This window comes from Bacillus sp. JZ105, from assembly GCF_053903125.1.
On the sequence record NZ_CP096387.1, the window covers coordinates 2530925 to 2588595 of the forward strand.

General features: G+C 40.4%; 56 protein-coding genes, 1 tRNA gene, 2 pseudogenes and 1 other annotated feature (2 of these 60 running past the window's edge). Of the genes and pseudogenes, 8 read left to right on the forward strand and 51 right to left on the reverse strand.

Going from position 1 to position 57671, the window contains the following annotated elements:
- From M1D81_RS13030 to hemA, 7 genes are all read right to left on the reverse strand, one after another.
- Positions 1–782 carry the 5' portion of a LysM peptidoglycan-binding domain-containing protein gene (locus tag M1D81_RS13030; protein WP_456266682.1) on the reverse strand. 532 nt of this gene lie to the left of the window's left edge, so the window shows 782 of its 1314 coding nt (coding positions 1–782); it begins with the start codon at positions 780–782; its stop codon lies beyond the left edge, outside the window.
- Between the two features lie 135 nt (positions 783–917).
- Positions 918–2210: a glutamate-1-semialdehyde 2,1-aminomutase gene (gene hemL, locus M1D81_RS13035; protein ID WP_456266681.1), complete on the reverse strand. Its 1293-nt coding sequence runs from the start codon at positions 2208–2210 to the stop codon at positions 918–920.
- Between the two features lie 27 nt (positions 2211–2237).
- Positions 2238–3206 carry a porphobilinogen synthase gene (gene hemB, locus M1D81_RS13040; RefSeq protein ID WP_029706177.1) on the reverse strand — a complete coding sequence of 323 codons (969 nt, stop codon included), beginning with the start codon at positions 3204–3206 and terminating at the stop codon, positions 2238–2240.
- Entirely contained in the window at positions 3206–3997 is a 792-nt protein-coding gene (locus M1D81_RS13045) for a uroporphyrinogen-III synthase (RefSeq protein WP_456266680.1), read from the reverse strand. The genes hemB and M1D81_RS13045 overlap by 1 nt, the downstream gene beginning before the upstream one ends.
- Positions 3994–4926: a hydroxymethylbilane synthase gene (gene hemC / locus M1D81_RS13050; RefSeq protein WP_456266679.1), complete on the reverse strand. Its 933-nt coding sequence runs from the start codon at positions 4924–4926 to the stop codon at positions 3994–3996. The genes M1D81_RS13045 and hemC overlap by 4 nt, the downstream gene beginning before the upstream one ends.
- Before the next feature lie 37 nt (positions 4927–4963).
- Positions 4964–5794: a cytochrome c biogenesis protein gene (locus tag M1D81_RS13055; RefSeq protein WP_024423174.1), complete on the reverse strand. Its 831-nt coding sequence runs from the start codon at positions 5792–5794 to the stop codon at positions 4964–4966.
- Positions 5795–5801: 7 nt separating this feature from the next.
- A complete protein-coding gene (gene hemA, locus M1D81_RS13060) occupies positions 5802–7169 on the reverse strand; it encodes a glutamyl-tRNA reductase (protein WP_456267115.1) in 1368 nt (455 codons plus the stop codon).
- Between the two features lie 242 nt (positions 7170–7411).
- Between hemA and M1D81_RS13065 the strand changes: the two genes are divergently transcribed.
- On the forward strand, positions 7412–7897 hold the full coding sequence (locus tag M1D81_RS13065; protein ID WP_024423176.1) for a hypothetical protein: 486 nt from the start codon (positions 7412–7414) through the stop codon (positions 7895–7897).
- Positions 7898–8068: 171 nt separating this feature from the next.
- On the opposite strand, the gene M1D81_RS13070 is transcribed toward M1D81_RS13065, so the two are convergent.
- From M1D81_RS13070 to ilvE, 17 genes are all read right to left on the reverse strand, one after another.
- The gene (locus M1D81_RS13070) at positions 8069–8464 is read right to left on the reverse strand and encodes a hypothetical protein (RefSeq protein WP_456266678.1); all 396 of its coding nucleotides are present in this window, start codon (positions 8462–8464) and stop codon (positions 8069–8071) included.
- Positions 8465–9613, reverse strand: a complete 1149-nt coding sequence (locus M1D81_RS13075; protein ID WP_456266677.1) for an MFS transporter — start codon at positions 9611–9613, stop codon at positions 8465–8467.
- 71 nt (positions 9614–9684) lie between these two features.
- Complete coding sequence (locus M1D81_RS13080) at positions 9685–9825, reverse strand: hypothetical protein (RefSeq protein WP_456266676.1); 141 nt, start codon at positions 9823–9825, stop codon at positions 9685–9687.
- A gap of 247 nt (positions 9826–10072) precedes the next feature.
- Positions 10073–10660: a ribosome biogenesis GTP-binding protein YihA/YsxC gene (yihA, locus tag M1D81_RS13085; RefSeq protein ID WP_024423177.1), complete on the reverse strand. Its 588-nt coding sequence runs from the start codon at positions 10658–10660 to the stop codon at positions 10073–10075.
- Entirely contained in the window at positions 10657–12981 is a 2325-nt protein-coding gene (gene lon, locus M1D81_RS13090) for an endopeptidase La (RefSeq protein ID WP_456266675.1), read from the reverse strand. The genes yihA and lon overlap by 4 nt, the downstream gene beginning before the upstream one ends.
- Before the next feature lie 171 nt (positions 12982–13152).
- Positions 13153–14814 (reverse strand): ATP-dependent protease LonB, encoded by a 1662-nt coding sequence (gene lonB, locus M1D81_RS13095; protein ID WP_456266674.1) that lies wholly within the window; start codon positions 14812–14814, stop codon positions 13153–13155.
- 136 nt (positions 14815–14950) lie between these two features.
- Entirely contained in the window at positions 14951–16216 is a 1266-nt protein-coding gene (gene clpX / locus M1D81_RS13100; protein WP_024423180.1) for an ATP-dependent protease ATP-binding subunit ClpX, read from the reverse strand.
- A 251-nt stretch (positions 16217–16467) separates the two neighbouring features.
- Positions 16468–17742, reverse strand: a complete 1275-nt coding sequence (gene tig, locus M1D81_RS13105; RefSeq protein WP_034279803.1) for a trigger factor — start codon at positions 17740–17742, stop codon at positions 16468–16470.
- A gap of 240 nt (positions 17743–17982) precedes the next feature.
- Entirely contained in the window at positions 17983–18990 is a 1008-nt protein-coding gene (ddcA, locus tag M1D81_RS13110) for a DNA damage checkpoint antagonist DdcA (protein ID WP_456266673.1), read from the reverse strand.
- Positions 18991–19115: 125 nt separating this feature from the next.
- Positions 19116–19715, reverse strand: a complete 600-nt coding sequence (gene leuD / locus M1D81_RS13115; RefSeq protein WP_024423183.1) for a 3-isopropylmalate dehydratase small subunit — start codon at positions 19713–19715, stop codon at positions 19116–19118.
- Between the two features lie 13 nt (positions 19716–19728).
- On the reverse strand, positions 19729–21144 hold the full coding sequence (gene leuC, locus M1D81_RS13120; RefSeq protein WP_025092482.1) for a 3-isopropylmalate dehydratase large subunit: 1416 nt from the start codon (positions 21142–21144) through the stop codon (positions 19729–19731).
- Positions 21145–21184: 40 nt separating this feature from the next.
- Positions 21185–22282, reverse strand: coding sequence for a 3-isopropylmalate dehydrogenase (gene leuB, locus M1D81_RS13125; RefSeq protein ID WP_456266672.1), 1098 nt, complete (start codon positions 22280–22282; stop codon positions 21185–21187).
- An 18-nt stretch (positions 22283–22300) separates the two neighbouring features.
- Positions 22301–23854 (reverse strand): 2-isopropylmalate synthase, encoded by a 1554-nt coding sequence (locus M1D81_RS13130; RefSeq protein WP_456266671.1) that lies wholly within the window; start codon positions 23852–23854, stop codon positions 22301–22303.
- Positions 23841–24869 carry a ketol-acid reductoisomerase gene (ilvC, locus tag M1D81_RS13135; RefSeq protein ID WP_024423187.1) on the reverse strand — a complete coding sequence of 343 codons (1029 nt, stop codon included), beginning with the start codon at positions 24867–24869 and terminating at the stop codon, positions 23841–23843. Before ilvC ends, M1D81_RS13130 begins: the two co-directional genes overlap by 14 nt.
- Before the next feature lie 18 nt (positions 24870–24887).
- Positions 24888–25406 (reverse strand): acetolactate synthase small subunit, encoded by a 519-nt coding sequence (gene ilvN / locus M1D81_RS13140; protein ID WP_456266670.1) that lies wholly within the window; start codon positions 25404–25406, stop codon positions 24888–24890.
- Complete coding sequence (gene ilvB / locus M1D81_RS13145; protein WP_456266669.1) at positions 25403–27127, reverse strand: acetolactate synthase large subunit; 1725 nt, start codon at positions 27125–27127, stop codon at positions 25403–25405. Before ilvB ends, ilvN begins: the two co-directional genes overlap by 4 nt.
- 122 nt (positions 27128–27249) lie before the next feature.
- Positions 27250–27496: a binding site (T-box leader), on the reverse strand.
- Between the two features lie 8 nt (positions 27497–27504).
- Positions 27505–28419, reverse strand: a complete 915-nt coding sequence (gene ilvE, locus M1D81_RS13150; protein ID WP_024427825.1) for a branched-chain-amino-acid transaminase — start codon at positions 28417–28419, stop codon at positions 27505–27507.
- 435 nt (positions 28420–28854) lie between these two features.
- Between ilvE and M1D81_RS13155 the strand changes: the two genes are divergently transcribed.
- On the forward strand, positions 28855–29898 hold the full coding sequence (locus M1D81_RS13155) for a lactonase family protein (protein WP_456266668.1): 1044 nt from the start codon (positions 28855–28857) through the stop codon (positions 29896–29898).
- A 105-nt stretch (positions 29899–30003) separates the two neighbouring features.
- On the opposite strand, the gene M1D81_RS13160 is transcribed toward M1D81_RS13155, so the two are convergent.
- From M1D81_RS13160 to M1D81_RS13210, 11 genes and pseudogenes are all read right to left on the reverse strand, one after another.
- Positions 30004–31359 carry an IS1182-like element ISBpu1 family transposase gene (locus M1D81_RS13160; RefSeq protein ID WP_456265168.1) on the reverse strand — a complete coding sequence of 452 codons (1356 nt, stop codon included), beginning with the start codon at positions 31357–31359 and terminating at the stop codon, positions 30004–30006.
- 95 nt (positions 31360–31454) lie between these two features.
- On the reverse strand, positions 31455–31874 hold the full coding sequence (locus M1D81_RS13165) for a YkvA family protein (RefSeq protein ID WP_270127572.1): 420 nt from the start codon (positions 31872–31874) through the stop codon (positions 31455–31457).
- Between the two features lie 95 nt (positions 31875–31969).
- Positions 31970–33136 carry a D-alanyl-lipoteichoic acid biosynthesis protein DltD gene (gene dltD / locus M1D81_RS13170; RefSeq protein ID WP_456266667.1) on the reverse strand — a complete coding sequence of 389 codons (1167 nt, stop codon included), beginning with the start codon at positions 33134–33136 and terminating at the stop codon, positions 31970–31972.
- On the reverse strand, positions 33136–33372 hold the full coding sequence (dltC, locus tag M1D81_RS13175) for a D-alanine--poly(phosphoribitol) ligase subunit 2 (RefSeq protein WP_087977646.1): 237 nt from the start codon (positions 33370–33372) through the stop codon (positions 33136–33138). Before dltC ends, dltD begins: the two co-directional genes overlap by 1 nt.
- 21 nt (positions 33373–33393) lie before the next feature.
- Positions 33394–34578 (reverse strand): D-alanyl-lipoteichoic acid biosynthesis protein DltB, encoded by a 1185-nt coding sequence (gene dltB, locus M1D81_RS13180; RefSeq protein ID WP_456266666.1) that lies wholly within the window; start codon positions 34576–34578, stop codon positions 33394–33396.
- Positions 34575–36080, reverse strand: coding sequence for a D-alanine--poly(phosphoribitol) ligase subunit DltA (gene dltA, locus M1D81_RS13185; RefSeq protein ID WP_456266665.1), 1506 nt, complete (start codon positions 36078–36080; stop codon positions 34575–34577). The genes dltB and dltA overlap by 4 nt, the downstream gene beginning before the upstream one ends.
- Before the next feature lie 14 nt (positions 36081–36094).
- Positions 36095–36244 (reverse strand): teichoic acid D-Ala incorporation-associated protein DltX, encoded by a 150-nt coding sequence (locus tag M1D81_RS13190; RefSeq protein ID WP_024427820.1) that lies wholly within the window; start codon positions 36242–36244, stop codon positions 36095–36097.
- Positions 36245–36496: 252 nt separating this feature from the next.
- Positions 36497–37723 (reverse strand): Kelch repeat-containing protein, encoded by a 1227-nt coding sequence (locus tag M1D81_RS13195; RefSeq protein ID WP_456270881.1) that lies wholly within the window; start codon positions 37721–37723, stop codon positions 36497–36499.
- Between the two features lie 221 nt (positions 37724–37944).
- The gene (locus M1D81_RS13200; RefSeq protein ID WP_255290964.1) at positions 37945–38061 is read right to left on the reverse strand and encodes a DUF4241 domain-containing protein; all 117 of its coding nucleotides are present in this window, start codon (positions 38059–38061) and stop codon (positions 37945–37947) included.
- Between the two features lie 26 nt (positions 38062–38087).
- Positions 38088–38414: pseudogene (locus M1D81_RS13205) on the reverse strand (DUF4241 domain-containing protein); the annotation flags it as partial.
- Between the two features lie 127 nt (positions 38415–38541).
- Positions 38542–38715: a hypothetical protein gene (locus M1D81_RS13210; RefSeq protein WP_456266663.1), complete on the reverse strand. Its 174-nt coding sequence runs from the start codon at positions 38713–38715 to the stop codon at positions 38542–38544.
- A 198-nt stretch (positions 38716–38913) separates the two neighbouring features.
- Between M1D81_RS13210 and M1D81_RS13215 the strand changes: the two genes are divergently transcribed.
- The 4 genes from M1D81_RS13215 (at position 38914) to M1D81_RS13230 (ending at position 42374) form a co-directional block, all read left to right on the forward strand.
- Positions 38914–39102, forward strand: a complete 189-nt coding sequence (locus M1D81_RS13215) for a hypothetical protein (protein WP_019744112.1) — start codon at positions 38914–38916, stop codon at positions 39100–39102.
- A gap of 93 nt (positions 39103–39195) precedes the next feature.
- On the forward strand, positions 39196–40752 hold the full coding sequence (locus tag M1D81_RS13220; RefSeq protein ID WP_456266662.1) for a T7SS effector LXG polymorphic toxin: 1557 nt from the start codon (positions 39196–39198) through the stop codon (positions 40750–40752).
- Between the two features lie 16 nt (positions 40753–40768).
- Positions 40769–41113: a hypothetical protein gene (locus tag M1D81_RS13225; protein WP_456266661.1), complete on the forward strand. Its 345-nt coding sequence runs from the start codon at positions 40769–40771 to the stop codon at positions 41111–41113.
- A gap of 110 nt (positions 41114–41223) precedes the next feature.
- A protein-coding gene (locus M1D81_RS13230; RefSeq protein WP_456265364.1) for an IS3 family transposase occupies positions 41224–42374 on the forward strand; the annotation gives its coding sequence in 2 pieces (ribosomal slippage) (positions 41224–41497 and positions 41497–42374; 1152 coding nt in all).
- A gap of 604 nt (positions 42375–42978) precedes the next feature.
- Here M1D81_RS13230 and M1D81_RS13235 read toward each other — a convergent pair.
- From M1D81_RS13235 to M1D81_RS13255, 5 genes are all read right to left on the reverse strand, one after another.
- Positions 42979–43335 (reverse strand): HNH endonuclease, encoded by a 357-nt coding sequence (locus tag M1D81_RS13235; protein ID WP_133744272.1) that lies wholly within the window; start codon positions 43333–43335, stop codon positions 42979–42981.
- Between the two features lie 84 nt (positions 43336–43419).
- Positions 43420–44016, reverse strand: a complete 597-nt coding sequence (locus M1D81_RS13240) for a hypothetical protein (protein WP_126681507.1) — start codon at positions 44014–44016, stop codon at positions 43420–43422.
- Between the two features lie 164 nt (positions 44017–44180).
- Positions 44181–44678, reverse strand: coding sequence for a hypothetical protein (locus tag M1D81_RS13245; RefSeq protein WP_126681506.1), 498 nt, complete (start codon positions 44676–44678; stop codon positions 44181–44183).
- Positions 44679–44940: 262 nt separating this feature from the next.
- Positions 44941–45660, reverse strand: coding sequence for a hypothetical protein (locus tag M1D81_RS13250; RefSeq protein WP_456266660.1), 720 nt, complete (start codon positions 45658–45660; stop codon positions 44941–44943).
- Between the two features lie 256 nt (positions 45661–45916).
- On the reverse strand, positions 45917–46456 hold the full coding sequence (locus tag M1D81_RS13255) for a site-specific integrase (RefSeq protein WP_456266659.1): 540 nt from the start codon (positions 46454–46456) through the stop codon (positions 45917–45919).
- Between the two features lie 179 nt (positions 46457–46635).
- On the opposite strand from M1D81_RS13255, the pseudogene M1D81_RS13260 reads away from it, so the two are divergent.
- Positions 46636–47621, forward strand: a pseudogene (locus M1D81_RS13260) (SDR family oxidoreductase).
- 387 nt (positions 47622–48008) lie between these two features.
- On the opposite strand, the gene M1D81_RS13265 reads toward M1D81_RS13260, so the two are convergent.
- From M1D81_RS13265 to M1D81_RS13310, 10 genes are all read right to left on the reverse strand, one after another.
- Positions 48009–48082 (reverse strand) — tRNA-Arg (locus M1D81_RS13265).
- Between the two features lie 120 nt (positions 48083–48202).
- The gene (locus M1D81_RS13270) at positions 48203–48727 is read right to left on the reverse strand and encodes a YfcE family phosphodiesterase (protein ID WP_456266658.1); all 525 of its coding nucleotides are present in this window, start codon (positions 48725–48727) and stop codon (positions 48203–48205) included.
- A gap of 14 nt (positions 48728–48741) precedes the next feature.
- Complete coding sequence (locus tag M1D81_RS13275; protein WP_162860205.1) at positions 48742–49344, reverse strand: XTP/dITP diphosphatase; 603 nt, start codon at positions 49342–49344, stop codon at positions 48742–48744.
- Between the two features lie 10 nt (positions 49345–49354).
- A complete protein-coding gene (gene rph, locus M1D81_RS13280; protein ID WP_024427165.1) occupies positions 49355–50083 on the reverse strand; it encodes a ribonuclease PH in 729 nt (242 codons plus the stop codon).
- A 151-nt stretch (positions 50084–50234) separates the two neighbouring features.
- Positions 50235–51296, reverse strand: coding sequence for a GerMN domain-containing protein (locus M1D81_RS13285; RefSeq protein ID WP_456266657.1), 1062 nt, complete (start codon positions 51294–51296; stop codon positions 50235–50237).
- A gap of 101 nt (positions 51297–51397) precedes the next feature.
- On the reverse strand, positions 51398–52216 hold the full coding sequence (gene racE, locus M1D81_RS13290) for a glutamate racemase (protein ID WP_456266656.1): 819 nt from the start codon (positions 52214–52216) through the stop codon (positions 51398–51400).
- A gap of 7 nt (positions 52217–52223) precedes the next feature.
- Positions 52224–52664, reverse strand: a complete 441-nt coding sequence (locus M1D81_RS13295; protein WP_024423206.1) for a MarR family winged helix-turn-helix transcriptional regulator — start codon at positions 52662–52664, stop codon at positions 52224–52226.
- Between the two features lie 149 nt (positions 52665–52813).
- Positions 52814–53038 (reverse strand): spore germination transcription factor GerE, encoded by a 225-nt coding sequence (gene gerE, locus M1D81_RS13300; protein WP_003184172.1) that lies wholly within the window; start codon positions 53036–53038, stop codon positions 52814–52816.
- 203 nt (positions 53039–53241) lie between these two features.
- Complete coding sequence (locus M1D81_RS13305) at positions 53242–54558, reverse strand: CitMHS family transporter (protein ID WP_456266655.1); 1317 nt, start codon at positions 54556–54558, stop codon at positions 53242–53244.
- A gap of 153 nt (positions 54559–54711) precedes the next feature.
- On the reverse strand, positions 54712–55572 hold the full coding sequence (locus tag M1D81_RS13310; RefSeq protein ID WP_456266654.1) for a LysR family transcriptional regulator: 861 nt from the start codon (positions 55570–55572) through the stop codon (positions 54712–54714).
- 135 nt (positions 55573–55707) lie between these two features.
- On the opposite strand from M1D81_RS13310, the gene M1D81_RS13315 reads away from it, so the two are divergent.
- Positions 55708–56838, forward strand: coding sequence for a PrpF domain-containing protein (locus M1D81_RS13315; protein WP_456266653.1), 1131 nt, complete (start codon positions 55708–55710; stop codon positions 56836–56838).
- 421 nt (positions 56839–57259) lie between these two features.
- Here M1D81_RS13315 and M1D81_RS13320 read toward each other — a convergent pair whose 3' ends face one another.
- Positions 57260–57671, reverse strand: the 3' portion of a protein-coding gene (locus tag M1D81_RS13320) for a biotin--[acetyl-CoA-carboxylase] ligase (protein ID WP_456266652.1). 308 nt of this gene lie beyond the right edge of the window; 412 of the gene's 720 nt are visible here — the last part of the coding sequence; its start codon lies off the right edge, out of view; it ends in the stop codon at positions 57260–57262.

Genomic DNA, 57671 nt, shown 5'->3' on the forward strand with positions numbered 1-57671 from the left:
ATGGATCGATAACCAAGCGCCACAGCTTCTTCTTGATTATTCGGCTGTTCCGGCTGTTCTGGCTCTTCAGGTTCTTCTAATTCTTCAGGTTCGTCGGACGCTTCTTCTACTTCCCTGTTCACCAGTTCTATCTCAATTTCTTCTTCCTCTTCTTCCTGTACTTCCTGTTCCTCTTGCTCCGCGCGCGTGTCATGTTGGAATACAGGCTGATTCTCATCATGCTCACGTTCTTCACCTTGCAGCTCTTCTAGTTCTTCTTGTTCCGGCTGCAATTGATAATCGTAGGCCATATCGCCATAATCCACTTCAGGACGATGGACAAATTCATACGGCTCCTCTACAGGCGCTGGAGGCGTTTCCTCGTCTAATAAGCCCTCAATGGCTAAATCAGCCTGAATGGTGAGCAAACGATTCTCTGTCAGCTGGTAATCAAACGCATCAATAAACACAAACACATCATTTAAATGACTAATTTTGTTCTTCGGAATGGTGATATCGACTGGAAATTGATGCAGAAGCTCCGCCGTTCCGTCTTCTCTGACCTTTACCTCATCTGCTTCCCTGTATGTTGGAAAGGAACTCAATTCACCCAATAGCTCCTCTTGATTTATGTTGTATTCTCCTGTTAGCTCGAGTGAACCTCTAATGGAAACATAATCATTCACTTCTTGAACGAGAATGTCAGGGTCGAGAGAAATTGACAGCAGCTCACTGACTTCCTGTCCGCTTTTGAAATAAATGGATTCTTCTACCGAAAACTGTAATCGATTGTTTTGAGACAAGTCGGTGTCCTCCTTTCATCTAATCCTTAAAAAATAAAATTAGATGTCAATACAGTTGTATGTGGGAGGAGGTGAAAATATGATTGGTTTTCTCTAATGCAAAAAAGCCGATATGTCTCCATATCGGCTTTTGTTTTATCGACGTAGTTTTTGAAAAACCTTTTCCGCTGTCTCAATCGTATATTCGATGTCTTCATCTGTATGAGCTGTTGACAGGAATAGTCCTTCAAATTGAGAAGGCGGGAGGAAGATGCCGTGATCGGCCATTTCCTTGTAAAATTCAGCGAATAAAGCAAGATCAGCTGTTTTCGCTTTGTCATAATTGATCACTTTTTCATTTGTAAAGAAGAATCCGATCATGGAACCCGCGCGGTTAAACGTTAATGGAATTCCGTATGCTTTCGCTGCTTTCGAAATACCTTCTTCTAAACGGTCACCTTTTCGTTTAAATTCTTCATAAGACTCGGGTGTCAGCTGTTTTAGAGTTTCTAAACCTGCTGTCATCGCAAGAGGGTTACCAGATAACGTTCCTGCTTGATATATTGGACCACTTGGCGCAATTTGTCTCATAATATCCGCTCTTCCGCCATAAGCACCGACCGGAAGACCGCCGCCAATCACTTTACCAAGGCACGTCAGATCAGGTGTGATGCCAAAATAGCCTTGCGCGCAGTGATAATCCACACGGAAGCCTGTCATGACCTCATCAAAAATAAGCAATGATCCGTATTGCTCCGTGATGTCTCTCAGTCCTTGCAAGAAACCTTCTTGCGGAGGGACAACCCCCATATTTCCTGCGACCGGCTCTACAATAACACCCGCGATATCATCTCCAAATTCTTGAAAAGCAACTTGAATACTTTCTAAATCATTGTACGGTACAGTGATTGTGTTACTTGCAGTCCCTTCAGGAACACCAGGACTATCCGGCAGTCCAAGCGTTGCTACTCCAGAACCCGCTTTAATGAGCAAAGAATCACCGTGGCCATGATAGCAGCCTTCAAATTTCACAATTTTATTTCTGCCTGTAAAACCACGAGCGAGACGAAGTGCACTCATCGTCGCCTCTGTACCAGAGCTGACCATGCGAATAACTTCGATGGAAGGAACCCGTTCTGATACAAGTTTAGCTAATTCATTTTCAACTAACGTAGAAGCACCGAAGCTTGTCCCATTTTCCGCTACTCGCTGAATGCTTTCAACAACACGGTCATTCGTATGTCCTAAAATAAGCGGTCCCCATGATAAGACATAATCGATGTATTCATTTCCATCAATATCATAGATCTTGGCGCCTTTGCCTCGTTCCATAAAAATCGGGTCTGTGTTGACTGATTTAAATGCACGCACAGGGCTGTTGACACCACCAGGCATTAAATGCTGTGCTTCTTCAAATGCTTGCTTTGATTTTTCATAGCTACGTCCCATTTCAACGTCCTCCTGTCTATCCGTTCTTTATTCTGAGAGCCATTTTGCTGCATCTTTTGCATGATACGTGATAATGAGTTCTGCTCCTGCACGTTTCATGCTTGTCAGCATTTCAAGAACAAGCTCTTTTTCAGAAATCCAGCCATTTTGAGCGGCGGCTTTCACCATCGCATACTCTCCGCTCACATTATAAGCAACAACAGGGAGTGTAAATTCATTTTTCACATCACGCATAATGTCTAAGTAAGAAAGAGATGGTTTGACAATCAAGAAGTCAGCTCCCTCTTCTACATCAGATTGCGCTTCTCTTAGAGCCTCTAAACGGTTTGCAGGGTCCATTTGATATGTTTTACGATCTCCAAACTGCGGTGTACTATGTGCCGCATCACGAAACGGACCGTAAAAAGCACTTGCATATTTCACCGCATATGACATGACAGGTACATGAATAAAGCCTGCTTCATCAAGTGCCTCACGAATGGCAACAACAAATCCGTCCATCATATTTGAAGGCGCGATGATATCTGCACCTGCACGCGCTTGGCTGACAGCCGTTTTCGCTAATAGCTGAAGAGATTCATCATTTAAAATTTCTCCATCTTCAACGATTCCGCAATGTCCGTGATCTGTATATTGGCATAAGCAAGTGTCTGCAATGACCACGAGCTCTGGGAAATGCTTTTTGATTTCAAGCGTTGCTCTTTGAACAATGCCATGATCATGATACGCCTCACTGCCTACATGATCTTTATGATCCGGCACACCAAATACAATGATTGATTTGATGCCAAGATCCACAAGCTCTTGGACTTCTTCTTTCACCAGATCTACAGAAATGTGATATACACCCGGCATTGAAGAGACTTCTTTTCGGACATTTTCTCCCTCTACAAAAAAGATCGGGTAAATGAAATCAGATGGTCTTAAAAAGGTTTCTCTGACTAATTCTCTCATTCCTGCGCTTGTCCGCAATCTGCGGTGTCTATTAAATTTCATCAATGGTTCAACTTCCTTTCAGATAAACGGCACATTAATTCAAGCATTCCGTCTATCGTATAAGTATCTGGGGTTTCAGAAGAAATCCCGTATTGAAGCAGTGCCTCTTTTGTCAGAGGACCGATCGTCACAAAACAGGTGTCAGATGCAGCAAGCATCGCTGCGTCTGGTTCCATCACATGCATAAAAGAATGAACAGTGGATGAGCTCGTAAATGTAATAAAATCAAATGATTGCTTCGTCATTGCCGATTTAAGAGCAGCAATTCCTTCCTCATCCTTGACTGTTTCATATAAAATCCATTCTTTTACCTCTATGCCGAGCGGAATGAGGGTCTCTTTCACCACATCTCGTGACAGATGCCCTTTTGCTACAAACACACGCTCTCCTGGGCGTACATGGTCAAGTAATGCATCTGCCAGCTCTTCCGCTATAAATCGTTCTGGCACCACATCCACCTTCAAACCATGCTGCTCAAGATAGGCGGAGGTTTTCTCTCCTACAGCAGCCACTTTCAAATGGGATAAGCTCTTATGTAAATGATGGTCTTTTATGTAGTTCAGAAAAAAAGACGCACCATTCACACTCGTGAAAACAAGCCAGTGGCTATTTTGTAAGTCCTTTAAAAAGGCCTGCGCTTTTTCTGTTGTGAGCGTAGGCTCAAACCGAATAAGAGAGGTTAAAACCGCATGGCCGTTCAGCGCTTCAATCTTTTGCTGAAAGACGCCCGCTTGACGTTCATTTCGAGTGACAAGCACCGTCTGTCCGTGAAGCGATTTGCCTATGCTCATTGAGACAGATCCTTTTTCACCTTGTCGATCAAATCCTTTGCTCCCTTATCGGCCATCTGCTTCGCACACGCTGTTCCAATGGCTTCAGGATCAGTGCCTGTGACGGTTTCTCGAATAATCGTGTGCCCATCAGCAGATGCAACAAGACCTGTTAGTTCAATTTCATGATGCTCATTCATCGTTGCATAGCCAGCGATCGGCACCTGACAGCTTCCATCCATTTGTTTGAGGAAGGCTCTTTCTGCAAGGACCGTTTTCTTCGTATATTCATTCGTAAATTGGGCGAGAAGCTTAAGCAGTTCTTCATCATCCCCGCGGCACTCAATCGACAGTGCGCCTTGTCCAACGGCAGGAAGGCAAGTCTCAGGGGATAAAAATTCTGACACGACCTCTTTGCTCCATCCCATTCTAGACAGACCGGCAGCCGCTAGAATTATGGCATCATACTCTTCATTTTTCAGTTTTTCCAATCTTGTATCAATGTTTCCTCGAATCCATTTAATCTCAAGATCTGGTCTTTCCTGAAGAATCTGGGCGCTGCGCCGTAAGCTGCTCGTTCCCACAATTGCGCCCTTAGGCAGTTCGCTGAGACTCAGATGATCCTTCGAAATAAGGGCATCCCGCACATCTTCACGCTCAGGAATACAGCCAATAACTAAACCTTCCGGAAGAGCAGCCGGCATATCCTTCATGCTGTGAACCGCCATATCGATGTCATGATTCAGCATCGCCTGCTCGATCTCTTTAACAAACAGTCCTTTTCCGCCAACCTTAGATAAAGTCACATCTAAAATTTGATCACCCTTTGTCACAATTTCTTTTATTTCAAAAGAATAAGAAGGGTTTAGTTCAGACAGCTTTTGAATGACCCATTTTGTTTGTGTAATTGCCAGCTTACTTCGTCTAGAACCTACTTTAATTGTACGCAATACGTCTTCCTCCCGACAATGCCTTTAAGACTCATCATTATTGAAACCAATGAAAGGTTGATAAGCTACCAAGCAGAAAATAATTAATCATCAGCACAAGAAATGAAGCGACATTCCATAGTGCCACGATTTTGCCCTGCATATTTCTCACCAATCTGATATATAAGTAAAAGCCGTATAAAAACAGCATAATAAACGAACCAAGCACCTTTGCATCTGTCCAGTACAACGTATCATACGAAATATATGCCCATATGATGCCAAGAATTAAACTAAGCAAGAGCATAGGCACACCAATGATGTTTAATACGTAAGCCATATGATCCAGCTTTGATAAGTCTTCAATTCTCAGAAGCCATTTTCCCCATTTTTTCTTTTTCAGCAAACGATATTGAAAGAGATAAAGCAGTGAAAACGCAAATGAAAGCGAAAAGGCACCGTAGGATAAAATCGCCATCGTAATATGAATCACGAGCAGTTCACTCGTCAGCTTCCCCGTTAGTTCTGCTGAATGGAGATCAGATGGTGTAAAGGTGTGAATCGCCATCATGGAAAAACCGATCACATTTGTAAAAAAGACAATAAATTCAACGCGCAATACCTTTGTGAGCACAAGAGACAGTGTCACAAGCACCCACGTATAAAAATATAACCCCTCTGCTACATTCAACACAGGGAATCGGTCTGTTTCCATCATAATATAGAACATGTAGACTGTTTGCAGCAGCCAGACAATAGAAAGCAACCAGAAAGCCATTTTTCCAGCCTTCCGGTTGTGTTGAAGAAAATCTATGAAATAGAACAAGACACTTAGTGCATAGATTAAGATCGTTGCTTCATTGAGTCTCGCTACAATGGATTCCATCATCGCTTAATCACTCACTGGCAACTGTAGCAAAGCCTTGCGCCATATTTGGTTTGAACAGCTGAAATGATCCTTGCTCCACCTGCATCGGCTCGGCCTTTTGCTCTTCATCTTCAACCTGTAAATCAAAGATTTCTTTAAAGAGTAAAAGCTTTTCCTCTGCATTCGGCTCCGCGGCAATTTCTTTTGCCTTTAAGATAGGATCTTTCAGCATTTGGTTAATGATGCTTTTCGTATGTTTATTTAACAGCTTCATTTCACGGTTTGTGAGGTTTGGAAGCTTCCGCTCAATACTCTGCATCGTATCGGCTTGAATTGTGAGTGCTTTTTCTCTCAGTGCAGAAATGACCGGAACAACACCTAACGTATTCAGCCATTGCTTAAATTCCACAATTTCTGCTTCAATCAGAAGCTCAACCTGCTCAGCCACTGCACGGCGTTCTTTTAAGTTGGCAGCCACGATGCCTTCAAGGTCATCAATGTCATACAAAAAAGCACCTTCTACTTCAGAAATGGCTGGATCTAAATCACGAGGTACAGCAATATCCACCATAAATAGAGGTCTGCCCTTCCGCTTTTTATTCGCACTTTCGACCATTTCTTTTGTAATAACAAATTGTTTCGCACCCGTTGAGCTGATTAAAATATCCGCTTCAGATAATGTTTTTTCTAATTGGTTTAAGCTCTTAGGCTCTCCTGAAAAACGACCCGCCAATTCCTTTGCTTTCTCAAACGTTCGATTGATAACCGTTACTTGGCCAATTCCTTGACCTTGAAGGTTTTGAGCCGCCAGTTCGCCCATTTTGCCCGCACCAAGAATCAGGACATGCTTATCAGAAAGACGTCCAAAGATTTTTTTGGCAAGCTCAACAGCTGCATAGCTGACAGATACGGCATTAGACGCAATATCTGTTTCCGCATGAGAGCGTTTTGCAACGGTTACCGCCTGTTTAAATAAATAATTGAAAACGGTACCAATGGTCTTCTCCTCTTGAGCTACTTTAAAGCTGGAACGTACTTGACCGAGTATTTGCGTTTCACCAATGACCATGGAATCAAGTCCACAAGCTACACGGAATAAATGCTCAACCGCTCCATCGTTTTCATAGAACTTCAAATATGGAGAGACATCTTCCTTTTCTAAACCGAACCAATCGGCTAAAAATCTTTTTATATAAAACCGTCCAGTATGAAGCTGATCTACTACTGCGTAGATCTCTGTTCGATTACATGTTGAGATGACGATATTCTCTAGAATGCTTTTTTCTTCTTTAAGCTTGGACATCGCTGTTCCGAGCTCACTCGGTTCAAAGCTCAGCTGTTCCCGTATCTCAACAGGGGCTGTTTTATAATCTAAACCCACAACAAGAATATGCATAACTTCAGCTTGCACCCCCAACGCCCTGTCTAATTTATAATAATTACAATATAGAATTTATTATTTATAATGATTATAACATATATTCATTTTTAACTGGATAAAAATTGTGAACAGATTTCAAAAATGTTGTGATATAGTAGAAAAATGTTCGACACCAATTATGCCAGATCGTCACTTCAAGCAATTTACCAGATTTGGCGCGTGCGGACAAATGATCTGCTTAAAAGAAGGTGACATCTTTGAAGAAGAAATCCATTTTGCTGCCGCTCACTTTACTGGCTGTAGCGCTATATGCCATTCTCTCAGGAGGTCAATTTGACATTTGGAAGGATCAAGAGAAATGGTATACACTTGTACTGCTTTTTGGCCTCGCGTTCTTATATCAAGGAAAAAAGGAGCAAGAAAGTGCTCATGTGTTTATCGGTATGCTCATGACAGGCCTTTCGCTACACTTTATTCTTCAGCCTAAATTGGACCACTGGCCAGACACATTTACAATGATTGTGTTCATCGTAGGACTTGCACTCTTTGTGAAATCATCTCAGAAAAAAGAATATCGTATTGAAAGTGTTGTGCTGATCGCACTCGGTTTGTTCCTTTATTTCTTTCAGCAAATTACAAAACAGCTAAGTTCCCTTTCGATCCCTGTTTCCGGCTTTGAATTGTACTGGCCTTATGTACTGATTGCTGTCAGTCTCCTCTTATTATTTTTAAAAAGGAAATAACTTATACTTATAAAACAACAATTGACTGTTTGTTAAATTTTTGAAATATACTTAAAGATAAGAATAACCGTCTTATCTGCAATTGCTTGTTTAGCACCATTTTTGCAGGTAAGACGGTTTTGTTTTCCTATCCATGTATCAATTTTCAACAAAATGATAGAAGTGTTGCTGTCAAATTTTCCTCTCAAGTTCATTTTCGTCAGGCAATCTAAAGCCAAATTCTTTTTCCCATAAATCATTCCCGCTATCAAATATTTCATTTAATATATCAACTTCATTAGCTTGATTCCCATATCCAGCATCATGGGCTAAAATAATACCAAAATATGACATACAATCGTAGTAATAGTTTTGTGGTAATAGCATATGTAAATGCCAAACCTCATCAATTTCAGTATTTGGAGCAAAAGAACGATCGGGATATTTTTTAATCATGAACCAAAATTTTTTGTATTGATCTACTAAACGAGTAACATTTTCTTTATTCATTCCTTCAAAATAGTAACCAAACCTCAAACAGGCTTCTACTAAGTCCACTGAAAATTCAGGATAACTCAACTTATCCATTCATTGAACTCCCCTTTTTAAAATATTTTTTAGAATCAAAAATCGAATGACTCCAATACAAAGACATAACGGAATGATGTAATGAATATTGAAAAATTTTGAGCTTTCCAGCATGAATGTAATAACTGTAATAATTAATATTGTTCCTAACTGATTTAATGTATTCATACCTGCGAGCGCTATACTTCTATAATTAGGATCAAAAAAAACTAAAAAAGAAGATTTGATTAAACTCATAAACAATGGATTAATGAGTGTCAAAATAAAAAAACCTATTAAAAACAATGAACTATTGGGAGCTAGGATCATCAAAATTAAACCAAATATGAGAAATATCATTATAAAATAGACTCTCGAATGTATTTTTTTTATATCAATTCTTCGGATCAATAGATTTCCTAGTAAAACTGATACCCCACCAATTAGCCAAAATAATGATACAGTCAGATCACTTGCAGAAAACGTTTCTTTCAGAATAATAAAGGAATAATTCATAACTATAGGTAAAAACATCCCATCAATAAACATGATGAACAAATAACTCTTTGGTGTTTTTTTGAATATTCCAACATTCTTTAAAGATATACTTTCAATTTTCAAGCGGGGAACAATCGGATATAAATACTCATACACCAACAAAGCAACAAAGAACATTAGAAAAAAAAGATACATTTCCTCCCCAATGAATATAAATAAAATGGGCCCACTAAAGAAACCAATTGTTTTAGCTGAAAGTAAAAACATATTACGATATGCAATATCTTTATGAGGCTGATTGGATAAATACATGTTAAAACCTGATTCCAAAATAAACGATAGGCCATTTATAAAAAATTGAAAAGCAAGCATTAAACAAAACATTAAATTAAATAATTGTTTGTTTAAAGCAAAAAACGAAACAATGGTTAAGATGGACAAAGTAATGACGAAAAATTTTGCCGTGTATTTAGATAAGACTTTAAATAAATAATTACTCACAATATTACTTAAAATAAACGAAAAACCACCAATCAGATACATACTGCCTGCATAAAAATATGAGCCAGTCATTTCAAAAAAATAAAGAGGCAATCCAGTCCAAACTAATGCCCCTATGAAAACGATCATGGTATCCAAATAGACTAATGTATTCACTTTCCTAATGTTCATATACACTATTCCTTATTTAAGTGGTTAGAAACAGAGATTTTAAAAATCTCTGTTTCTCATGAAAATCTCTCTTACTTTTTCTTTAATTCCTTTTGCATTTCTTTCATTTCATTTAGCGAGTAATTATAGCATGTTCTCGCCTTCAGTTTTGATTGCTTTTCCTTCATTTCATTTAGTGAGTAATTGTAACAAGTTCTTGCTTTTAAATTCATTATTACCACTCCTATCTGAAATTTTTTCAATTTCATATTAGCAAAATTGTTTTTATTTGTAAACAAAGTATTTATTTAACACCAAATGCAATTTTAATTAACTTTCCGCAACAAACAATTTAAGTGATTTTAGAAACAAAAACTAATTTTAAATTCATCGTTTTCATTCATATTCTACGTCCTCTGTCCGCATATAAAAAAAAGTTGTAAGAAAACATAAGTTTTCTTACAACTTTTTTATTGCTTCTTAGCCGTTTACTTTCGCAAGGATCGCATTCCAGGCTTCATCTTTTCCTTTTTTTGTTTCAGAAGAGAATAAGATGAGTTCATCTGATGGGTCAATGTCGAGCGTCTGTTTGACGACTTTCGCATGTTTTTCCCATTTGCCTTTTGGAATTTTATCCGCTTTTGTTGCGATGACGATCACGGGAACTCCGTAATATTTAAGGAACTCATACATGTTCACATCATCTACTGATGGCTTATGGCGCAGATCCACAATTTGGACGACTGCTTTTAATTCTTCACGCATTGTAATATACGTTTCGATCATTCTACCCCAGGCCTCACGCTCTGTTTTTGATACTTTGGCAAAGCCGTAGCCCGGAACATCCACAAAATGGAGCATATCATTAATAATGTAGAAATTAAGCGTCTGGGTCTTACCTGGTTTAGAAGACGTACGCGCTAAATTTTTACGATTAATCAATGAGTTGATGAACGAGGACTTTCCAACATTTGATCGTCCAGCAAGCGCGATTTCAGGCAGTCCGCCGCTTGGGTACTGCTCTGGTTTCACCGCACTAATGACGATATCTGATTTTGTTACTTTCATCTTCCCTCTCCTACCAACGCTTTCTCAAGCACCTCATCTAAATGTGAGACCGGAATAAAGGTTAGTCCTTCTCTCACACTTTCAGGAATATCATCAATATCCTTCTCATTGTCCTTTGGAAGAATAATGGTTTTCAATCCTGCACGATGTGCGCCTAATGCTTTTTCTTTTAATCCGCCAATCGGAAGCACTCTTCCTCTTAACGTTATCTCTCCTGTCATACCAACCTCTTTTGACACAGGACGTCCTGTGAGTGCTGATACAAGAGCCGTCGCAATGGTGATACCAGCTGAAGGCCCGTCCTTTGGAACCGCACCTTCTGGAACATGGATATGAATATCGTGCTTTTCATTAAAATTAGGATCAATGTTCAGTTCATCTGCTTTGGAACGAATATAACTGAATGCCGCCTGTGCAGATTCTCTCATGACATCGCCAAGCTTACCTGTTAACAAGAGCTTGCCTTTACCAGGAGAAAGTGATACCTCAATGGATAAGGTGTCTCCTCCAACTGTCGTATACGCAAGTCCTGTGACAACCCCGACTTGGTCTGTCGTTTCAGCCTGGCCATAACGGTAAAGTCTTTTTCCAAGGAATTCAGATAAGTTCTTTTCCGTCACTGTGATGCGCTTGCGTTCTTCAGCCACAATCGCTCTTGCCGCTTTTCGGCAAATGGCCGCAAGCTGACGCTCTAATCCACGAACTCCTGCTTCTCTTGTGTAATAGCGAATCATATCATAAATCGCTGCTTCACGAAGCTGCAAGTTCCCTTTCTTTAATCCGTGCTCCTTTAGCTGCTTCGGCAGAAGGTGATCTTTCACAATCTCTGCTTTTTCAACCTCTGTATACCCTGCAATCGTGATAATCTCCATTCTATCACGAAGTGGACCTGGAATGGTTGCTAAATTGTTGGCAGTGGCAATAAATAACACCTGCGATAAATCAAATGTCTCTTCAATATAGTGATCGCTAAAGTTGTGATTTTGCTCTGGATCCAGCACTTCAAGCATCGCAGAGGACGGATCACCTCTAAAATCAGAGGACATCTTATCGATTTCATCTAAAAGAAACACTGGATTCATTGTGCCTGCCTTACTCATCCCGCGAATGATACGGCCTGGCATCGCCCCTACATACGTTCTTCTATGTCCGCGAATCTCAGATTCATCACGCACCCCGCCAAGAGAGATACGGATAAACTTTCGATCAAGTGATTTAGCAATCGATTTGGCAAGTGACGTTTTCCCTACCCCAGGAGGTCCTGCTAAGCAAAGAATCGGTCCTTTTAATGAATTGGTCAGCTTCTGTACAGCAAGGTATTCAAGCACACGTTCCTTGACTTTTTCCAGCCCATGATGCTCATCATCTAAAATTTCACTTGCAAGCTTTAAATCTAGACGATCTTCTGTATAGATGCCCCATGGAAGATTGATCAGCCAATCAATATAATTTCGAATGACAGAGCTCTCCGCAGAGCTTGAAGGAATTTTTTCATAACGGTTCAATTCTTTTAACGCCGTTTCACGAACAGACTCAGGCATGCTGGACTCTTCGATTTTAGACATTAATGAACTGACTTCGCCTGTTTTCCCTTCCTTGTCTCCAAGCTCCTTTTGAATGGCTTTCATTTGTTCACGCAAATAATATTCTTTTTGCGTTCGTTCCATTGAACGTTTGACGCGCTGTCCAATTTTCTTTTCAATTTCCAGCACTTCTTTTTCATTGTGGATTAAGCTGATGACACGATTCAGACGTTTTTTGACATCCACTGTTTCCAGTACTTCTTGTTTATCCTTTAATTTGAGCGGCAGGTGAGAAGCGACGATATCTGCCATTCTCCCCGGTTCCTCAATATCCGTCACCGTTGCATATGTTTCAGCTGAGATTTTTTTTGAAATTTTTATGTACTGATCAAAGTGATCTAACAAAGTGCGCATGAGTGCTTCTGCTTCTGCGTCCTTTAATTCTTCTTCTGCCAATTCTTTAATATCGACGGACGTATAGTCCTCAAGCTCCACGTATGAATCGATCTGCGCTCGATTTAAGCCTTCAACGAGTACACGAATCGTTCCATTCGGCAGCTTCAGCATTTGTTTGATTTTTGTGTAGGTGCCGACTTTGAAAATTTCCTCTTCACCTGGTTCATCTATTGAAATTTCCCGCTGTGTTGCTAGAAAAATCATATGATCGTTCATCATCGCCTGTTCTAATGCTTGAACAGACTTCTCGCGTCCAACGTCCAAATGCAAGACCATTGTTGGATAAACAAGCAAGCCTCGCAGTGGAAGGAGCGGAACATTCTTTTTGATTTCATCTGCCATGTTGATTGACACCTCCGTCACTAGTATGAATCATTATAATATATCTGTTTCAGTCTTGTACAATGTAAAAGACTTAAGAAATGATGATCTTACCGTAGTATACCCTTTCTTTTTATCTTGAAAAAGAAAAAAAGATCTATTTCACTAAAAAATCCCCATATGTGATGGGGATTAAACAGATTTTCTTTTCATTTCCTCTTCTAGTCCATCTTTCTTCTCGTCTGGCGGGTTGACCAAACAGTGATCCAGCACCTCTTGGAAGTGCTTCACAGGCACAATGGTGACGCCTTCAATCTCTTTTAAGATCGACTGCTGGTTGTCATAAGGAATAATCACGGTTGTGGCACCAGCTTGTTTCGCCGCCTTAATCTTCGATATCACACCGCCAATCGGCTTCACCTGACCCTGCAATCCGATTTCACCTGTCATTGCTGTCAGATGATCAATCGGGATTTGATGAATGGCAGAGAAAATCGCCGCCGCCATGGCAATCCCAGCAGACGGTCCATCAATAGGGGCACCGCCTGGAAAATTAATATGGATGTCATATTCATTTGTCCGTATCCCTAAGTTTCTCAGCACTGTTAATACATTTTCAACAGATCCTTTTGCCATACTTTTTCGTCGAATGGATTTAGATTGACTGCCAATGCTTTCTTCTTCTGCAATACCTGTAATGTTGATACTTCCTTTTTCAAGCGCCTTACATATATTCACTTCAATCTCGAGCAAGGCACCGCTGTTTGGTCCGTAGACTGCCAGACCATTCACTACACCGACTTTTGGCTTTTCCGGTACTTTTTGTTCATATCTTGGTGTCAGCTGGCTTGAGTGAATGACCCACTCGACATCGGCGATCGTGATGTCTTTTCTGTTTTCCGTGACGGCCATTCCAGCGGCGATCTGCACCATATTGACTGCTTCACGGCCATTTTTCACATAAGAGGTTAACAGGTTCAGCCCTTCATCACATAATTCCTTTTGGATTTTCTGGACAGCCTTAGCAGCGACAATTTTCAGTTCATGCTGGTCAAGGTCCTTAAAGAAAATTTCCAAACACCTCGATCGAATCGCTGGTGGAATTTCTTCAGGTGTTCTTGTCGTGGCGCCAATCAATCGAAAATCAGCCGGAAGTCCATTTTGAAAAATGTCATGAATGTGATTCGGAATTTGAGTGTTTTCCTCGCTGTAGTAGGCGCTATCTAAAAATACTTTCCGATCTTCAAGGACTTTCAGCATTTTGTTCATTTGAATCGGATGCAGTTCCCCAATTTCATCGATAAACAGAACCCCGCCATGCGCATGCGTAACGGCTCCTTGTTTTGGCTGCGGAATACCTGCCTGTCCCATCGCTCCCGCCCCTTGGTAAATCGGGTCATGCACAGAACCAATGAGCGGGTCTGCGATGCCCCGTTCATCGAATCTTGCGGTTGTGGCATCGAGCTCCACAAATACCGCATCTTTCTTAAACGGTGAATCAGCATGACGTTTCGCTTCTTCCATGACAAGACGGGCAGCGGCTGTTTTTCCCACCCCCGGTGGTCCGTAGACAATGACATGCTGAGGATTCGGTCCGCACAGCGCTGCTTTTAGAGCACGAATGCCGTCTTCCTGCCCTACAATATCTTGAAACCCCTTTGGCCGGACTCTCTCTGATAAAGGCTCACTCAGCTTGATTGACCGCATCTTTCTGAGTGCTTCCATTTCTTTTTTTGATTCTTTGTCTATCGTCACCTTTTGTGTGCGCTGATTTCGCAGTAAGTTCCAAAAGTACAGCCCGATGACGATACCAAAGAACAGCTGTATAAATAATACGATTCCTGTCCAGCTCAATCGGTGCTCCCTCCTTCATCTATCGTATGTATTGGTTTCTGTCTGCTAGTATTTCCTAGAGCTGGACGGAATAAACACGTCTTCTTCGATAAATAAAAAACTCCTGAATCAAAATGATTCAGGAGTAAAACTTCTCTTATGCAGATGTTTTAGTATCTTTGTTGACGACTGTGCCATCCTTTAACACAAGACGCGGCGGCTCACCATCAGCAACCGTTGCACCAGTGATGACACATTTTTCAATATCATCACGAGATGGAAGGTCAAACATGACATCTAGCATGATGCCTTCAATGATCGAGCGAAGACCACGAGCTCCTGTTTTACGCTCAATTGCCTTTTTCGCAATTTCGCTAAGAGCATCTTCTTCAAATTCAAGCTCTACATCGTCAAGCTCAAGCATTTTTGTATATTGCTTAACAAGCGCATTTTTAGGCTTCGTCAAGATTTCTACAAGTGCTTTTTCATCTAACGGCTCTAGGCTTGCAATAACCGGCAGACGACCGATGAATTCTGGAATTAAACCGAAGCGAAGCAAGTCTTCTGGCAGTACTTTTGATAGAAGGACTTCTTTTTCAAGATCTTCGACTTTATTTTCCGCACCGAATCCAATTACTTTTTGACCTAAGCGGCGTTTGATGATTTGCTCAATCCCGTCAAAGGCTCCTCCACAAATGAAAAGGATGTTCGTCGTATCAATTTGAATGAATTCTTGATGCGGATGCTTACGTCCACCTTGAGGCGGTACACTAGCGACTGTTCCTTCAAGAATTTTCAAAAGGGCTTGCTGGACGCCTTCCCCAGATACATCGCGAGTGATAGAAGGGTTTTCTGATTTTCTTGCTACTTTATCGATCTCATCGATGTAGATAATGCCTTTTTCCGCTTTTTCTACATCATAATCCGCTGCCTGGATCAGCTTTAGTAAAATATTCTCTACGTCTTCACCAACATAACCCGCTTCAGTTAATGATGTTGCATCTGCGATCGCAAATGGCACATTTAAAATACGTGCAAGTGTTTGAGCAAGTAATGTTTTACCGCTTCCTGTTGGTCCAATCATAGAAATATTACTTTTCGAAAGCTCAACATCATCAATCTTGCTGTTGGAATTGATCCGTTTGTAGTGGTTATACACCGCTACAGCTAAGGATTTTTTCGCATTGTCTTGTCCGATGACATATTCATCAAGAATCTCCCGAATTTCATGAGGCTTCGGAACATCCTTGAATTCAACTTCTTCCTCTGTGCCGAGCTCTTCTTCAACTATTTCCGTGCAAAGCTCGATACATTCATCACATATATATACGCCAGGTCCTGCGACCAGTTTACGCACTTGATCTTGCGTTTTTCCGCAAAACGAGCATTTTAATTGACCTTTTTCCTCGTTGAATTTAAACATTCTTTCACCCCTTATTCTTCTTCACTTGCCTGTAGCTAACAGTCAGCTACCTTTCTGGGTCCACTATGTATGCATTTTACCATACTTTCCTAAAAGACGGTAACGATGTGTTTCTAACACTGCACATTGAGATATGTATGACAGAAAGATGCGACTTACACTATCGTTTCCAAAAGAAGCGATGATAAGTCAAAAATTGTACAAAACAAGGCACGAGTCACTCGCGCCCTGTTTTATTATTATGCACCATATTAACGGTTTTCTACAAGAAAATCAATTGCTTTACGAACTTTTAGATCTTCTTTCATTGCTTCAGTAGATCCGATCGCTTGTTTGATATTTTCAATTGGCATGTTGTATGCTTCAGCCATTTTTGAAAGTTCTTCTTCCACTTCTTCGTCAGACACTTGTAAGTTTTCTGCAGCAGCAATTGCTTCAAGTGTTAGGTTAGATTTTACGCGTTTAGCAGCATCTTCTTTCATTTGCTCTTTCAGCGCATCTTCATCTTGTCCAGAGAATTGGAAGTAAAGCTCAAGGTTCATTCCTTGCATTTGAAGACGCTGTTCGAATTCTTTCATCATGCGGTCTAGCTCTGTATCAACCATCGCTTGCGGGATGTCAACTTCCGCATTTTCAGAAGCTTTCGCAACTAGCTCTTCACGAAGTTTTCCTTCTGCTTCGTTTTCTTTTGCTTCTTCAAGACGTTTCTTCGTTTTTTCAGTTAACTCAGCAAGCGTTTCTACTTCTTCATCAACATCTTTAGCGAACTCATCGTCAAGTGCTGGAAGTTCTTTTGCTTTGATTTCATGAATTTTCACTTTGAATACAGCTGGTTTACCTGCAAGGTCTTCAGCATGGTATTCTTCTGGGAATGTAACTTCTACGTCTTTTTCAGCGCCAGCTTCAAGACCAACTAATTGCTCTTCGAAACCAGGGATGAATGAACCAGAACCTACTTCAAGAGAGTAGTTCTCAGCTTTTCCGCCTTCGAATGCTTCTCCATCAACGAATCCTTCGAAATCAAGAACAACTGTATCGCCGTTTTCGATTGCGCCTTCTTCTTTGACAACAAGCTCAGCTTGACGGTTTTGCATGCCTTTAAGCTCTTCTTGTACATCTTCATCAGTAACAGCTGTGTCGTCTTTTTCTACGTTAAGACCTTTGTAGTCACCAAGTTTTACTTCAGGTTTCACTGTTACTTTTGCAGTGAAGATTAAGCTTTCGCCTTTTTCGATTTTCTCAACATCGATTTCAGGACGGTCAACTGGCTCAATACCAGCTTCGTCAATTGCTTTTGGATATTCAACTGGAAGAAGAATATCTAATGCATCTTGATAAAGAGATTCTACACCAAAACGCTGCTCGAAAAGACCACGTGGTACTTTCCCTTTACGGAATCCAGGGATCGATACTTGCTTAACCACTTTCTTAAATGCATCATCAAGTGCTTTGTTAAATGTTTCAGCGTCAACTTCTACAGTTAGTACGCCTTCGTTACCTTCTTGTTTTTCCCATTTTACTGACATGTGTGTTTCCCTCCAAAAATCTATTCAGATTGTGCGTTGCTCCATTCTAAAGCATCATAAAGACTTCGTCCAATCAAAAACCACGCACTCCGCTAAGAAGCTTGCATTATGTATACAACATTTGACTTGATTATACATATCGTCTTTCAACTGTTGGAATCTGACAACTGCACTATATATGCACAAATACAACCATTATATTATAACATAACAAGTCCGTCTTTCAACTAAATCGACAAATTACAAATAAGAAATTTCTTCAATATCTTTCAGCATTGTGCAAGCTTCTCTCAGCTCTCGTTCGTTAAATTCATACAATAGATGCAATTCTTCGAGTTCAATCTCAATCCCATGCATTTCATAGCCGACTTTATGAAGTGCCGCTGCCCAAAGACTCGGATCTGTGTATTTAGGAAGAAATGGATACAGCACAAATAAGTGCCGGCGCCATAACTCTTCCACGGCTTGGTAAAGGGTTGGATTCTCATTGCCGAGCGTGTCATCAAGCATACGAAGAACTTGCTGAAGAAGCGGCATCTGCTCTGGCTTTACAGCCTCAGAAGGAATAAGGGTTAAAGAATCACCGAATTTTGTCACATGAACCGGTTTTGCCACATCATGATCTGCCAGAAGCTGCAGAATCATTGATTTGACCAAAGGGTTCCCATCAGGATTTTGTAAGATGGTATTTAATAGACCCATATGCGGTGTAATATTCCGGTCTTTCAATGAATGAATGAACTGGACCTGTTCTTCCGGACGCTTCAGCATATCATCTATGTTGACCTCACTTCCAGCGTCCTCATCTTCATCTAAAATTTCTTCAGGTGATTCGATCATTTTTCTGCTAAATTCGAGCAGCTTGTAAAAATGCTCCGCGCTTTCTGCCGGAAGATGGTTTTCCTCGAGCACAGCCTCAATCGTCTGTTTGACTTCTTCATATTCTTTCAGCTGAATGAGGATCGTCATATACACTTGGAGCACAGTGAAATAGTGGCCATATCCTTCATGCAGCATTTTTTCACAAACACGCTTTGCATCCTGCAGCTCACCCAGCTCCAGAAAACAAATGGCCATTCCGAGGTGAATATCGGATTCTTCATCGTCATCGTACGATTTAGCTTCTGAAAACAAGTGAAGCGCCTCTTGATACTGCTTTTCTTTTAATGCTGCCATTCCTTTTTCAATCAGTCTTTCTTTCAGACCAGGAAACAAAATGACATTATCTTTCTTCTTGTCATGCTTCATGCTTACGTTCCTTTCGGGCGCATATTTTTTATCAGTTTACCAACGAAGATTAGTAAACACAAGTAACGAGAGGTTTTCATGCAAAAAAGAAGCCGTCACACCTCGGGCGGACAGCTTCTCGTTGCTTAAGCGCGCAGCCAGCTGCTGCGCTTTTCTTCAAATGCTTGAATGTCATCTTCTAGAAGTAATGTTAATGAAATCTCATCATAACCATTTAGGAGCATTTCTCTCCAGTGAGGGTCGACTTGAAAGGGGGTGATATTCCCTTCATGATCTTCTATCTGCTGTTTTTCAAGATCAACCGTCATCTCATACCCTTTGTTCTCATATGACGCAGCGAAGGTTTTCCACACATCATAATCAAGGCGAATCGGAAGCATCCCATTTTTAAAGCAGTTTTGATGAAATATATCTGCGAATGATGGTGCGATGACAATTTTAAAGCCATAATCATCAAGCGCCCAAGGAGCATGTTCCCTAGATGATCCGCAGCCAAAGTTCTCCCCTGCGATCAAAATGGATGCTCCTTCATAGATCGGCTGATTTAGTTCAAAATCTGGATTTGGGCTGCCATCGGCTAAATAACGCCAGTCGAAAAAGGCAAAGCGGCCATATCCTGTTCGTTCAATTCTTTTTAAAAATTGCTTTGGAATAATTTGATCTGTATCTACATTGATACGGTTAAGCACAGCGGCTTTTCCTTTATGAGTGACTAAAGGCTCCATCTATGACAACTCCTTACACGACTGTTTTCTCTTGATTAAACTTCCTGACATCGACAAAGCGGCCATGTATCGCAGCCATTGCAGCCATTGCAGGGCTGACAAGATGCGTTCTCGCACCCTTCCCTTGACGCCCTTCAAAGTTACGGTTTGATGTGGACGCGCAGCGTTCGCCCTCCGGTACCACATCGTTATTCATACTAAGGCACATACTGCAGCCTGATTCTCTCCATTCAAATCCTGCTTCAAGGAAGATTTCATGAAGACCTTCTTTTTCTGCTTGCAATTTGACACTTTGAGAGCCAGGCACCACAATCGCTCTGACATGATCTGCTACTTTTTGTCCTTCAATCATAGAAGCGGCTTGGCGTAAATCAGTCATTCTTGAGTTCGTACATGAGCCGATAAAGACATGCTCAATCGTAATATCTTCTATACGCTGATGCGGATGGACACCCATGTATTCATAAGCACGAATCGCTTCTTTTTGATCATCTTCTTGTGCAAAGTCCTCAGGTCCTGGGATTGATGCATCCACAGGCAGTACCATTCCTGGGTTAATTCCCCACGTAACCATTGGTGAAATCTGATTTCCATCTAACACAATGGTTTTATCGTAGGTTGCCCCTGGATCTGTTCTAAGTTCTTCCCATTCTTTAATAGCTGCTTCGAAGTCTTCACCCTGCGGTGCATATTTGCGGCCGCGGCAATATTCGAAGGTGACTTCATCAGGTGCAATCAATCCTGCTCTTGCGCCTGCTTCAATTGACATATTACAAACGGTCATCCGCTCATCCATCGTCATGTTTCTGAATACTTCCCCAGTGTATTCAATGACATAACCTGAGCCGAACTTCACGCCGTGCGCACCAATGACGGCTAAAATGACATCTTTGGCGGTTACCCCTTTTTGAAGCTTTCCGTCTACTCTAATTTCTAGCGTTTTCGGACGCTGCTGCCAAAGTGTTTGTGTAGAAAGTACATGTTCAACCTCACTAGTACCGATCCCAAAGGCAAGTGCACCAAACGCGCCGTGAGTTGATGTATGACTATCTCCACAAACGATTGTTTTCCCCGGAAGTGTCAATCCAAGCTCAGGTCCAACGACATGGACGATTCCTTGGTCAACACTGTGAAGGTCAGCAAGACGAACGCCAAATTCCGCACAGTTGCGCTCTAAGGCACTCACTTGCTTTTTAGCAATCTCATCTTTGATCACAAATCGATTCACAGTTGGGATGTTATGATCCATCGTCGCAAACGTGTTTTGAGGTCTTCTCACCTTGCGCCCTTTTTGTCTTAATCCTTCAAATGCTTGAGGTGATGTCACTTCATGCACCAAGTGCAGATCAATATATAAAAGGTCTGGTTTTCCCTCGCCGCTTTTGACTACATGCTGATCCCATATTTTTTCGATGATTGTTCGAGGCATAACCCTTTTCCTCCCTCTACCTAATTCCACAAGATTCTATTTACACAATGGTTTGCACGCGCTGCTTGAGTGCGTCTACAACCGCATTAGTGATTTCTTCAGTCGTTTGATAAGTTCCCTCTTTTGCTGCTAAATCTTTTGTTCGTTTGCCAGAGGCAAGAACAGCCTCCACAGCTTCTTCTATTGCAGCCGCTTCTTCTTCTAATGCAAAGGAAGTTCTAAGCAAGCTTGCTGCTGATAAAATGGTTGCCAGAGGGTTTGCAACGTTTTGCCCCGCAATATCGGGTGCTGAACCATGAATTGGCTCATATAAATGAAGGCCTGTGCTTGATAAACTAGCAGATGGCAGCATGCCGAGTGATCCAGTAATCATAGAAGCTTCGTCACTTAAAATATCACCGAACATATTTTCCGTCACAATGACATCAAATTGAGCGGGCTTGTAAATCAGCTGCATGGCAGCATTATCGACGAGCATATGCTCAAATTCAACTTCTGGATATTGAGCAGCAACTTCTCCTACTGCATCCCGCCATAGTTTACTAGAAGCAAGAACATTCGCTTTATCCACAGACGTCACTTTTTTCCGTCTTGTTAAGGCCATGTCGAACGCTTCTTTTAATACGCGGACAATTTCTTCCTTTGTATAAAGGAGCGTATCAACGGCAGCTTCTTTTCCTTCATCATCCGTATAGCGTTCGCTTGGTTCACCAAAATAGAGACCGCCTGTTAATTCACGAACGATGACGAAATCAACTCCGTTAATGTGATCTTGTTTTAACGGAGATGCCTCGCTTAAGCTATCGAACACCTTTACAGGGCGGATATTGGCAAATAAGTCCAGCTGTTTACGAATGGCAAGCAGGCCTTTTTCTGGACGAAGCTCTGGCGGGTTTTGATCCCACTTTGGTCCGCCGACTGCTCCTAATAAAATCGCATCAGAGCCTTTGCATACATCTACTGTTTCCTTTGGAAGCGGGTTGTTTTTTTCATCTATTGCGATACCGCCAATGAGCGCAGTTTCGAATTCGAATTCGTGCTTAAATTGAGCCGCTGTCTCTTGAAGGACTGCGACTGCAGATGTCACGACTTCCGGTCCGATTCCATCGCCGGGCAAAAGTGCAATTTTCTTTTTCATGAGAACCTTCCTCCTTTCCTATGAGATCGCGTGATGTTTCTCAATTTCAATCAGATTTGATTTGAAGATTAAATGTCTGTTCACTGCATTGACGTAAGCTTTTGCCGATGCTTCAAGTACATCTTGCGCTACACCGCGTCCTGCTGTTTCTTTTCCTTCTATTGAAACAGTGACATATACTTCTGCTAGTGCATCTCTGCCTTTTCCATTTGATTGAATGCGGTAGTCCAGCAAATGAATTCTTTCTTCCATACAGCGCTCAAGCGTGTTGTACACAGCCTCTACACTGCCTGCACCTGTAGCTGCTTCTTGAATGACTTCCTGTGTTTCTTGATTTTTCAGAGAAACTGTTGCTGTCGGCATTTGTTCTGTTCCATAGTGCACTTGCAGACTTTCAAATTCGTAGCCGATTTTTCGGTCTGCTACTTTTTCTTCTAATATAATAGAGATCAAGTCATCATCTGTAATTTCTTTCTTCTTCTCTGTCAAGTTCTTGAAAGTCTCAAAGAATTTATTGATTTCGTCTTCCGTTAGTTTAAAGCCTAGTGTTTTCATGCGGTCTTTAAACGCGTGTCTTCCGGAGTGTTTTCCAAGGACAAGCACATCTGTTGTCACGCCGACAAGCTCTGGAGAAATAATTTCATAGGTTGTTTTTTCTTTGAGGAAACCATCTTGGTGAATACCTGATTCATGTGCAAATGCGTTGTTTCCAACGACTGCTTTATTACGCGGCACAATCATTCCTGAGTATTTGCTCACTACATCACTTGTACGCTTAATTTCATTCAATTGAATCGTTGATTCGACCTGGTAAAAGTCTTTTCGAATATGAAGAGCTACTGCAATTTCTTCTAACGCGGCATTTCCAGCGCGCTCGCCAATTCCGTTAACAGCCGTTTCAATTTGATCTGCTCCATTTTCAATGGCAGCAAGTGAGTTTGCTACAGCCATTCCTAAATCATCGTGACAGTGAGCGGACAAGTTGACGCGGTCGATATTCGGAACGTGTTCCTTCATATATTTAAAGATGTTTCCGTACTCTTTTGGCGCTAGGTATCCAACTGTATCTGGCAAGTTAATGACACTCGCCCCAGCGTCAATGACCTTTTCTACAATTTCTGCTAAAAAATCAAGATCTGTACGGCACGCATCTTCTGCTGACCATTGGACAACTGGAAAACGTTCTTTCGCATATTTCACCATTGCGACAGCCTGTTCTACGACTTCTTCACGTGTTTTCTTGAGTTTATGCTTCAAGTGAATATCAGAAGTGGCAATAAAGACATGAAGCCTTGGCTCCACTCCATCTTTTAATGCTTCCCATGCAGCATCAATGTCACCTTTCACACATCGTGCAAGACCAGCAACAGAACAGTTTTTAATCGTTCTTGCAATTTCTTGTACGCCTAAGAAATCCCCTCGGGATGAAGCGGGAAATCCCGCTTCAATGATATTAACCCCAAGGCGCTCAAGCTGCTTTGCAATGATTAGCTTTTCTTGTGCATTTAAGTTCACTCCTGGTGATTGCTCTCCATCCCGAAGTGTTGTGTCAAAAAAATTAATTTTCCGCACCGACGCTCACCGCTTCCTTTTTCTTTCCTTGTTTAACGAAAGGCATCATTTCACGAAGCTTTCTACCAACGATTTCAATTTGGTGCTCATTTTCATTTGCATTGATCGCATTGAAACGTGGACGATTCACTTGGTTTTCAACAATCCATTCTTTTGCAAATGTTCCGTTTTGGATATCAGTCAAAACAGCTTTCATTGACTCTTTTACTTTTGCATCCACAACGCGTGGTCCTGATACGAAATCACCCCATTGTGCTGTATCAGAGATTGAATATCTCATGCCTTCTAATCCTTCTTCATACATAAGGTCAACGATCAATTTTAGTTCATGCAGACACTCGAAGTATGCAAGCTCTGGCTGATAACCAGCTTCTGTTAACGTTTCGAATCCTGCTTTTACTAGTGAAGTAAGACCTCCACAAAGAACTGCCTGCTCACCGAATAGATCCGTTTCTGTTTCTTCTTTAAATGTTGTTTCAAGAACGCCCGCTCTTGCTCCGCCGATCGCTTTCGCATAAGCAAGTGCTTTGTCTTTCGCTTGGCCAGATACATCTTGATAGATAGCAAATAGGGCAGGTACACCAGCGCCTTGCTCATATGTTCTTCTCACAAGATGTCCTGGTCCTTTTGGAGCTACAAGATACACGTCTACGTCACTTGGAGGAACAATTTGATGGAAGTGAACGTTGAATCCGTGTGCGAATACAAGTGAGTTGCCAGCTTCTAATTGATCTTTGATTTCTTCATCATATACTTTCTTTTGCTGCTCATCTGGAAGTAGTACCATCACGACGTCTGCTTGTGCCGCTGCTTCTTTTACTGTGAATACTTGATGGCCGTCTTCTTGTGCTTTTGTATAAGATCCGCCTTTTCTTACGCCGACGATCACATCGACGCCGCTTTCTTTTAAGTTCAATGCATGTGCATGACCTTGTGAACCGTAACCAATGATTGCTACCTTTTGACCATTTAATACGTTTTCTTGAATATCACCGTTATAATATACTTTTACCATTTGACTCTCTCCTTTTGTTTAGACAATTGAAATTGTTTTATTTGTTTGCGGCTTTTGCTGATTATCTCTCGCAAAGGCCGTAGTGCCAGTTCTGGCGACTTCTTTAATGCCGTATGGCTTAAGTAATTCAATGAGTGCTTCAATTTTTGAAGACTCACCTGTCACCTGAATGACGACACTCTCTCTGCTCACATCTACAATAGAAGCTCTAAAAGGTTCAATGACCCCTGTGATCTCCATTCTAGATGCTGGTGCAGATACGACTTTTATCAAAGCCAGCTCTCGCTGAACGATTGATTGGTTTGTAATGTCTGTTACTTTCAGCACATCGATTTGTTTGTTCAGCTGTTTTGTCAGCTGTTCGATGTCTTTCTCCTGTTCTACATGGACGACGAACGTGATGCGTGATACATCTTGAATCTCAGAATGGCCGACCGTAATGCTTTCAATGTTGTAGTGTCTTTTAGTAAAGAGGCCTGTGATTCTGTTCAATACGCCTGATCGATTTAATACAGTCAACACAATAATTCTTTTCAAGGTTTCACCCCCACCATCTCATGAAGTCCTTTCCCCGGTGCTACCATCGGGAATACTTTTTCATCTCGCGCTACATTGACATCGATGAAAACAGGCTCTCTAGAGGTTAAGGCTTCTTCAAGCTTTTCTTTCGCCTCTTCGTCTGATGAGATTCTGATTCCTTTAATGCCATAAGCTTCAGATAATTTGACGAAGTCTGGCTGCTCTGAAAATTTAGAATGTGAGTAGCGTTCTTCGTAGAAAATTTCTTGCCATTGTCTTACCATTCCAAGGCTGTGATTATTGAGTACAATCACTTTGACTGGAAGGTTCAGCTCACGGATAACGGCAAGTTCTTGCAGGGTCATTTGGAAACCTCCGTCTCCTAAAATCGCCACAACAGTTGCCTCTTGATCAGCCAGCTGAGCGCCTATGGCTGCTGGTAATCCGAAGCCCATTGTGCCAAGACCTCCAGATGTGACCCACTTATCTGCATTTTCAAATGGATAGAACTGTGCTGCCCACATTTGATGCTGTCCGACATCAGTTGCGACAATGGCTTCACCTTTTGTGAATTGATGAATGTATTCAATCAGCTTTTGAGGCTTAAAGCCTTCTGCCTCGTTTTCAACGTACCAGAGTGGATATTCTTCCTTCCACTGATCTAATTGATTTTTCCATTCGCCTGATTCCCCTTGCTTCCCGTCTTGCTTGATCAGTTCTTCAAGAACGAGCTTACTGTCTCCAACAACCGGGATATGGGTATGAATGTTCTTGCCGATTTCCGCTGGGTCGATGTCAATATGAGCGACCTTCGCATGTTTCGCAAAATGATTGAGGTTACCTGTTACCCTGTCATCAAATCTTGCTCCGATTGAAATGAGCAGATCACATTGATGAAGAGCCATGTTCGCTGCATATGTGCCATGCATACCAGCCATCCCTAGGAAAAGAGGATGCTTTGCCGGGAATCCGCCAAGTCCAAGCAATGTATGAGCGACTGGGATTTGCTGCTGCTCTACATACTGTCTTAATTCTTCAGATGCTTTGCCATGAAGAACGCCGGCTCCTGCTAGAATGACTGGTTTTTTCGCTCTGCTGACAGCTTCTACTAATTTGCGAATTTGCAAATAGTTCGGCTCTACTTTTGGCTGATAACCAGGTAAATCAATTGCCTGATCATATTCAAAGGTTCCTTCAATGCCTGCGACATCTTTTGGGATATCAATCAAGACTGGACCAGGTCTGCCTGTTGTTGCGATATGGAATGCCTCTTTAATGACACCCGGTAATTCCTCTGGATTTCTTACTTGGTAGCTGTGCTTTGTAATTGGCATTGTGATGCCGAGTACATCTGCTTCTTGGAACGCATCCGATCCAATGACTGACGTTGCCACCTGCCCTGTGAATACAACAAGGGGAAGTGAATCAATCATCGCATCTGCAATTCCTGTCACAAGATTTGTCGCTCCCGGCCCTGATGTGGCAATGACAACACCCGGTTTACCAGATACTCTTGCGTATCCTTCTGCTGCGTGAATCGCTCCCTGCTCATGTCTTGGCAGGACATGAAATAAACCAGAATCGTAAATTTTATCGTAGATTGGCAAAACTGCTCCGCCCGGATAGCCAAAAATGACTTCTACTTTTTCTCTTTTAAGTGCTTCAATTAACATGAGTGCACCGTTCATCGTTTGTGGTGCTTTTGATTTTTCCGTCTCCATTTGTACATTTGTCCCCATTTGATTTCCTCCTCTTTGTCTTGCTTCAGTCAAGTCCTTTCACCCTTTTCCATTCAAGATAGAGATATGAGACCATATAAAAAAGCCTTCTCACCCCACAATGACACTACTTTTCACTAGGTCAAAGGGGCGAAAAAGCTTTGTTTTTCGCGGTACCACCCTTGTTCACGGCAAACCCTGCTGCCGTCTCATGGACATCTTTCGTCCATTTTGGTAACGAGTGAGCAATGTCACTCGGCCTGCCCTACTATCATTTCAAGCAGACACTCAGAGGTGAGTTCACTTTAGAAAGTAACACCGGTTTCCAGCTAGCACCGGCTCTCTGTCGATACTGACTCTAAAGCTACTAGTCCTCTTCAACGTTTATCGATATCTATTTAACTTGCATGAATGTTTTCATCTGCAAAAACGACTTTTTCTCCCTCTTCAACTACTCGCTTGCGGAATTGTTCAAGAAGTTTGTTTGTGTGGAACCCAGGTTTTCCTTCACCGATTGTACGGCCGTCAACTTTTACAACGGCGATGACTTCGGCTGCGGTTCCTGTTAGAAATACTTCTTCAGCTGTATACACATCATGTCTTGTGAATGGTTCTTCTTTCACTTCGTAGCCTAAGTCTTCTGCAATCTCCATGATGGCATTTCTTGTGATGCCTTCAAGTGCGCCGATATAACCTGGCGGTGTATAAAGCTTGCCTTTTTTATAAATAAACACGTTGTCTGCAGAACCTTCCGCCACGTACCCTTGATCGTTCAGCATCAGCGCTTCACTCACACCGGCCATATGAGCTTCGATTCGGACAAGAATGTTATTCAAATAGTTTAATGATTTTACTTTCGGGCTAAGGACATCTGGACGATTTCGTCTTGTTGGAACCGTCACAATGTCAATACCCGTTTCATATAGGTGCTTTGGAAAAATGGCCAGCGGCTCTACAATGATCACTGTATTGGCTCTCCCGCAGTTGTTAGGATCTAATCCAAGATCACCTGCTCCTCTTGAGACGACAAGGCGGATATAGGCATCCTTTAAGCCGTTCCTTTCAACTGTATGAATCATTTTTTCCGTGAGTTCCTCAAGTGAATATGGAATGTTCAGCATAATGGATCTGGCGGAATCATACAGGCGGTCTAAATGTTCTTTCATTCGAAAGATATTTCCGTTATACACGCGAATCCCTTCGAACACACCGTCGCCATATAAGAAACCATGATCGTAAACTGAAATTTTCGCATCCTCTTTTTTCACGAGTTCATCGTTTAAAAAGATCCACTGTTCCTTTTGGTCTTCCATTTTCAGTGAGCACCCTCTCTTTCAAACAAAAAGTAGTTGAATTTTCAGACACTTTATATTGAAGTGTCTCTCGCTTGCACTGCGTGTTTGTTTAGGTTTTGTTGAACCCATCTTACGCCGCTTTCCATACAGTGTCAACAGCATTTTAAAAATTATTAGACAATTTAGACTAATCAAAATTAAATGTATACGCTTACACCTTTGCTAGACAAGGAATGAAAAAACTTAAAATTTTTTGTATTTTTTCTTCAATTTATTTACTTTACATGAACGGTTTTCTTTTGAGAAAACTTTTGTGATATTTTTTCACAACATTTTTGATGAATATTGTGAGATTTCCTTGACTTTGTTTTTCTTTTGGGATGCCTTTCTAAAGCGTTTTCCTATGAATTTATGATGATAGAATGAGAGCATCTAACAGAAGGAGGGCAATACATGGCTAACATCAGAGGTTATATCGGTACGTATACAAAGGGAGACAGTAAAGGTGTTTATACGTTTACATTAAATACGGACAAGCAGCAGATTGAGCAAGTAGAAGTCGCTGCTGAACTTGAAAATCCTACATATTTAACCGTGTCAGAGGATCAAAAGTTTGTTTATGCTGTTGTGAAAAAAGGATCACAGGGCGGCCTTGCTGCGTATCAAATTGATTCAACAACAGGCAGACTTCACTTCATCAACCAAGAGCTTGCCGATGGAGCTTCTCCTTGCCACGTCAGCGTGGACAGTCAAACGAAAACGGCGTATACAGCGAACTATCATAAAGGGACAGCAGAGATGTATGAAATCGATGCTGAAAATGGCTCAGTGGTCCGCACGCTCTCACAGGCGCAGCATGAAGGAACTGGCCCTAACGAAGATCGTCAGGAAAAGCCGCACACTCACTTTATGGGTCTCACGCCAGATGAACAATTTGCAGTGGCTGTTGACCTTGGAACAGATGGAATTTATACGTATAAGAAAGAAGACGGCAAACTGGAGCTTGCTCATACATTTGAAACAAAGCCAGGCAGCGGACCTCGTCATATCACATTCCACCCAACGAAACCTGTGGCATATGTCATGACAGAGCTAAGCTCAGAGGTCATTGTGCTTCGTTACTTTGAAGACGGTCATTTTGAAGAGATCCAAACAATCGCGACCATTCCAAGCGATTTTACGGAGAACAATCAAGGCAGTGCCATTCATGTCTCTTCAGACGGACAATTTGTTTATGCAGGAAATCGCGGTCATGACAGCATTGCGATTTTTAAAGCAGACGCTGACGGCCAATTAAGCCTTGTCGAGATTGCTTCTTCTGAAGGAAACTGGCCTAGAGATTTTGTGCTTGATCCAACAGAAGAATTCCTCGTCGGTTCAAACCAAGAATCTAGCAATCTCGTGTTATACAAACGCGACAAAGAAACAGGACGACTCACTGTCTTACAATCAGACATTACCGTCCCTCATCCAGTTTGCGTGAAATTTTTAGGGTAAAGAAAAAAGCCTCCAATAACGGAGGCTTCAGACCGTAGACAAACCCCACTTTTACTTCAATTAAAAGTGGGGTTTTCACATTTTTTGATAAAAATATCATGTGTTTTACGCTGGACATGGTCCTTTCCATGTCCAGTTTGCTAGCTTTTTAAGGTTCATGGCAGCGAAAGTAAGCATCGCTTGCATTGAAACTTTTTTTAGTCCTCGAAGTTTCGTCCAACGCATACCATGCTTTTCTTTGGCATCCGCAAAAACGCGTTCAATTGTTTCTTTCCGTTTTGCATAGATGCTCTTATTTATTTCAGTGAGTCTTAGGTTGTCTGCTTCATCTAGGTAATCCTGCCAAATATGCCGATGAATTTGTTTGGTATGATTTTGACTTTGTGTACAGTTATCTAAAAACGAGCAGGACTTACATACTTCTGAGTCGGACGCATATTGCTTATAGCCTTCTCTAGTCGTTGTACGATAGGAGAGAATTTGCCCGTTGGGGCAAATGTAACAATCAAAATATGCATCATACACGTATTCATTCTTTTTCAAATAACCAGCTTTTGTTTTTGGACGAGTGTAAGGCATGACTGGTCTTATCTCTTGATCCATTAAAAACTTAGCGATGTAAGGTGTTTTATATCCAGCATCTACTGCGACTACATTTGGTTTTCCGATTTTCTCTGTCACCTTTGATACGAGTGAATCTAACATACGACTATCATGAACATTGCCACCTGTGACCAGTGATCCTAGAATAAATCCTTTTGAATCACAAGCTGTATGAAATGAATAAGCAAATGACTTTTCACGTTCATCCTTTACATAGTAGCCACTCTCTGGGTCAGTTGTACTGACCTTGATTTCTTTTATTTCTTCTTTATTCTGAAGGGGTAAAGGCTTTTTTCCATGTTCTTCACGATCAATATTAATTTCCTCATGAAGCTGATTTTGATAACTTCTCGTCTCAACTCGAACGATTTTCTTTTCAAGTTTTTTCTTATTGGCATTCGCTTTGACATGTGTTGAATCAATGAAGGCGACAGAAGGGTCAACGAGGCCTTTTTTCATCGCTTCTCTTAAGATTCGATAAAAAATTTGTTCGAATAAATCTGTATCGTGAAAACGTCTCACGTAGTTTTTACCGAAGGTAGAAAAGTGCGGAATTTTCTCCGAAAATCCATACCCAATAAACCAACGATAAGCCACATTGGTTTCAATTTCTTTAATCGTTTGACGCATGGAGCGAATGCCAAATAGATATTGGATCAAAACCATTTTAATGAGAACAACGGGGTCCACACTTGGTCTGCCATTGTCGGAACTATAATGATCTTTGACAAGATCATAAACGAAGTCAAAATCGATTGCTTGATCTATTTTCCGTACAAGATGATCTTCAGGCACTAATTCATCTAATGCCACTACTTCTAATTGATTTCTTCTTTCTTCTTCACGTTTCGATAACATGTTCATCCCCCACAGAAATGTTAATACCCTTATTATACAAAAAAGCTTGTAGACTTTGTCTACAAGCTGAAGCCTCCAATAACGGAGGCTTTTCTTTATGCAGACGGCATACCGCCATCCTCAAGCTTTTGATCAATCAAAGACGTATCGGTTTTTTCGCCGAACCATTTTGACAGCCTGTCTTTTGCTTTCCCTTTCACATCATCATCAATGTACATTGCTACTTGAAGCAAAGCAAATGTAATGGCCCCTAAATCATCTGTATAGCCGACACCAACCAATGTATCCGGAATGAGATCAAGTGGAAGGATAAAATAGCCCAGTGCTCCAATAATCAAGGTCTTTGCTTTAACCGGCACTTCGGGTTTTTGCAATGTATAGTAAAGTAATAGCACAGCATAGACAAGAGAGACACCAGCTTTTTGTGCCGTCTTTTTTAACTTTTCCCAAAAGGCATGATCATTAAAATGCTTCTTCGAACGCTTTAATAGTTCTTTTTTCTCAGAACGATTCATCATATCGCCTCCATCTACAGCATAGCCCTTTTCCCTTAGTTATACAAGATATCCGCCGATTCGACAAACAAAAAGCAGCAGAAAGCTGCTGCATTCTACTGCTCTTTGTAAAACTTTTCAATTGCCTTATCGATGTACACCCAACCTTTATAAGACACATGAATCGTATCTTTAAAGAAATATGGATCGTACTCATGCTTAGTCAAATCTGCGACTTCATACCCATTATCTCGAATTTGACGATTGATTTTTTCATAATAACCTGTACGGCCTTCTTTCGGAAAACCGGTGTAATCATACCACTTTCCGTTGACAGGAATCGTCACAAACAAAGGTTTCGCCCCTGCCTGTTTTAAAATATCCAGCATGATTTGGAAATCTTTGTATTCTGGTGATTCGGCATAAGAATGACCTTCACGGGAATCCTTCATCTTTTTCATGATCGGTTTCAGTTTGCGGTTAAACAGTTTTTGGTTAATATAAAACGGGTTGTTCCCTGCTCTTTTCGCACCAAAAATGCTCGCTTCTTTTTCAAGCTCAGCCCATGTTTTTCCTTTGACTGAAGGAGACGGTTGAAGCTTGCGCTCATGCCCCGGTCCAATCGTATAGTACATGTCTTTCTTTTGAAGCATACCATAATACATTTTCGCAATAGGAGAAATCGCGCCATAAGCGAACTTGTTCCCAGATAGCTCTGCTTTAAAAAGCTCTGTAATCACCATATCGTTTTTGACTGCTTTAAACTTCATGATTCTTTTGATGAGCTCTTTTTTCACAGTTGGATCAATTTCTTTATTAAAGGCGAGATTAAGCGCTTGAAGTGCTGAATAGTTAGGTGCAAAGTGATTCTCATCAGATCCCCATTTCACAAACCACTGCGGGGACACGATAAATACAAGCTTCTTCCCTTTTAATTCATCCATATGCGCTGCGAAGTTCATCGCATGAATTAATGATTGCGATCCACCTTTTCCAATAAGATAAGGTGTAAACCCTTGAGGATTCTCATGAAAGAAATTCGAAGGGTGATATGGATCAAAACGAGATAGTTCAGAAGATCCATAGATCGGCAAATAAGTTGGATCTTTTAGCATTTCATCTTGTAAATAGAGCCCTTGGAACATCCCTGGATCTAATTCTGTGGCTGACTTTTGTAATTTGTCTTTTGGGATCAGGTGTGAGAGCCATGCATTTGGTACAAGAAGAACACCAATGAATAGAACAGCCGCTAAAATAAGCGGCCCAAAAAAACGCTTTTTCATTACTTCATCTCTGCCAGCTGCTCAGCAATATGATTCGGCGTATCCCACACATCACGATCGAATTCTGTAATCGGAACAGTGATTCCGAGTTGACTTTCAATTGCCATAAGCAGTTCTACTGTACCAAATGAATCAAGAAGACCTTCTTCAAAAATCGCAATCTCTGGATTTTCTTTCACAACGTCATCCTGACAAACCTCTGCAATAATATCGTATACTTGATTTTTAAATTCCATAATTTTCTACTCCCTTAATCATTAATGATGAAATGGTTTTCCTGAAAAAATATAAAATCCGAAACAAATCACATGGAATGTAATAATGATCGACACAACCATTGTGACCTTATTATCCGGCCACCACTTGTGCTTTTTATTCCATTTCTCAAATAAATTGTAACCGGACATGACAACTGCATGATATAGTCCGTAAATAATATATTGAAGGGCAAGACCATGCCAAGCACCCATCAATAGAAAGAGGATAAAGTACCCAATATTTGATACAGCCATTCGGTTCTTGATCCACTTCTTTTTAGTCATAAAGAACACAAATCTCATAAACACGTAGTCTCTGAACCAGAAGGACAGGGACATGTGCCAGCGATTCCAGAAGTCTTTAATGTTTCGGCTGATAAACGGTTTATTAAAGTTCTCTGGTGATTTAATACCCATAATATAACTCACACCTACAGCAAATGCTGTATATCCAGCAAAGTCAAAGAACAAATACATGCTGTAAGCATACATATATGTTAACTGCTGAACAAAGTGACTGCTGCTAATGTGATGAATATTCATCAGAATATATGTGTGAATCAGATAACCAATAATGAACTTATATAAGAAGCCTATAAAAATTTTATGAATACCGGCATATAGAAGATCACTGTAAGCTTCCTTTTCAGGCGGTGTATCCAAATCCTTTTCAAATCGGCGGTAACGGTCAATCGGACCGGATGAAATCGTCGGGAAAAAGACAATGAAATAGACCAAACGGTGAATCGGAATTTTCTTCTTAATCAAGCCGTCTCTTGTCTCGATAATTAACTGAACACCTTTAAATGTTAAGTACGAGATCCCCAAAAAGCTCAGCCAGTTCATTGGCGCGGGCTGTTGCGGCTGATGAGTTAAAAAGAACGGTAAAATCTTAGACAGCACAAGCGGCAAAATAGATGCCACCACTGCTGCATAGAAAACGGATGCCTGATTCGCCTTTAACCGGTATGCAAGGTACAGGCGGATGATGAAGATTTGCCACACCGTGAACAAGAAGAGCAGCAGCGCGCCATGGGCATCCTTTGAGAAAATAAGGGCCAGCGCCACAACCGTTGCAAACATGTTGTAGCCCTGCATTCTTTTGCCGCGAAGACCAAGAATGATCGTCGGCAAAAGAAGAATACCAATTAGAATGAAGAAAAAGAATGAACTAAACGGAATCATAGAAGAACCTCTTTCGCGATTCTCTTACGGTCAACCTTCCCGTTTGGCGTCATGTACAGCTGCTCAAGATAGACAAACTTTCTTGGAATCATGTACGCTGGCAGTGAATCCGCCATTTCTTTCTTAATCGCGCTTGTCAGCTGATACTCTTTTTCAAATGAATGAGCTGCTGGAACAATCGCTGCTATCAAGTACTCGACATGACCGTTTGGCTGGAATGGCACAATCACACAAGCATTGACATAAGTTGTCTCGCTCACATGATATTCAATTTCTTCAAGCTCCATCCGGTATCCATGAAGCTTAATTTGATAGTCAAGACGGCCATGGCACATAATTAATCCATCCTGCGCCACACCTGCGTCACCTGTACGGTAAGCAGGACGTCCTTCGTATTCAAAGAACACTTTATCTGTCAAGGCTTGTTCACCTAAGTAGCCTCTCGTGACGCTTGGCCCCACGATAACAATTTCGCCTTTTTCACCATCAGGAAGGGTCTTGCCTTCTTCATCTAAAATGACGATGTCTGTATCAGGTTTGGCATAGCCGACTGGTAAAGAATCGTGCTGATCAAGAATCTCCTGTGTGACTTCAATCGATGTGATCGCAACAGTTGCTTCAGTTGGACCATACGTATTAAAGACCTGTGCCTTTGGAAAACGCTCAAGAAGTGCACTTGCTACAGCTACAGGAAGCGCCTCACCGCAGAACAAGAAAACTTTCAGCTCTGGTAAAAGCTCCCCTGTAAAGGAAGGGTCCATTAAGCACATTTGCACAAAAGAAGGTGTGGATGTCCACACTTCAACGTCAGATTGACCAAGCGCTGCAAACATATCCTTTGGCTTATTGACGAGATCTTTTACTAAACAGTAAAGCGTGCCGCCTGATTGAAGCGCTGGATAAAGATCCATCACTGATAAGTCAAAAGAAAATGGTGCTTGATTTAAGAATGTGCGTCCCTCACCAATTGGGAAGTCACGGCACATCCAATCTGTAAAGCTTTCTAAATTATTGGCAGTTACCTGAACGCCTTTCGGTTTTCCAGTGCTGCCAGACGTATAAATAATGTAAAAAACATCATCTTGTTGAACCCACTGCGTGGATGGCGGTGCTTCTTTTTCAAGTGCTAAAAGCGATGCCGCACTCTTCACTTCAATGTGCTCTTCTACATCTAATACATTCTGCTCATTTGCACAAATCAATAGACTGGCTTTTGAGCTTTCAATAATTGAGACGATACGCTCGACAGGTATTGAGATATCGACCGGAATATATGGTCTGCCTGATTTCACACTGCCTAAGAAAGAAATCAGCATCTCTGGCTCCATATGACCGTATACAATGACAGGTTCACTGCCAGCTGCGACTGCATCGATCGCACCAGCCATTTGGTCTGATAAATGCCAAAGTTCATCATATGTGATCGATGCATGTTGAGAAACAAATGCTGGCTGTGTTGGTTTTGTTTTCTGGTATTCATGAATCGTTTGTAATAGTTTCATAATTTAATCTCCAATTAAAAATCGTTGTAAATGAATGATCCCGTATTTGCTGTGTGGAATCCGTAAATAAAGAACAATAATAGCAAAATAAGTAAGTAAAAGCTTGTATATCCTATCCATTTTACAGACTTATTTTCTGAAAGCTTTTTGAATAGCATATTGATAACCTCTTTTCTTTTGACACTTATAGAGACGTATGACTCATTCAAAGAGTTTCATATCAAACCATAAAATTTTTAAGAAATGCTAAAAAAATGTCGAACCTTGGAACGTCTCTTTTGAGCAAAGCTGTCTTATTGTAACAAAGATTTACTACATTTGAAATGAAATCCGAGCTTAAATTTGCCTTAAAATTGCTGAAAGCTGTCGAACTAACGCAAAAGCCACCTAGTTGGACTAGATGGCATTGATTTCATTTACTTCTTATATTTATTGACTTCGAACATGAGAATGTTTTTGAACACTACATAATCCTTTTTACTTTCAAAAGGACCTTTGTTATTGTCATGCTCGTCAATTTCATAAAAACCTGGTCCTTCTCCGGCATCACGTTTTTTGTACCAAGAGAGGAATGCGTTTACTTCTTTCATTGAAAGGTCATACTCTTTTTGCAAGCCATTGACCATTGTGATGATGAGAAGGGCATCACCGCCTTCATTTGTTGCATCGTCTTTAGGCGGTGTTGTTGGTTCTGGGTCTTTGTCACCGGGTGATTCTGTGTTGTTTGGAAATTGCAGGTCTTTTAAAGATAAAGAGATGACGGATTTGTAGTTTTGATCTGCAATCTCTGTATAATTCTCATTATAATCTCTACCACCTATAAGGTATAATGTATCATCAATAACTACTGATGAAGCTCCTATACGCATATTGTGGTAAGGGACATCTATTCTAACTAATTCTTCTTGTTCAGTATCATATGCAATTAAACTTCTTGTTGAACCACCGGGAAATATCATGTTATTTTTATAAGTCACACCATTCAAATAACCACTGACAAGCCCTTTTTTCTTTGCAGTCCAAACTTCTTTTTTAGCGTCAAATTCAAAAACTTCACGTTTATCGTTTTTGCCAAAGATGTAAAACTTCTCATCTAATACTAGACCGATTGCTCCTTCTATTTTAACATTTAGAGGAGCTTCTTCTTTCCATGTTTGCTCAGAAAGATCATAGCTAAAAAACTCTTTTCCACCAAATACATAAATTTTATTTCCAATAACACCCGCTTGAACGTTATATGAGCCTTTTGATTTGCTAACAAAGGGAATATCAGGTAACGTTTCCCATTCGTCATTTTTTGTATCATACACCTCGAACTTATTATAAGTAAAACCCGTATGTTTTCCAGCAAGGACATATATTTTTGAACCTACTACTACTGATGCTGCGCCTCCTCTTCCAGTAGGTATATCTGTCTTTTTAGTCCATTTGTTTACAGATGGATCATATTCTAACGTTTCTTTGTCGGCATTAAACCCACCAATTACATAAATTTTCCCATCCACAGCATTAGCTACAGCTCCCACTCTTGCTGTTGGCAAATCAGCTAATTGATTCCATTCATCCTTAGCTGCATGTACCATTTGAATTGACTGCGTGAATGAAAGAATTACTAGTAACATCATGACGATCCATTTTTTCAAAAATAACACTCCCTTTTCATTATCTTACTTCTTCATTATCGGAGTGTTTTTAAATTTTTATAGAATAATTGATCATCTTTTTAAGGAGAATTAATAGTAAAAAAGCATTAGAAAGGACCTTACTAAAGAGAGCCTCTTAAAATAGCAAGTTCAATCAGAAACTGCCTAAGACTATAATCAGAGAACAATTTTAAAAAACCCATGGCTTTATGGGTTTTTCATCAATCCATTATTAGAAAGTCTGTCACAAGACAAGCGGTTTTTCCGTTTTGATCTAGTCCCAAAAAGCTTGGGTACATCCCGTCACCGAATCCTCTTGTAAACATGGAAATGGCCACCTTGTCATGAAAACAAACTCCTCGTAAAGATAAAAATCATTATCCTCTTTATATCGTTTATCCTCATAAGCTTGAAGATATAGTGCTGCCTCTGCATACATGAAACAGCCCATTCCCGTATTTACACCGTAGCCTAAGAACTCGTCTTCTTTCAATTGATTGAGTCCCTGCCCTGCCCTGCTCTTGTAGCAAGCTCCCATTATATTGTTTGCTCGTTTGTAAACTTGATCATTGCATAGGCTACTTCGTTCATATCCGTTTTCTAACCGCTTAACCACAAGTAGAATAGGATATTTTCCTAGAGTAACTTTCCTCGTAAACGATTGGTCCCCCTTCTGAAACAAAAGAATCACAGGCAACGATATGTCGGCTCGTGATCTCGATATAGCTTTCTCTCTTTTGAACCTTTACCGCTTTACAATGCCTTTTTCATTAGGGCAGGTTAATTTAAAAATGCCCTTCCAATGGAGGGCGGTGCTATTAACTATTTTCTTTTGAGTATTTCTTAATCAATGCTTCGCTAATTCTGCTTACGATATAGATCGCAACCGCTAAAATCAGCATCAGCGGAAACATGCTTAAACGATTATCTGCAACATATACAATGATCCCCACTACGATAGCCACTAGGATTGCCGTTAAAAGTTGCTTCACCGCCAACTCACCCCTTTGTATAAATCATATACATTTTATTACACAAAAGGTTTAATTGAAATGATTTCCATAAAATCAGTAAGTTTCATTTGTCCGCTCTTAGAGTAGATTGCTATCCCCCTTATGTTGTTCGTACAATCTCCATATGTTAAAATCAACTAAAATATCTATTTAATGGATCAATCAGGAGGTCATTAAGTGTCACAGCAAAGCACGCCATCCAAAATGTTATTAATTACTTTACCCGGCGCTATTATTGCCCTTGTGATGATCTTAGGGAAAATTGATACACCTGTAACAAATGTTTTATTTTATCTTGTGGCTTTTAGTGTGATGGGTTTAGTTGTTTCAAGCTTAGTAAAAGACTACAGAAAAAAGAAGAATTAACTCCTCATCTTGGGAGCTGTCGTTTATGCAGCTCCCTTCTTTATGTGGACGCTTAATTGCTTCGAGTACTAACAGAAAGTAAAGGAGAACGGAATGAAAACCCTTGATGTCATTGAGTTGAAGAATGGAATTGACCAAACGCTGAACAAGTTGAAGCAGCAATCACATAATGTGAAGTCCCTAGAAAAACAAATCAACCAAATCATCTCCTTAGATAGCGCATTAAAGGGAGAAGCTGGACAAGCGATAATAGATTTTTATACGGAGTGTCACATTCCCTTTTTGCAATTCTTTCAGATTGTCATTGAAGAATACAGCGGTGCGCTAAAAAAGACAAAACAGGCACTTCATGCTTTTGAATCCAACCCGAATGGTTTTATCTCTCAATCATTCATTGAACACGAGCTTGACCAAGGGTTAAAAAAATCCGAACGGACTATTTCTGATATTGTATCCGATGTGAATCAAGCCCTCAGCAGGGTCAGCCATATTGTACATTTGCCTCATGTAGACGAATCTGCTTTCCAACAAAGCTATCAAAAAGCATGGCTTGAGACGTCCAAAACCATTGGACTACTTCATGCATTTGACAGAGAACAAACAAGTGCTCTAAATGAAACAAAAAGTTCCCTTCACACAATGAAGCAATACATAGATACTTTAAGCAAGATGTTCACTGGTCCGAAAATTGAAATTACTAGTTATCAAAAAGGCTCTATCTTCAAAGATGGACAAGAAGAAAAAATCAGCAGCAACATCAGCGGATTGAATGAAAAAATAGACAACCCTAAAGAAAATCCAATGATGATCATGCTGAACAAGCTGAATGATAAAGAGCAATCGAATGTGAATACTCTTGTGAAGAAGAAACCGTCTAATAAAATCAATCAAAACGCCGTGTTCGTAAATGGAAAAGTATATAATACAAATGAAAAGATTGACTTCGCGAATGCCAAAACAGTTGAAGTTATTCGAGATGGAATGCTATATCGGTTACGAATATCGGATCAAAACAAAGTGAAGATTGAAAGCATCACAAAGATTTCTGATGTGAAAACGGGTGAACAAACCTCAAACATCTTAAATACAGCGGTTGAATTTACAGGAATAAATGATGCCATTCGAATCATCACAGGGAGAGACCCTGTCACAGGTGACAAAGTCGCTGACATGGACCGTCTAGTATCAAGCTTGTACATGATACCCGGAGCTAAAATCGCTAAACTTGGAAAATACGTATTTAAAATAATGAAAGGAGAGAAAGTAGCCAAGAAGATTGTTAAAACACCTTCATTCGGCAAACACTCCGTACCAAAAGGTCCGTATCGTGAAGTAAATGGTTTCCCGGCAAAAGTAAAACCAGGAGCTCAAGAGAAACATATTCCTGATGCACCTAACTATAAACAGGAGTTAGCTAATGGAAAGAAAAAAAGCATCTTTTACGGGGACAATAAAAAAGCCCAAGAATTGCTTGATAAATATGCTGGTACAGGACACATCCCATCAAAAGGAAGAGAAGTTGTTAAGTTTGATCACAAAATAGGTAAAGCATATGACTTAGAAACTGGAAAATATATAGAAACCAATAGAGGAACAATACATTATTCAAAAGATGGTGCTCACATAGTTCCAACAAAACCAATACCATAAAAAAGGATTGATACTCTTGGGATATAACTCTTTAATCAAAATATTAAATAAATATGGTGCCAACGAATTGCGATTAGAATGGAAAAACGGATTACAGATTATCGGAAAACCAGATGCACTCTATGAAACAGATAATGGGCTAGAAGACGATGATATAAATTATACAGAATATTACGCAGTTGCCTTTATTGTCAAGGACATCATTGCCCACCCTACTTATAATGAAGGAAGAGTATGTGATTGGGTAATACAAGAAGGAAATTCTTATGTGGAAATTTCCCTTTATGATGATCCACCTAAGGCTGTATATTTAGTAGACGGTCAAAAATTATGGGAATTTGACAGCAATGAATACCAATGAAAAGCCCCTCCGTGTCGGGACTGACCCCATAAGATGAGACAAATAAAAAACACCTTCAAGTTTGAAAACGGATCGTTGTGATCCGATATAAAACATGGAGGTGTTTTTCTATGGGGACAAGAGTGAGTTATCCGGTTGAAGTCAAACAGAAGGCTGTAGACATGAGATTGGCAGGCGTACCTATGAAAGAGATCATGCAAGAATTGAATATCAAAAATAAAACGCAGGTTCAAACATGGGTGAGGTGGCATAAGGCTGGGGATACACACCGGTTCGAACAGCCTGTTGGAAAACAATATACCTATGGAAAGGGTCCCGAGTACTCTTCCGAATTAGAGAGACTGCGGGCAGAAAATCGCTATCTGAGTCAACAGAATGAAGTTTTAAAAAAGTACAACGAATTGGAAAGGAAGTTGATAAGGAAACGTCAATCAAACTGGTAGAAGAATTGCGCAAAAAGATGACAGTACAGGACATCTGTGTCCATTTAGGCATCTCACGCGCTTCGTTCTATAGATGGAAAAAGAATCTGACTCAGAATCATTCTAAAAGACAACTAGAGAAACAAATCGGCACGTTGTGCCGAGAGCACAAGTATCGATATGGATACCGAAAAATTACAGCCATACTAAAAGTGGGAATGCGTATTAACCATAAAACTGTTCAACGTATCATGCAGAAAAACCAGTGGCAATGCCGGGTTAAAATGAAAAAGCGTAAGAAGAATGGGCAACCCTATGCCGTGGCTGGTAATATACTCGATCGGAACTTTCAGTCTGATCGCCCTCTTGAAAAACTAGTAACGGACATCACGTATTTGCCTTATGGACAGAAACAATTGTACCTTTCCAGTATATTGGATTTATATAATGGAGAAGTGATTGCTTTTACGATTGGTGATAAGCAGGACACAGACTTTATCTTAAACACACTTGATCAGCTCCCAGCACTGCCTGAGAACTGCGTGTTACATAGCGACCAAGGTTCTGTGTATACATCTTACGAGTATCAGAAAGCTGTTCATATAAAAGGCATTACCATGAGCATGTCCCGTAAAGGGACACCCGCTGATAATGCCTCCATCGAATCGTTTCATTCCTCACTAAAGTCTGAAACGTTCTATCTTAACAGCATTGATCGAACTACGACCAACATCGTAGAACGCACTGTCAAAGAATACATTTATTATTATAACAACATTCGTATTCAAACGAAACTAAACAACCAATCACCGATAAACTATCGGCAATTGGCTGTATAAAGGTGTTTTGATCCCTGTCTCAAAAACGGGGGTCAGTCCCGTCGGAAGGGCTTTTTTTACTTCTGCTTTACTTTAACATATTATGAAGCAGCTGTAATGTTATGGCCAGCTTGTACATTTTTGTCTCATTGACTGAAACGATCTATCAATCGTGAAGGCTCCACCCGACTTTACTTTTTTGTACTTTGCTGACCAAGGAGGCTTATCGTAGATGCATAACCATTCATCGCTATACAGAACTTAGGGAAATTTTCAAAATGCTGAGGGAGAAGCGGTCTACGGCAAATCGTTTCTAGATATTTAAGTTGGGGATCCTTCAAACTTCAATGCGAGGCTGTTTCATGTCTTTTTCTAAATCTGCTCGTATCGAATCTATTTCCTTATAGTAATGAACAAGTTCTTCGTCATTCGAATAGCATTATATAGCTTGCTGATTTTGTTTCGCTGCTTTCTGATTTCCGCGTTTGTATAGTAAGATGTGTATTCAGCTTTACACCTCGGACACACTAGCAGATGACGTTTGATTCCACGACCAATCTTCATAATCCTAGAACAGAATCTAATAATGAATGTTGTTCCGCATTGATCACATACGCACTTTTGATTATCCATTCCCAAACCCTCCGTCTTCTTTAGCGGTCTTCCTACTGTGACAGGACGCACACAGCGGCTGCCAGTTAGTTGAATCCCAGAATAGTTTTTTATCTCCCTTATGTGGTTTGATATGGTCTACTACTGTAGCCGCAATACGTTTACCTTTTAACATGCAAGACTGACACAAAGGATGCTTTGTTAAATAACCGTCACGCGCTTTACGCCATCGGCTATTATATCCGCGACGTGCAGATGATTCACGGTGCAGATCGTATAAAGGCTTCAATTTATTATGCTGCTGGCAATATCCTTCGCGCGTTAGTTGAGGACATCCAGGTTCGTTGCATGGTTTCAATGGCTTTTTCATTTAATCTGATTCCCTCCACAAAATAAAAAGCACCCCAAAGGATGCTTATAGATACAAATATACATACATTCAAATATTTTTCTATTAAATACATTTCCTAAGAAAATTCAATATAAGATCATGAAATCTTTTGCAATCACTTATATTTAGATACACTCTATTTTGCTTTTTATTAATATTAAGGTTTAAAAAAATAATTGAATCTTCATCTGCTTTATTTCTTATAACACGATTATTGTGAACAATAATATTTCTAACCTTATTCCAGTGCCTTAATTTATTCCATTCAAGAGTATTTTTTAAATCTCTAACTTGAGCAATTTTAGTTAAATACAAAACAGCTCTTTCAATTCCATTTCCCGCTATATCTTTTAGATCAATCTTATAATCGTGCTTTGTTTTATGAGCATTACAAATTAAATTGAGAAAGTATTCAAAATCACCATACATTCCAGTAAATAACGCACTGGAAACAGAAGGAACTATAATGGGTTTTATTATAATATGCTGACCGTTTGAACTATTCATAGCACCTACATCTTCTTCACTTTTTTCATGAAAATAATTTAAGGTTGTTTCATAATTCTGAAATGTCGATGCAATATCCATGTAAACAGAAAACAAATCGCTCGATAACTTCCCTTTACTTACAGCATTTTGTATAAATGAAAACTGATCCAAGTTATTCTTCTCCTATCTTTTTTGTCAGCAATTCAAGACCGTTTGGAACTTTTCAAATAATAACGATCTCTCAATGGAAGCCGCTCTCCATTTATCACCTAATACCATCATAACCGCTCTCAGACAAAATGCTTTGCCAAGATCGTGCCAAAAGTGTGCCATTTTTAAATATCGCTACCAAACCTATCTGTGCACAATTTAAAACCTCTCTTAAACTTTTGAAATTCATTGTCATTCATTGCTTTAACGTATCCTTGATAGCTCTTTAGAATCTGAAATGCTTCATAAATATCAATTACTTCTGTGATTATATCACTTTGATATTTTATGAGTTCATATTTAACTTTATTGAATTCGGTAAAGTTAAGGTGTTCAAAGGGCATAGGGCCAGGAGCCTTTTTGTGATTACTTGATCCAACTATAAAATCCAATTCAAAAACTTCACCTCTTAAGTAGTAGAAATTATCTTCAATTTCCCGCAAAATAAATTTTTCAATTATTTTCTTACTAAAATCAATAGCTTCTTTCTCTTGTTTCTTGAGTTTCTCTTCACTCTTTTTTATTTGAATCCTTGCACCACTATAACTAGCTACGGCAGTTAATACCCCCACCAATAAGGTTATAACTCCTCCAATAATTGCTATTAATACTTCATTATCCATTTGTTACACCTCTTCAATATTGTTTAATCCATTATATAACACTACTTGTATAAATTAATATTTATCCACATTATCCACCAATTCACCATATCTAATATTGTGTCTAACTCAGGGAATTGCTAAATCCTTTGCCCCTGTTGCTGTTCAGTCATTTCCTTAAAATGAGTTGGACATTTTCTCGATATGGTGAGTTGATGAAAATAATCTCAAAAAAAGCCCACGTTTAATATCGAGGACTTTCAACTAACTCTATACACCTATTTCAATTTGATATGGTGCTTAGAATCCCATTCTCAAAATATAAATACTTATTCCCTTTATAAATCCACTGCTCCATAGTATGATCTGTTGTTTGAGTTTTGTTTATCTTTTCAGGCTTCCCCCATCCTTCAATTAATACTTCTTCTTTAGACATACCAACAGAAACACTTTGAGGACTATTAGTTCTCTCTTCTATCACAGTTGCTCTTTCCCTTATAGCAGAATACTTTTCTGCTTCTTCTATTTCCTTAATATTTTCTTGAATTTGATCATCTTTATCATTTTGCAAAGCATCTATGTGTTTTTTATTATTTTCTTGAGTTTGAAGAAAATCTAAATCTGCATGACTGTTTTTGTATTTTACTTTATCTAACATTGCATCAACATAAGTATAATCATCATAATTATCTAAACTCACTTTAGCACCTTTTAACTGTTCTAACTTTTTGTAAGCAGAAGCTATAAAGTAATAATCTTTTTTAAATTCATTTTGTAATTCCCCAGTCTCTTTAATAACATGATCAAATTCTTTATTTTTAATAAGATTAATGATTTTTTTGTCTTCACTAGAAAGATTATGCTGCTTTTTAGTCTCTTTTTCTTCACTTGATACTTCTTTTTTGTTATTACTACTAGACTTAGAACTACTCGAAACACTTTGATTAGAGCAACCAAATAATGTAACTATAAGTACAGATAAAACAAGAAATAATCTTTTCATTTGAAATCTCCCTATTATTTAAATTCAATTAAAACTAAATAAACCTTATTTAAAACTGGTTTTAGCTGCCGATAAATATTTAACACACAGATAAGATCGTTAGAAAAAGCATAACGATGGATGCTTTATTTCGTGAATATAAACCTATAAATCATTTATATATCACCTCCATCTTTCTATCGACAGAAAACAAATAAATGAAATGGTTTGCAAAATTTGTCGAACAAAAAACGCGTTTTCGTTTGAACAGATGAGCCTATAATCCGAAATCGTCCATTGTTTTATCCATTGTGTCTTGTGTGATCCCGATATATCTCAGTGTAATATCCGGGCTTGAATGGTTGAATATTTCTTGCAGCAAGGCCACATCCTTGAATTTTTTATAATGCCAGTAACCAAACATTTTCCTTAGTGTATGTGTCCCTATGCTATCGAGGCCAACATACTCCGCTGCCTCTCTCAATATATTGTATGCACTGCTGCGGCTGATAGGCTTGTTTAGCCCCTCTCTGCTTCTAAATACATACTCTTGATCATCACGATCATTAATATATTGATCTAGTGCTTTCCGAAGCGTCTTATTTATCTTGATTCTTTTTTCTTTGCCTGTCTTCTTCTCCCTTAAAGACACATATTGTTTCTTAACATCTTTAACACGTAATTGAAGAAGATCAGATATTCTCAAGCCTAAATTGATTCCAGCCACTAAAAGCAGCAGGTTTCGTTTGTTCCGCTCTTTAAAATATTTTTTAATGTAGTGATCTAGGATTAAGGAAAAGAGTGTGATAGTTGACATAATACGTTATATTACTTGTTTTCGAACGCGTTCAAATATCTAAAAATACCAACCTACTCATAAAAGCTTTCTGAAACTCTTCAAATAACTCTTTCACAAGTTTATTCATTATTAATACTTGGATTAGCAGTAAACAACATAGACATTTACAGGGAATAAGTACGTTTGGAAGGAATTAAATGGCACAAGAGTCTGATGAGCGTAAGTTGCAACAAATAAAACAAATGCAACAGATGTTTCTAGAGAAAATGAAAACTCAACCTTATCCCATGTATCCTAATTACGGAAAAATCACACGCTATGAAGAAATCCCAATTAATTTACCTGAACAACGTCAACTTCGTCATCCTGGTGTAGAAGGTTTAATGGTACCACTTCCAATTATTGAAAATACAAATTACAAAGGGAGTGGTAAGTTAGCGGGAAAAGTTGCTCTTATTACAGGAGGGGATAGTGGTATTGGTGCAGCAGTAGCCATTGCCTTCGCAAAGGAAAGTGCTGACGTTGCGATTGCATACTTAGATGAACACGAAGATGCTAATAGAACAAAAGCAAGAATTGAAGAACTTGGGCAACGTTGTTTATTGATGCCAGGCCAGGAGACTTGCGAGATAAAAGGCAATGTATCACCATTGTAGAGAAAACAGTAAAAACCTTCGGACGTCTAGATGTTCTATGTAACCACGTTGGTATCCAATTTCAACAACCAAGCCTTCTTGACATTACAGACGAACAATTCGATGACACCTTTAAAGTCAACATATACTCACATTTTTACACAACCAGAGCAGCGCTTCCTTACTTAAAACCAGGCAGTTCTATTATCGGTACTTCTTCAGTCGTAACGTATGTAGGTGAGCAACAAATGATTGATTATACAGCCACAAAAGGTGCAATTGTTGGTTGGACACGTGCTTTGGCTAAAAATGTTGTAAAAAAAGGAATTCGTGTAAACGCCGTTGCTCCGGGTCGAATCTGGACGCCGCTCATTGCAGCAAGTTTCTCGTCAGATCAAGTGGCTGTATATGGAGCATTTAATCCAATGGAACGAGTTGCCCATCCATTTGAACTCGCACCAACATTTGTTTATCTTGCTTCTGATGATTCACGTTTTGTTACAGGTCAAGTGCTGCATGTTGATGGTGGGGAATCCACACATTCCTAATATAAGGAGGTCATTGGATTGAGATATGAATATAATCCAGAAGTAGAGTTATTACTTGTGAATCATTCAATGGAAAAAGTCACTATGGTTTATATGGAGCATTCATGGCTAATGCCTAAAATTGGACGTAGACCGCCTTATTATTGCTACCCAAATTACGAACTGAATGATCCAATCATTTAAATAAATCGCAGTTATGCAGGCATACAAAAATGGATACAACTATGTCAATTTACGCTTCTTTGATACAAAAACAGGGAACGGAAATACTTAAAAATAAACCCGCTCCCAAAACCCTGTTTTTGAGCGAGTTACGAACTTATGTTCCAAAGAACAAAAAAGCCTGAAACCCTTGATAAGAAAGGATTTCAGGCTTTTAATTTAGTACGTCCCAGGAGAGATTCGAACTCCCGACCGACGGCTTAGAAGGCCGTTGCTCTATCCTGCTGAGCTACTGGGACATGTTGTTATGTATTGTGCTTTGGTGTATTACCTCAGCGACAAGATTTATTATATTACTATTGTTCTTTAAAGTCAACGGTTTTTCGAAAGTTTTTTCATAAGGGGCAAATGCTGCACCCTTATGAAATACCTTCCAATGTGACAGTGTTTTCGAGGTCTTGTATGGCCTGACCTTCGTCCGTGAAAAACTGTACGTTTGCTTCGCTTCCATCTAGTGTCAGTATAGCATAGCTGCGCTCTTTTCGCACTCTTGGCAGGTGCACGCTGCCTGGGTTAATGAGGAGTTTTCCTCTTATCAGTTCACTGCCTGGAATGTGCGAGTGGCCAAAGCAGATAATGTCTGCGCCCAGCTCTTCTGCACGGTAGTAGACTTGAAGCAAGGATTGTTTGATGCCATGCAGATGTCCGTGAGTGAGAAATAGTTTTCCGCCTCCATCAAGTGGGAGCAGGAGCTCTTCTTCAAAATCGCCCATAAAGTCACAATTTCCTTTGACGACTTTGTATCCTTCAAGTGCTGGGTGGTTCGTTTCGAGTTCTGAATCTCCGCAGTGAATCATCATGTCAACTTCAGCCGCATGCCGTTTGGCAATGGTTTGAAGTTCGTCTGTGAGTCCATGACTGTCACTTATGATGAGTATCTTCATGGCTTCATTCCCCCTTATTCATTTGCGTCTAGCAGTGATGAAAGCTTTTGAAGCGCGACTGCTCGATGGCTGATCTTGTTTTTCTCCTCTGGTGATAATTCGGCCATCGTCTGGTCTTTGTCTTTGACGATGAAAATTGGGTCGTATCCGAAGCCATTTTCGCCGATCGGTTTTTCTGCGATGAAGCCTTCTACTGATCCTTCTACCGTCTTTGTTTCTTTGCCCGGTATGCTGACAGCAAGGGCACATCTGAATCTGGCTGTGCGGTCTTCTTTTTCAATGCCTTGAAGTTCGCTCAGCACTTTTTCCACATTCTCCGCATCGTCTTTATGCTCACCTGCGTATCTCGCTGAATACACGCCAGGTTTTCCGCCCAGGTAATCAATCGACAGACCGGAATCGTCTGCAATGACCATTTCACCTGCTTTGGCTTGAATGGCCTCCGCTTTGATGATGGCATTTTCTTCGAAGGTTTGTCCTGTTTCTTCAATTTCTTCAGTAAAGCCAATGTCTGCTAGTGTTTTGACCGTGAATCCTTTTGGCTCAAGAATGGCTTTGAATTCTTTCGCTTTGCCCGCATTGTGCGTTGCAATGATGGCTGTTTTCATCCTGATCAAACCCTTCTCTTTATTCGATGACTTCTCCTGTTACTGCTTTTTGCTTTTCGATTAATTCTTTGATGCCCTTTTCGGCTAAATCAAGCAGTCCGTTTAGCTGTTCTCTTGAGAATGTCGCTTCTTCGCCTGTTCCTTGAAGTTCAACAAAGCGACCAGCGCCTGTCATGATGACATTCATATCTACTTCAGCAGAAGAATCTTCTTCATAGTTTAAATCTAACAGAAGACCTTGCTGAGAATCAATTCCGACGGATATCGCCGCTAAATAATCAGTAATCGGGTTTTCTTTGATGACTCCTTCAGCTCGCAGCTTTTGAATCGCAAGTGTCATGGCAACAAAAGCACCTGTGATGGATGCTGTGCGTGTGCCGCCGTCTGCTTGAATAACATCACAATCAATCCAAATCGTGCGTTCGCCAAGCTTTTCTAAGTCAACGACTGCGCGGAGTGCTCGTCCAATTAAACGCTGAATCTCCATCGTACGTCCTGTGACTTTTCCTTTAGATGATTCTCTTATCGTTCTTTGTGCAGTTGCTCTTGGAAGCATGCTATATTCTGCTGTGATCCAGCCTTTTCCTTCTCCTCTTAAAAAAGGAGGTACGCGGTCTTCGATCGATGCGTTACAAATCACCTTCGTATTTCCCGCTGAGATTAAGACAGAGCCTTCTGGGTGCGTGATGTAGCCTGCCTCTATTTCAATTTTTCTCAATTCGTCATATTGTCTTTCATCTAATCTCATGTTTTACCTCCGTTACGATATACATTCCGCGCGTATGCCAGCGGGGTTCTCCTACTAACTTTGACAACCTCTGCTCGTTCTAATCGCTTGGAATAAAAAAGAGGCAGCGAATATGCATGCCTCTTTTTCTCCATTATATCAATGTGTGACGTTAAAAACTACCTGTATTCACTTGTTCTGGTCGTGAAACCGGCTTTGTAAGCTCTGCTCCTTTTTCGTTCACAAGCTCAGCCTTGCCGTTCACCTTGACAGATACGCTTTTGACGTCCGGCAGCTCGGTTAATGTGAGCACAATGCTATCAAGAACTTTTTGTGAAATAACCTTTTTCTTTTCATCCGCACTGCCAAAAATAGATTCGTTGAAATCAAGTGTCACATGGCCATCTTTTACTTTTGGTACATCATTCAGCTTCACATCTTGATCGAAGTCTGTCAGCAGATGACTTTTTTTGCTTGGTCCAGAGACGAGTTCATCAATTGCTGCTGTAATCGGATCATCCTCGTCTTTTGGCGCTCTTTTGGTCACCGGAACATAGTACGTCTTTTCATCAGATTCAGCTAAATAGTATACCGTCACTGGCTTTGTCGCTGTCATATCAGCAGCAGCCTCGTGCTGGATATTAATACCGTCTTCTCTGCTTAAATCATCTGAGATAGGTGTACCGTTCACAGGCATTTCTTTTAGTTCATGTCCATTCATCTTCAATTTGACTTTGGCTATGGAATCAAACTGAGTTAACGTCCAAGTAACAGATTGCAGGATGCGCTGTTCGTCTTCTTTTTTATAGTTTTTAAATTCATTTGAAAAATCGACAACCGCGGTTCCGTCTTTAATATCGACAGATACGCGCGTATCCGCTGGCAGCACTGCTCTGAAGCCATTCGGCATTAAGTTAGAAATAGGTCCCCCGTCCACGAGATATTCAAGGGTTTGTTTGGCACTTCCTTCATTTTTTGGCAGTGGAATGGATTGAGAGACGACATACCCGTTTTTATCAATTAAATATAATTCTCTCATGACCGTATCTGCCTGTTTCTCTTCTTTTCCTTCTTTGGCTGTTTGTTTATCTTCTTTATTTTCTTTCACATATGTGACGTTTTGTGGTGGATCAATCTCTGTTTTCGCTTGGTCTGTTTGAAACAATCCGCATCCTGACAAAAGCATGGCTGACGCGATACACGTAACAGCTGCTGTAGATCCTTTTTTCAGCATACTTCACCCTCCTCTAGTAGTTTGTACTACTATGTATACGAGCTCCCCCAGAGGATTAGACCCTTTTCATAAAAAAATAACCCACTTCAAATAGAAGCGGGTTATGGCTGGTAGATGTGTTCAAGTGACACGGTTTCGACCTTCCCTGGCAGGTAGCCAAACCAGTCACAAGCGATGTTTTGAAAATTTTGCTGCTGCCCTGTTGTGTAAAATGTATGGACAGGCGCTTCTTTAGAGGTATTTAACAGCCCTTTATATGAAAGAATCGTACTTGCTTCTCTCGCTGTCTCATCCCCTGATGAAATGATGCTGACATCACTGCCCATAAAGCGCTGAATCGGCTCTTTTAAAATCGGATAGTGTGTGCAGCCAAGAATAAGTGTGTCAATTCCTGTTTCTTTCATCGGTTCAAGGGAGTCTTTCACCACTGCCTCTGCTGTCTGATCTAAAAACGTACCGCTTTCCACAAATGGGACAAGGAGCGGACACGCCAGACTTTGAACCGTTAGACCTGCATTTAGTGATAGCAGCGCTTCTTTGTATGCCTCGCTTTTGATCGTATTGATTGTGCCAATAACGCCAATATGCTGGTTGTTTGTCACCTTGATCGCTGTACGGGCACCAGGCTGAATGACGCCAATAACCGGAATATCAAGCGTTGCTTTGATTTCATCCAGTGCGATCGCCGTTGCTGTGTTGCATGCAATGACGAGCATTTTAATATGGTGGTGTTTTAGTAAGTAGTGTGCCATTTCCCACGTATATTGAAGAACTTCTTCTTCTTTCCGCGGGCCATATGGACATCGTTTTGTATCGCCTACATAAATGATTTTTTCTTTTGGCAGTTGTCTCATGATTTCCTTTGCAACGGTTAAACCGCCGACGCCGGAATCAATGACGCCGATTGGTTGATCCAACAAAATCGCCTCATTTTCTTTTCATTTGCTGCTGTAGTTTCGTTAAGGATTGGTTGAAAACGATGGCTTCTTCTTCTGAGAAAGCCCCTAGAAGTTCACTGACGTATTCTTGGCGTTTAGCAATCACTTCTTGAATGATCCGCTCGCCTTCAGGCAATAAATGAATGCGAACCACGCGGCGGTCAGATGGATCTTTCACCCGTTCGACAAGTTCACTTTTTTCCATTCTATCAATTAAATCAGTGGTTGTGCTGCAAGCCAAGTACATCTTTTGTGACAGCTCACCTATTGTCATATCTCCGAATTCATAAAGCCACTGAAGCCCAATGAATTGTGGAGGTGTAATCGTATATTGATTCAGGATTTCTCTGCCTTTTTGCTTAATAATTGCGGCAATGTGGCGCAATGATTTTTCAATCTCTGCAACATGGCCTGACTCATTCGTTTCCATTTTATTGATACCTCACTATAGCATCTCACTTTGATTAAAACGTATATGTCTATTTTCCTCGTTTTTCAAAGAAAATGCAAGAAGAGACTCATGGAAACCATATAGAAATAACCGGTTCCTCCCCATTATGGAAGGAAAACCGGCTGACTTTAGAGCTCTAGCTCACCCATACGCAGAAGCTCGACTACGGCCTGTGAACGGCCTTTGACTCCTAGCTTTTGCATGGCATTCGAAATGTGATTTCGAACAGTCTTTTCGCTAATAAAAAGCTCGCTTGCAATTTCTTTTGTTGTTTTATCTTGGACGAGCAATTCGAATACTTCTCTTTCTCTTTTGGTTAATAGCGGCTTGGATTGAAACTCTTTCTCCTTCAAGTATTGTAACCCTCCTTGCTAAGGTGAGAGCTCTAGTCTCTATAGAATGGGATTCTGTATAGTCGAGATATCATATGCCGGGTGCAAGTGGTAGGTGACGTTAAAATCAAGAAATCCCGCATATCAGCGTCCAATTTCTGCGCTTTCATCCACGCAAAAAAGGACGAGTCTCTCCCCGAGACGTCGTCCTTTTTTGCGTGGTTTTAAAAGATTGAAATGGCGCCTGTTAACAATGCAATAAGTGTTGTAAAAAGGGCAGTTAACACGGTCCATAGCAGTGCATATTTTTGCAAATCACCAATATCTTTGTTCAGCATACTGACAAGCAGCAGCGTTGAAGCTACAAGCGGACTCAGTAAATGGACAGGCTGCCCTATGATAGAGGCACGTGCAATTTCCACCGGATCAATCCCGTAAGCTGCACCGGCTTCAGCCAGGATTGGCAGCACTCCGAAATAGTAAGCATCGTTTGAGAGCACAAATGTAAATGGCATACTCGTCAAAGCCACAATCAGCGGGAAAAATGAGCTGTAGGAATCCGGAATCATGTAAATGACCAAATTGGCAATGGACTCAACCATTTTTGTTCCAGAAAAGATCCCTGTGAAAATCCCTGCTGCAAATACAAGTGTGATAACCGTTAATGCGTTTCCTGCATGAGATAAAATTCGCTCGCGCTGATCTTCAACCTTTGGATAGTTGATCATCAGAGCGATGACAAATCCAATTAAGAAGAGTACAGGAATTGGTATGATATCCATGACGAGAGTGACCATGACAGCAATTGTTAAGAAGAAGTTAATCCAAATCAGATTCGGTCTCTTGATATCGGCTACTCCATCTTCAATTGACGCAGCCAATTCAGGAGAAATGGACATCTCTTCTTTGTGCTGAATTTCTGCAATCCCAATCCGTTTTCTTTCTTTTTTCCCAAGTACATAAGCAGTAAAAAGTATAAAAAGACCGCCTCCAACCATCGTCGGGAGTAATGGAATGAAAAATTCGCCTGCATCTAATCCAAGTGCCGCGATTGCACGAGTAGCCGGGCCGCCCCAAGGCGTCATTCCGCTCATAATTCCTAATGATAATAATGAAATTGTTCCTAAAATTAATGGGTTCATCCCAATTCTTAAGAAAAGTGGCAGCATAGCGGATACGGTAATCATGTACGTTGTTGTTCCATCACCATCTAATGCAACAAGCATAGACAAAATCGCTACCCCAAAAGCAATTTTGACAGGATCACCTTTTACAATACGTAGAATGAGTTTAATCAGAGGATCAAACAATCCAGCATCCAGCATGACACCGAAGAATAAAATCGCAAATAACAATAAAGCGGCTGATGGTGCAACAGTTTTCAGTCCATCAAGCATCATGTCCCCTAACCCTTTGTTAAAGCCGCCGATCAATGCAAATATGATAGGTACAACGGTTAGAGCCACCACCGGATGCATACGTTTTGTCATAATGAGAAATGTAAATGTCAAGACCATCAAGATCCCTAAAATAGCTAGCACTTTATATCCCTCCATCCTCTTCTTTACATGATCTGCAAGCGCCCCCTTGCACTTGCGATCTATATGTTAGCGCTTTCTATTTCAAGGATATAATAGCTTTTTTTATAATAAAAATATCGATTTTTTCGTATATTCAATAAATTTTTTTTATAATCAATCTTGCTGATTTCTTAAAAACTCAATGAACGCTTTCACCACAGACAAATGAAGTGAATCTGGCTGGTACATGAGCCATGTATCTCTTAAAACAGGCTGCCCATCTTTATACGAAAGTCCTTTTACAAATAACTCATCACTTGGTCTTAGGCAAATTTCTGGGACAATGGCATAGCCTAAACCATGCTTCACCATCTCTTTTGATGTATCCTGACGGTCTGTCTCCATCGTGACAAGCGGAGGCATTGTGAATGTTTCCTGCCACCATCTGTTAATCAGCCGTTTTAATGAACTGTCTGTATGATAGTCAATGAGCGGCAGATTCGGGAGATCCTTTAGCTGAATTTCTGATTTTGAAATAATGCAAAGACGCTCTTTATCAAGCAAAAAACGCTCTCCATTCCAGTCATAATCACCTCTTAAAATCCCTAAATGCACACTTGATGTTCCTAATAAATCCATTACCTTTGTGCTCCAGCCTGTGTTGACCATAAATTGAACATGTGGATACTGCTTAGAAAATTCTTTTAATATTTCTGGCAGTTTATACTGGGCAAAGTTACTTGAGACCCCTAACCGGATCGTTCCTTTGACCTTTTTTTGCATATTGAGCATGCCATCTTTCGTTTGCTGCAGCTGTTTGAGCATGTCATTTGCGTATTTAGCCAAGTATTCGCCCTCTGATGTAAATTCAATTCCTCGTTTTCTTTTAAAGAAAAGTTTCATATCAAACTCCTCTTCAAGCTGTTTCAATCGATAGCTTAAGGCAGGCTGAGAGACAAATAATTTTTCTGCCGCTTTTGTGATGTTCTTTTCTTCAAAAAGTACCTTTAAAAACCGCCAATCTTTTTCATCCATTGTATGCCCTCCTTTTTCACTAATTATAAAATATTTTTATCGATTTCTCTTAAAATAATGTATTTAACTTATTTCTTATTATACTTTACCATGTTGGTTAGATAAACAGTTCATTAAAAATTGAGGGTGAGAGTCATGAGAAAAGTTCCAATCACAATCATGCGAGGCGGTACAAGCAAAGGGGTATTCATTCACGCTGACAATGCACCATATGAACACGATGAGCTCGAGGCATTTCTATTAGACATTATGGGCAGTCCTGACCGGCTGCAGGTCGATGGAATCGGCGGCGGTAATTCTTTAACAAGCAAAGTGGCCATTATCGATAAAGCCACACGCCCGGATGTGGATGTGAACTATACATTTGCACAAGTCAGCATTAATGAGAGATATGTCGACTTTAAAGGAAACTGCGGGAACATCTCATCAGCCGTTGGGCCGTATGCGATCATTAAAGGACTTGTTCAAGCAGTTGAGCCCATTACGACTGTACGTATCCTCAATACCAATACAAATAAAGTCATCACAGCAGAGGTCGAAGTTGAAAATGGAGAAGTAAAATTTGAAGGACAGGCAGAAATTCCAGGCGTAAAAGGAACTGGTTCTCCCATTTATTTATCCTTTGAGAAACCTGAAGGAGCTGTCACAGGTAAAACCTTTCCGACTGGAAACAAAATGGATACGATTCAAACGAAGTTTGGGGAAATTCCAATCTCGATCGTTGACATTGCAAATCCAATTGCCTTTATTCGTGCGAAAGATATTCAATTAAAAGGAACTGAATTGCCTGAAGAGTTTACAGACGAATTACTGGATGATTTAGAAGAAATTCGTTCCCTCGCTGCTGAAATGTGTCATTTTGCACCAAAAGAAATGGCCACATTACAGTCTCCGGCTGTTCCAAAGCTTGCGCTCATTAGCGAGCCTGCTGATTATGTAGATACAAATGGCATCTTGAGACGGGCAGCAGATATGGACATCATCGTTCGTATGCTATCGATGCAAAGACCGCACCAAGCACTTGCCATTACAGGTTCTGTCTGCGTGACAGCCAGCTGTTTCTTAGATGAAACCCTTCCTTCTCAGCAGTTTCAAGGAAAAGATGACACCCTTCGTATTGGGCATCCTGCCGGGATTATGCAAACGGAAATTGACATCTCTCAAAACAGAGTCAAAGTCATTCGAACCGCAAGAGAAATTCTAGACGGAGTTGTTTTCACAAAACAAGACTACGTGATTCAGCCTCATATTAAAAGAGAAGCTTAAGCAGACGAGAATATCGTCTGCTCAGATTGTTGACAAAGGGCTAAAAGGGTTTTCTTTTAGCCTTTTGTCTTCTATTCAGCGTGATAGAAAACCTTTGAAGTCTAGGAAGGACGAGCACAGGAGCGGAGCGAATTTGACATTCGTGAGCACCGGAGCGCAGACCTGACAACGAATGCGAGGGTTTGTCTACACGCTGAGCAGACGAGAATATCGTCTGCTCAGATTGTTGACAAAGGGCTAAAATGATGTTGATTTTAGCCCTTTGTCTTCATTTCAGCGTGATAGAAAACCTTTGCAGTCTAGGAAGGACGAGTACCGGCGCGGAGCGAATTTGACATTCGTGAGTACCGGCGCGCAGACCTGACAACGAATGCGAGGGTTTGTCTACACGCTGAGCAGACGAGAATATCGTCTGCTTTTTTTAATGCTGAAGCGGTGCATCGATATCTCCGGCAGAATGAGCTTTTATCTGCCCTTTCTCATCTTTTAGCTGGAGATGACCGTAGCGGTTGACTCCGCAGCAAATGCCCTCTTCCCATGTTTGTTTTTCACGGTCTAACGAGATTCGGAGCGGTTTATGAAGACGATATAATCGTTTGTTGTAGAGGGCCGTGAGGGCTTCAAACCCTTCATTCTTCCAGCGTGTATGATATTTTTCAAAAGCGGCGGCAAGTTCCTTCACAAGCTGATCGGCTTTTACCTCTGTAAGCTCTGATAGGCATATGGTTTTGTACGGAACATGCTCCGGCTTTGTCTTCACATTGATGCCAACCCCGATATATATGGCGTTACGATCCGCTTCAATCAATGTGCCTGATACCTTTGCTTCATTA

What these genes read in the sequence shown, in the direction of transcription:
- dltA (WP_456266665.1), bottom strand. Translation starts at nt 36,080, where the DNA reads ATGAAACTATTACAAACGATTCATGAATACCAGAAAACAAAACCAACA.
- tig (WP_034279803.1), bottom strand. Translation starts at nt 17,742, where the DNA reads ATGTCAGTAAAATGGGAAAAACAAGAAGGTAACGAAGGCGTACTAACT.
- ddcA (WP_456266673.1), bottom strand. Translation starts at nt 18,990, where the DNA reads ATGAAGCATGACAAGAAGAAAGATAATGTCATTTTGTTTCCTGGTCTG.
- hemA (WP_456267115.1), bottom strand. Translation starts at nt 7,169, where the DNA reads ATGCATATTCTTGTTGTGGGTTTAGATTATAAAACAGCCCCTGTTGAG.
- M1D81_RS13080 (WP_456266676.1), bottom strand. Translation starts at nt 9,825, where the DNA reads ATGAATTTAAAAGCAAGAACTTGTTACAATTACTCACTAAATGAAATG.
- leuC (WP_025092482.1), bottom strand. Translation starts at nt 21,144, where the DNA reads ATGCCTCGAACAATCATCGAAAAAATATGGGATCAGCATGTAGTCAAA.
- ilvC (WP_024423187.1), bottom strand. Translation starts at nt 24,869, where the DNA reads ATGGTAAAAGTATATTATAACGGTGATATTCAAGAAAACGTATTAAAT.
- M1D81_RS13310 (WP_456266654.1), bottom strand. Translation starts at nt 55,572, where the DNA reads ATGGATGAAAAAGATTGGCGGTTTTTAAAGGTACTTTTTGAAGAAAAG.
- lon (WP_456266675.1), bottom strand. Translation starts at nt 12,981, where the DNA reads ATGGCAGATGAAATCAAAAAGAATGTTCCGCTCCTTCCACTGCGAGGC.
- M1D81_RS13070 (WP_456266678.1), bottom strand. Translation starts at nt 8,464, where the DNA reads ATGGATAAGTTGAGTTATCCTGAATTTTCAGTGGACTTAGTAGAAGCC.
- dltD (WP_456266667.1), bottom strand. Translation starts at nt 33,136, where the DNA reads ATGAAAAAGCGTTTTTTTGGGCCGCTTATTTTAGCGGCTGTTCTATTC.
- M1D81_RS13285 (WP_456266657.1), bottom strand. Translation starts at nt 51,296, where the DNA reads ATGCTGAAAAAAGGATCTACAGCAGCTGTTACGTGTATCGCGTCAGCC.
- M1D81_RS13245 (WP_126681506.1), bottom strand. Translation starts at nt 44,678, where the DNA reads ATGGATAATGAAGTATTAATAGCAATTATTGGAGGAGTTATAACCTTA.
- dltC (WP_087977646.1), bottom strand. Translation starts at nt 33,372, where the DNA reads ATGGAATTTAAAAATCAAGTATACGATATTATTGCAGAGGTTTGTCAG.
- leuB (WP_456266672.1), bottom strand. Translation starts at nt 22,282, where the DNA reads ATGAAAAAGAAAATTGCACTTTTGCCCGGCGATGGAATCGGACCGGAA.
- M1D81_RS13235 (WP_133744272.1), bottom strand. Translation starts at nt 43,335, where the DNA reads ATGAAAAAGCCATTGAAACCATGCAACGAACCTGGATGTCCTCAACTA.
- M1D81_RS13270 (WP_456266658.1), bottom strand. Translation starts at nt 48,727, where the DNA reads ATGAAGATACTCATCATAAGTGACAGTCATGGACTCACAGACGAACTT.
- M1D81_RS13165 (WP_270127572.1), bottom strand. Translation starts at nt 31,874, where the DNA reads ATGAATCGTTCTGAGAAAAAAGAACTATTAAAGCGTTCGAAGAAGCAT.
- M1D81_RS13055 (WP_024423174.1), bottom strand. Translation starts at nt 5,794, where the DNA reads ATGATGGAATCCATTGTAGCGAGACTCAATGAAGCAACGATCTTAATC.
- M1D81_RS13295 (WP_024423206.1), bottom strand. Translation starts at nt 52,664, where the DNA reads ATGGAAACGAATGAGTCAGGCCATGTTGCAGAGATTGAAAAATCATTG.
- M1D81_RS13250 (WP_456266660.1), bottom strand. Translation starts at nt 45,660, where the DNA reads ATGAAAAGATTATTTCTTGTTTTATCTGTACTTATAGTTACATTATTT.
- hemB (WP_029706177.1), bottom strand. Translation starts at nt 3,206, where the DNA reads ATGAAATTTAATAGACACCGCAGATTGCGGACAAGCGCAGGAATGAGA.
- leuD (WP_024423183.1), bottom strand. Translation starts at nt 19,715, where the DNA reads ATGGAGCCTTTAGTCACTCATAAAGGAAAAGCCGCTGTGCTTAACCGT.
- M1D81_RS13075 (WP_456266677.1), bottom strand. Translation starts at nt 9,613, where the DNA reads ATGAACATTAGGAAAGTGAATACATTAGTCTATTTGGATACCATGATC.
- dltB (WP_456266666.1), bottom strand. Translation starts at nt 34,578, where the DNA reads ATGATTCCGTTTAGTTCATTCTTTTTCTTCATTCTAATTGGTATTCTT.
- ilvE (WP_024427825.1), bottom strand. Translation starts at nt 28,419, where the DNA reads ATGGAAGACCAAAAGGAACAGTGGATCTTTTTAAACGATGAACTCGTG.
- M1D81_RS13255 (WP_456266659.1), bottom strand. Translation starts at nt 46,456, where the DNA reads ATGTCAACTATCACACTCTTTTCCTTAATCCTAGATCACTACATTAAA.
- M1D81_RS13160 (WP_456265168.1), bottom strand. Translation starts at nt 31,359, where the DNA reads ATGTTATCGAAACGTGAAGAAGAAAGAAGAAATCAATTAGAAGTAGTG.
- yihA (WP_024423177.1), bottom strand. Translation starts at nt 10,660, where the DNA reads ATGAAAGTAACAAAATCAGATATCGTCATTAGTGCGGTGAAACCAGAG.
- ilvB (WP_456266669.1), bottom strand. Translation starts at nt 27,127, where the DNA reads ATGGGGACAAATGTACAAATGGAGACGGAAAAATCAAAAGCACCACAA.
- M1D81_RS13155 (WP_456266668.1), top strand. Translation starts at nt 28,855, where the DNA reads ATGGCTAACATCAGAGGTTATATCGGTACGTATACAAAGGGAGACAGT.
- M1D81_RS13220 (WP_456266662.1), top strand. Translation starts at nt 39,196, where the DNA reads ATGAAAACCCTTGATGTCATTGAGTTGAAGAATGGAATTGACCAAACG.
- clpX (WP_024423180.1), bottom strand. Translation starts at nt 16,216, where the DNA reads ATGTTTAAATTCAACGAGGAAAAAGGTCAATTAAAATGCTCGTTTTGC.
- M1D81_RS13045 (WP_456266680.1), bottom strand. Translation starts at nt 3,997, where the DNA reads ATGAGCATAGGCAAATCGCTTCACGGACAGACGGTGCTTGTCACTCGA.
- hemL (WP_456266681.1), bottom strand. Translation starts at nt 2,210, where the DNA reads ATGGGACGTAGCTATGAAAAATCAAAGCAAGCATTTGAAGAAGCACAG.
- M1D81_RS13315 (WP_456266653.1), top strand. Translation starts at nt 55,708, where the DNA reads ATGAGAAAAGTTCCAATCACAATCATGCGAGGCGGTACAAGCAAAGGG.
- rph (WP_024427165.1), bottom strand. Translation starts at nt 50,083, where the DNA reads ATGAGATTAGATGAAAGACAATATGACGAATTGAGAAAAATTGAAATA.